The organism is Acinetobacter sp. XH1741 (assembly GCF_041021895.1).
GTDB lineage: Bacteria > Pseudomonadota > Gammaproteobacteria > Pseudomonadales > Moraxellaceae > Acinetobacter.
In genome coordinates, this window is record NZ_CP157428.1 from 57672 (window position 1) to 113713 (window position 56042).

The 56042-nt window shown below is 40.3% G+C and carries 65 protein-coding genes, 4 tRNA genes and 2 pseudogenes (2 of these 71 cut by a window edge); 18 read left to right on the plus strand and 53 right to left on the minus strand.

Annotation, left to right across the window (positions count from 1 at the left end; all coding sequences use genetic code 11):
* Positions 1–14 carry the 5' end (the start) of a hypothetical protein gene (locus ABLB96_RS00305; RefSeq protein ID WP_348898402.1) on the minus strand. The gene continues 484 nt to the left of window position 1, outside the view, so the window shows 14 of its 498 coding nt (coding positions 1–14); its start codon is at positions 12–14; its stop codon lies off the left edge, out of view.
* 223 nt (positions 15–237) lie between these two features.
* On the opposite strand from ABLB96_RS00305, the gene ABLB96_RS00310 reads away from it, so the two are divergent.
* Positions 238–930, plus strand: coding sequence for a nitroreductase family protein (locus ABLB96_RS00310; RefSeq protein ID WP_348898403.1), 693 nt, complete (start codon positions 238–240; stop codon positions 928–930).
* A gap of 118 nt (positions 931–1048) precedes the next feature.
* On the opposite strand, the gene ABLB96_RS00315 is transcribed toward ABLB96_RS00310, so the two are convergent.
* Positions 1049–1125, minus strand: a tRNA-Arg gene (locus ABLB96_RS00315).
* A gap of 591 nt (positions 1126–1716) precedes the next feature.
* Here ABLB96_RS00315 and ABLB96_RS00320 point away from each other — a divergent pair.
* Complete coding sequence (locus tag ABLB96_RS00320; protein WP_348911692.1) at positions 1717–4437, plus strand: hypothetical protein; 2721 nt, start codon at positions 1717–1719, stop codon at positions 4435–4437.
* A 44-nt stretch (positions 4438–4481) separates the two neighbouring features.
* Here the strand turns inward: ABLB96_RS00320 and ABLB96_RS00325 are convergent, their stop codons facing one another.
* The 4 genes from ABLB96_RS00325 to ABLB96_RS00340 form a co-directional block, all read right to left on the minus strand.
* A complete protein-coding gene (locus ABLB96_RS00325) occupies positions 4482–5075 on the minus strand; it encodes an HAD-IB family hydrolase (protein WP_348895861.1) in 594 nt (197 codons plus the stop codon).
* 105 nt (positions 5076–5180) lie between these two features.
* Positions 5181–5257, minus strand: a tRNA-Arg gene (locus ABLB96_RS00330).
* 39 nt (positions 5258–5296) lie between these two features.
* A tRNA-Arg gene (locus tag ABLB96_RS00335) sits at positions 5297–5373 on the minus strand.
* Positions 5374–5383: 10 nt separating this feature from the next.
* Positions 5384–5474: transfer RNA gene (locus tag ABLB96_RS00340), tRNA-Ser, on the minus strand.
* 261 nt (positions 5475–5735) lie between these two features.
* Between ABLB96_RS00340 and rnr the strand changes: the two genes are divergently transcribed.
* From rnr to ABLB96_RS00360, 4 genes are all read left to right on the plus strand, one after another.
* Positions 5736–8153, plus strand: coding sequence for a ribonuclease R (gene rnr / locus ABLB96_RS00345; protein ID WP_348895689.1), 2418 nt, complete (start codon positions 5736–5738; stop codon positions 8151–8153).
* A gap of 134 nt (positions 8154–8287) precedes the next feature.
* Complete coding sequence (locus ABLB96_RS00350) at positions 8288–10342, plus strand: M3 family metallopeptidase (RefSeq protein WP_348895690.1); 2055 nt, start codon at positions 8288–8290, stop codon at positions 10340–10342.
* Between the two features lie 40 nt (positions 10343–10382).
* Positions 10383–10592, plus strand: coding sequence for a YheV family putative zinc ribbon protein (locus ABLB96_RS00355; protein WP_000745518.1), 210 nt, complete (start codon positions 10383–10385; stop codon positions 10590–10592).
* A gap of 11 nt (positions 10593–10603) precedes the next feature.
* Positions 10604–11032 (plus strand): hypothetical protein, encoded by a 429-nt coding sequence (locus ABLB96_RS00360; protein WP_348895691.1) that lies wholly within the window; start codon positions 10604–10606, stop codon positions 11030–11032.
* A 151-nt stretch (positions 11033–11183) separates the two neighbouring features.
* Here the strand turns inward: ABLB96_RS00360 and ABLB96_RS00365 are convergent, their stop codons facing one another.
* The 5 genes from ABLB96_RS00365 to ABLB96_RS00385 all read right to left on the minus strand — a co-directional run bounded on the left by ABLB96_RS00365 (position 11184) and on the right by ABLB96_RS00385 (position 16715).
* Complete coding sequence (locus tag ABLB96_RS00365; protein WP_348895692.1) at positions 11184–13379, minus strand: TRAP transporter large permease subunit; 2196 nt, start codon at positions 13377–13379, stop codon at positions 11184–11186.
* Between the two features lie 187 nt (positions 13380–13566).
* Complete coding sequence (gene rrtA / locus ABLB96_RS00370; protein WP_348895693.1) at positions 13567–14133, minus strand: rhombosortase; 567 nt, start codon at positions 14131–14133, stop codon at positions 13567–13569.
* 73 nt (positions 14134–14206) lie between these two features.
* The gene (locus ABLB96_RS00375) at positions 14207–15292 is read right to left on the minus strand and encodes a hypothetical protein (protein ID WP_348895694.1); all 1086 of its coding nucleotides are present in this window, start codon (positions 15290–15292) and stop codon (positions 14207–14209) included.
* A 769-nt stretch (positions 15293–16061) separates the two neighbouring features.
* Entirely contained in the window at positions 16062–16451 is a 390-nt protein-coding gene (locus ABLB96_RS00380) for a hypothetical protein (RefSeq protein WP_348895695.1), read from the minus strand.
* A gap of 6 nt (positions 16452–16457) precedes the next feature.
* The gene (locus ABLB96_RS00385; RefSeq protein ID WP_348895696.1) at positions 16458–16715 is read right to left on the minus strand and encodes a succinate dehydrogenase assembly factor 2; all 258 of its coding nucleotides are present in this window, start codon (positions 16713–16715) and stop codon (positions 16458–16460) included.
* A gap of 190 nt (positions 16716–16905) precedes the next feature.
* Here ABLB96_RS00385 and ABLB96_RS00390 point away from each other — a divergent pair, with 190 nt between their 5' ends.
* Positions 16906–18078, plus strand: a complete 1173-nt coding sequence (locus ABLB96_RS00390; RefSeq protein WP_348895697.1) for an acyl-CoA dehydrogenase family protein — start codon at positions 16906–16908, stop codon at positions 18076–18078.
* Positions 18079–18128: 50 nt separating this feature from the next.
* Here ABLB96_RS00390 and ABLB96_RS00395 read toward each other — a convergent pair whose 3' ends face one another.
* From ABLB96_RS00395 to ABLB96_RS00540, 30 genes and pseudogenes are all read right to left on the minus strand, one after another.
* Complete coding sequence (locus ABLB96_RS00395; RefSeq protein WP_348895698.1) at positions 18129–19619, minus strand: NAD(P)/FAD-dependent oxidoreductase; 1491 nt, start codon at positions 19617–19619, stop codon at positions 18129–18131.
* A gap of 180 nt (positions 19620–19799) precedes the next feature.
* Positions 19800–20177, minus strand: a complete 378-nt coding sequence (rplQ, locus tag ABLB96_RS00400) for a 50S ribosomal protein L17 (RefSeq protein WP_002049717.1) — start codon at positions 20175–20177, stop codon at positions 19800–19802.
* 18 nt (positions 20178–20195) lie between these two features.
* Positions 20196–21203 carry a DNA-directed RNA polymerase subunit alpha gene (rpoA, locus tag ABLB96_RS00405; protein ID WP_002049752.1) on the minus strand — a complete coding sequence of 336 codons (1008 nt, stop codon included), beginning with the start codon at positions 21201–21203 and terminating at the stop codon, positions 20196–20198.
* Positions 21204–21220: 17 nt separating this feature from the next.
* Positions 21221–21847, minus strand: a complete 627-nt coding sequence (gene rpsD / locus ABLB96_RS00410) for a 30S ribosomal protein S4 (protein ID WP_002049716.1) — start codon at positions 21845–21847, stop codon at positions 21221–21223.
* 12 nt (positions 21848–21859) lie between these two features.
* Positions 21860–22246 carry a 30S ribosomal protein S11 gene (rpsK, locus tag ABLB96_RS00415; protein WP_001040166.1) on the minus strand — a complete coding sequence of 129 codons (387 nt, stop codon included), beginning with the start codon at positions 22244–22246 and terminating at the stop codon, positions 21860–21862.
* A gap of 19 nt (positions 22247–22265) precedes the next feature.
* Entirely contained in the window at positions 22266–22622 is a 357-nt protein-coding gene (rpsM, locus tag ABLB96_RS00420; RefSeq protein WP_000090815.1) for a 30S ribosomal protein S13, read from the minus strand.
* Between the two features lie 107 nt (positions 22623–22729).
* Positions 22730–22846, minus strand: a complete 117-nt coding sequence (gene rpmJ, locus ABLB96_RS00425; protein WP_000867907.1) for a 50S ribosomal protein L36 — start codon at positions 22844–22846, stop codon at positions 22730–22732.
* A gap of 20 nt (positions 22847–22866) precedes the next feature.
* Entirely contained in the window at positions 22867–24186 is a 1320-nt protein-coding gene (gene secY / locus ABLB96_RS00430) for a preprotein translocase subunit SecY (protein ID WP_348895862.1), read from the minus strand.
* Positions 24187–24231: 45 nt separating this feature from the next.
* A complete protein-coding gene (gene rplO / locus ABLB96_RS00435; protein WP_002049750.1) occupies positions 24232–24672 on the minus strand; it encodes a 50S ribosomal protein L15 in 441 nt (146 codons plus the stop codon).
* A gap of 3 nt (positions 24673–24675) precedes the next feature.
* Positions 24676–24852, minus strand: a complete 177-nt coding sequence (rpmD, locus tag ABLB96_RS00440; RefSeq protein ID WP_000849088.1) for a 50S ribosomal protein L30 — start codon at positions 24850–24852, stop codon at positions 24676–24678.
* A gap of 6 nt (positions 24853–24858) precedes the next feature.
* The gene (gene rpsE, locus ABLB96_RS00445; RefSeq protein WP_001141025.1) at positions 24859–25356 is read right to left on the minus strand and encodes a 30S ribosomal protein S5; all 498 of its coding nucleotides are present in this window, start codon (positions 25354–25356) and stop codon (positions 24859–24861) included.
* Positions 25357–25358: 2 nt separating this feature from the next.
* Positions 25359–25709 (minus strand): 50S ribosomal protein L18, encoded by a 351-nt coding sequence (gene rplR / locus ABLB96_RS00450; RefSeq protein WP_002049741.1) that lies wholly within the window; start codon positions 25707–25709, stop codon positions 25359–25361.
* Positions 25710–25723: 14 nt separating this feature from the next.
* Complete coding sequence (rplF, locus tag ABLB96_RS00455) at positions 25724–26257, minus strand: 50S ribosomal protein L6 (RefSeq protein ID WP_002049709.1); 534 nt, start codon at positions 26255–26257, stop codon at positions 25724–25726.
* Positions 26258–26270: 13 nt separating this feature from the next.
* Positions 26271–26666, minus strand: coding sequence for a 30S ribosomal protein S8 (gene rpsH, locus ABLB96_RS00460; RefSeq protein WP_002049732.1), 396 nt, complete (start codon positions 26664–26666; stop codon positions 26271–26273).
* 11 nt (positions 26667–26677) lie between these two features.
* On the minus strand, positions 26678–26983 hold the full coding sequence (gene rpsN / locus ABLB96_RS00465; protein ID WP_001074624.1) for a 30S ribosomal protein S14: 306 nt from the start codon (positions 26981–26983) through the stop codon (positions 26678–26680).
* A 9-nt stretch (positions 26984–26992) separates the two neighbouring features.
* The gene (gene rplE, locus ABLB96_RS00470; protein WP_004789621.1) at positions 26993–27529 is read right to left on the minus strand and encodes a 50S ribosomal protein L5; all 537 of its coding nucleotides are present in this window, start codon (positions 27527–27529) and stop codon (positions 26993–26995) included.
* Positions 27530–27544: 15 nt separating this feature from the next.
* Positions 27545–27862 carry a 50S ribosomal protein L24 gene (gene rplX, locus ABLB96_RS00475; RefSeq protein ID WP_002049703.1) on the minus strand — a complete coding sequence of 106 codons (318 nt, stop codon included), beginning with the start codon at positions 27860–27862 and terminating at the stop codon, positions 27545–27547.
* Positions 27863–27871: 9 nt separating this feature from the next.
* The gene (gene rplN, locus ABLB96_RS00480; protein ID WP_001982634.1) at positions 27872–28240 is read right to left on the minus strand and encodes a 50S ribosomal protein L14; all 369 of its coding nucleotides are present in this window, start codon (positions 28238–28240) and stop codon (positions 27872–27874) included.
* Between the two features lie 92 nt (positions 28241–28332).
* On the minus strand, positions 28333–28590 hold the full coding sequence (gene rpsQ, locus ABLB96_RS00485; protein WP_001291845.1) for a 30S ribosomal protein S17: 258 nt from the start codon (positions 28588–28590) through the stop codon (positions 28333–28335).
* The gene (gene rpmC / locus ABLB96_RS00490; protein ID WP_000849927.1) at positions 28587–28784 is read right to left on the minus strand and encodes a 50S ribosomal protein L29; all 198 of its coding nucleotides are present in this window, start codon (positions 28782–28784) and stop codon (positions 28587–28589) included. Before rpmC ends, rpsQ begins: the two co-directional genes overlap by 4 nt.
* Positions 28784–29197: a 50S ribosomal protein L16 gene (gene rplP / locus ABLB96_RS00495; RefSeq protein ID WP_002049688.1), complete on the minus strand. Its 414-nt coding sequence runs from the start codon at positions 29195–29197 to the stop codon at positions 28784–28786. The genes rpmC and rplP overlap by 1 nt, the downstream gene beginning before the upstream one ends.
* Positions 29137–29953 (minus strand): annotated as a pseudogene (gene rpsC, locus ABLB96_RS00500) (30S ribosomal protein S3). The gene rplP and the pseudogene rpsC overlap by 61 nt, the downstream one beginning before the upstream one ends.
* Position 29954: 1 nt before the next feature.
* Positions 29955–30284 (minus strand): 50S ribosomal protein L22, encoded by a 330-nt coding sequence (gene rplV / locus ABLB96_RS00505; protein WP_130172996.1) that lies wholly within the window; start codon positions 30282–30284, stop codon positions 29955–29957.
* Positions 30285–30295: 11 nt separating this feature from the next.
* Positions 30296–30571 carry a 30S ribosomal protein S19 gene (gene rpsS, locus ABLB96_RS00510; RefSeq protein WP_001138119.1) on the minus strand — a complete coding sequence of 92 codons (276 nt, stop codon included), beginning with the start codon at positions 30569–30571 and terminating at the stop codon, positions 30296–30298.
* A gap of 13 nt (positions 30572–30584) precedes the next feature.
* Positions 30585–31409 (minus strand): 50S ribosomal protein L2, encoded by an 825-nt coding sequence (gene rplB, locus ABLB96_RS00515; RefSeq protein ID WP_002049686.1) that lies wholly within the window; start codon positions 31407–31409, stop codon positions 30585–30587.
* Between the two features lie 11 nt (positions 31410–31420).
* A complete protein-coding gene (rplW, locus tag ABLB96_RS00520; protein WP_002049693.1) occupies positions 31421–31741 on the minus strand; it encodes a 50S ribosomal protein L23 in 321 nt (106 codons plus the stop codon).
* A complete protein-coding gene (rplD, locus tag ABLB96_RS00525; RefSeq protein WP_002049755.1) occupies positions 31738–32340 on the minus strand; it encodes a 50S ribosomal protein L4 in 603 nt (200 codons plus the stop codon). The genes rplW and rplD overlap by 4 nt, the downstream gene beginning before the upstream one ends.
* An 11-nt stretch (positions 32341–32351) precedes the next feature.
* Positions 32352–32990: a 50S ribosomal protein L3 gene (rplC, locus tag ABLB96_RS00530; RefSeq protein WP_002117051.1), complete on the minus strand. Its 639-nt coding sequence runs from the start codon at positions 32988–32990 to the stop codon at positions 32352–32354.
* A 57-nt stretch (positions 32991–33047) separates the two neighbouring features.
* The gene (gene rpsJ / locus ABLB96_RS00535) at positions 33048–33359 is read right to left on the minus strand and encodes a 30S ribosomal protein S10 (RefSeq protein ID WP_000070912.1); all 312 of its coding nucleotides are present in this window, start codon (positions 33357–33359) and stop codon (positions 33048–33050) included.
* A 252-nt stretch (positions 33360–33611) separates the two neighbouring features.
* A complete protein-coding gene (locus tag ABLB96_RS00540) occupies positions 33612–34340 on the minus strand; it encodes a type 1 glutamine amidotransferase (protein WP_348895700.1) in 729 nt (242 codons plus the stop codon).
* A 168-nt stretch (positions 34341–34508) separates the two neighbouring features.
* On the opposite strand from ABLB96_RS00540, the gene ABLB96_RS00545 reads away from it, so the two are divergent.
* The 7 genes and pseudogenes from ABLB96_RS00545 (at position 34509) to ABLB96_RS00575 (ending at position 40669) form a co-directional block, all read left to right on the plus strand.
* Positions 34509–35699 carry a PLP-dependent transferase gene (locus tag ABLB96_RS00545; RefSeq protein WP_348895702.1) on the plus strand — a complete coding sequence of 397 codons (1191 nt, stop codon included), beginning with the start codon at positions 34509–34511 and terminating at the stop codon, positions 35697–35699.
* A 41-nt stretch (positions 35700–35740) separates the two neighbouring features.
* Positions 35741–37276 carry a helicase HerA-like domain-containing protein gene (locus ABLB96_RS00550; RefSeq protein ID WP_348895703.1) on the plus strand — a complete coding sequence of 512 codons (1536 nt, stop codon included), beginning with the start codon at positions 35741–35743 and terminating at the stop codon, positions 37274–37276.
* A 44-nt stretch (positions 37277–37320) separates the two neighbouring features.
* A pseudogene (locus tag ABLB96_RS00555) lies at positions 37321–37419 on the plus strand (hypothetical protein); the annotation flags it as partial.
* Between the two features lie 2 nt (positions 37420–37421).
* The gene (locus ABLB96_RS00560; protein ID WP_348895705.1) at positions 37422–38186 is read left to right on the plus strand and encodes a globin domain-containing protein; all 765 of its coding nucleotides are present in this window, start codon (positions 37422–37424) and stop codon (positions 38184–38186) included.
* A gap of 86 nt (positions 38187–38272) precedes the next feature.
* Complete coding sequence (locus ABLB96_RS00565; protein ID WP_348895706.1) at positions 38273–38710, plus strand: Rrf2 family transcriptional regulator; 438 nt, start codon at positions 38273–38275, stop codon at positions 38708–38710.
* 108 nt (positions 38711–38818) lie between these two features.
* The gene (gene yihA / locus ABLB96_RS00570; RefSeq protein ID WP_348895707.1) at positions 38819–39595 is read left to right on the plus strand and encodes a ribosome biogenesis GTP-binding protein YihA/YsxC; all 777 of its coding nucleotides are present in this window, start codon (positions 38819–38821) and stop codon (positions 39593–39595) included.
* Positions 39596–39718: 123 nt separating this feature from the next.
* Positions 39719–40669 (plus strand): metal-dependent hydrolase, encoded by a 951-nt coding sequence (locus ABLB96_RS00575; protein WP_348895709.1) that lies wholly within the window; start codon positions 39719–39721, stop codon positions 40667–40669.
* Positions 40670–40711: 42 nt separating this feature from the next.
* Here the strand turns inward: ABLB96_RS00575 and ABLB96_RS00580 are convergent, their stop codons facing one another.
* Both ABLB96_RS00580 and ABLB96_RS00585 read right to left on the minus strand, forming a co-directional pair.
* Positions 40712–41977, minus strand: a complete 1266-nt coding sequence (locus ABLB96_RS00580; protein WP_348895863.1) for a dicarboxylate/amino acid:cation symporter — start codon at positions 41975–41977, stop codon at positions 40712–40714.
* Between the two features lie 105 nt (positions 41978–42082).
* On the minus strand, positions 42083–42955 hold the full coding sequence (locus ABLB96_RS00585; protein WP_348895710.1) for an acyl-CoA thioesterase II: 873 nt from the start codon (positions 42953–42955) through the stop codon (positions 42083–42085).
* A gap of 274 nt (positions 42956–43229) precedes the next feature.
* Here ABLB96_RS00585 and plsB point away from each other — a divergent pair, with 274 nt between their 5' ends.
* Positions 43230–45803 carry a glycerol-3-phosphate 1-O-acyltransferase PlsB gene (plsB, locus tag ABLB96_RS00590; RefSeq protein ID WP_348895711.1) on the plus strand — a complete coding sequence of 858 codons (2574 nt, stop codon included), beginning with the start codon at positions 43230–43232 and terminating at the stop codon, positions 45801–45803.
* 43 nt (positions 45804–45846) lie between these two features.
* Here plsB and ABLB96_RS00595 read toward each other — a convergent pair whose 3' ends face one another.
* Positions 45847–46833 carry a putative solute-binding protein gene (locus tag ABLB96_RS00595; protein WP_348895712.1) on the minus strand — a complete coding sequence of 329 codons (987 nt, stop codon included), beginning with the start codon at positions 46831–46833 and terminating at the stop codon, positions 45847–45849.
* A gap of 79 nt (positions 46834–46912) precedes the next feature.
* Positions 46913–47728 carry an NAD-dependent epimerase/dehydratase family protein gene (locus ABLB96_RS00600; protein ID WP_348895713.1) on the minus strand — a complete coding sequence of 272 codons (816 nt, stop codon included), beginning with the start codon at positions 47726–47728 and terminating at the stop codon, positions 46913–46915.
* A gap of 20 nt (positions 47729–47748) precedes the next feature.
* Here ABLB96_RS00600 and recG point away from each other — a divergent pair, with 20 nt between their 5' ends.
* Both recG and ABLB96_RS00610 read left to right on the plus strand, forming a co-directional pair.
* On the plus strand, positions 47749–49794 hold the full coding sequence (recG, locus tag ABLB96_RS00605; RefSeq protein WP_348895714.1) for an ATP-dependent DNA helicase RecG: 2046 nt from the start codon (positions 47749–47751) through the stop codon (positions 49792–49794).
* Positions 49787–50422 carry a phosphoribosyltransferase family protein gene (locus ABLB96_RS00610; protein WP_348895715.1) on the plus strand — a complete coding sequence of 212 codons (636 nt, stop codon included), beginning with the start codon at positions 49787–49789 and terminating at the stop codon, positions 50420–50422. Before recG ends, ABLB96_RS00610 begins: the two co-directional genes overlap by 8 nt.
* Positions 50423–50424: 2 nt before the next feature.
* Here ABLB96_RS00610 and ABLB96_RS00615 read toward each other — a convergent pair whose 3' ends face one another.
* Both ABLB96_RS00615 and ABLB96_RS00620 read right to left on the minus strand, forming a co-directional pair.
* Positions 50425–50826: an NUDIX domain-containing protein gene (locus ABLB96_RS00615; RefSeq protein ID WP_348895717.1), complete on the minus strand. Its 402-nt coding sequence runs from the start codon at positions 50824–50826 to the stop codon at positions 50425–50427.
* Between the two features lie 14 nt (positions 50827–50840).
* Positions 50841–51422 (minus strand): TIGR00730 family Rossman fold protein, encoded by a 582-nt coding sequence (locus ABLB96_RS00620; protein WP_348895718.1) that lies wholly within the window; start codon positions 51420–51422, stop codon positions 50841–50843.
* 157 nt (positions 51423–51579) lie between these two features.
* Here ABLB96_RS00620 and ABLB96_RS00625 point away from each other — a divergent pair, with 157 nt between their 5' ends.
* A complete protein-coding gene (locus ABLB96_RS00625) occupies positions 51580–52593 on the plus strand; it encodes a magnesium and cobalt transport protein CorA (protein ID WP_348895719.1) in 1014 nt (337 codons plus the stop codon).
* Positions 52594–52667: 74 nt separating this feature from the next.
* Here the strand turns inward: ABLB96_RS00625 and ABLB96_RS00630 are convergent, their stop codons facing one another.
* From ABLB96_RS00630 to ABLB96_RS00655, 6 genes are all read right to left on the minus strand, one after another.
* Positions 52668–52955 (minus strand): lipid asymmetry maintenance protein MlaB, encoded by a 288-nt coding sequence (locus tag ABLB96_RS00630; RefSeq protein ID WP_196085716.1) that lies wholly within the window; start codon positions 52953–52955, stop codon positions 52668–52670.
* An 11-nt stretch (positions 52956–52966) separates the two neighbouring features.
* On the minus strand, positions 52967–53608 hold the full coding sequence (locus tag ABLB96_RS00635; protein ID WP_348895720.1) for an ABC transporter substrate-binding protein: 642 nt from the start codon (positions 53606–53608) through the stop codon (positions 52967–52969).
* Between the two features lie 26 nt (positions 53609–53634).
* Positions 53635–54318 (minus strand): outer membrane lipid asymmetry maintenance protein MlaD, encoded by a 684-nt coding sequence (locus tag ABLB96_RS00640; RefSeq protein WP_348895721.1) that lies wholly within the window; start codon positions 54316–54318, stop codon positions 53635–53637.
* Entirely contained in the window at positions 54318–55094 is a 777-nt protein-coding gene (gene mlaE / locus ABLB96_RS00645) for a lipid asymmetry maintenance ABC transporter permease subunit MlaE (protein ID WP_348895722.1), read from the minus strand. Before mlaE ends, ABLB96_RS00640 begins: the two co-directional genes overlap by 1 nt.
* Positions 55091–55909 carry an ABC transporter ATP-binding protein gene (locus tag ABLB96_RS00650; protein ID WP_004712625.1) on the minus strand — a complete coding sequence of 273 codons (819 nt, stop codon included), beginning with the start codon at positions 55907–55909 and terminating at the stop codon, positions 55091–55093. Before ABLB96_RS00650 ends, mlaE begins: the two co-directional genes overlap by 4 nt.
* 126 nt (positions 55910–56035) lie before the next feature.
* On the minus strand, positions 56036–56042 hold the 3' end of the coding sequence (locus ABLB96_RS00655; RefSeq protein ID WP_348895723.1) for a hypothetical protein. The gene runs 164 nt beyond the window's last position; the window shows 7 of its 171 coding nt (coding positions 165–171); its start codon lies beyond the right edge, outside the window; its stop codon occupies positions 56036–56038.

Below are 56042 nucleotides of genomic sequence, written 5' to 3' on the forward strand. Positions count from 1 at the left end.
TTTTGCTCGGCCATCACTATGTATCAATATTGAATAAATCGAAACTATTAGAGCATATTCATCTACGCTTTAAAATGAATCAAAAGAGATTTTTTATTTTTGTCAAACTGTAAAGCTCTTATTACCACAAGACATTTAGTCGTTTCATATATAGAACATAGATTCATATTTATAGCGCTTATTTCATATTTTTAAACTTATAGAATGTTTCTATCGCCTCTTTTATTGGAATTCACCATGTCTTTCTTCGCAAAATTATTTGGCTTAAATCAAAAAACGACAGCTCAAGAAGATGTGGTTTTAAAAGCCGCTAAAGAGCTAAAATCTTCAAATGAAGCTTCTTTCTTAGAACTTATTAAAAATCGCCGTTCCATTTATGCGATTGGAAACAAATTAAACCAATCAGATAATGAAATTGAGGAATTGATACAAGAAGCGGTAAGACACAGTCCTTCTGCATTTAACTCTCAATCATCTCGTGCTGTGATCTTATTTGGGCAGTCACATCAAAAATTTTGGAATATCGTTTTAGACGTTTTAAAAAGTATTATTCCACCTGAAGCCGTCGCTGGAACCGAACAAAAAATTCAAAGCTTTGCAGCTGGTACTGGTACGGTCTTGTTTTATGAAGATCAAAATGTGGTTAAAAGCTTACAAGAGCAATTTGCAACTTATGCTGATAATTTTCCAATCTGGTCTGAACACTCAACTGCTATTGCACAATTTTCTGTTTGGAGTGTACTAGCCGAACACGGTATTGGTGCCTCATTACAGCACTATAATCCAATCATTGATGAAAAAATTAATGCCGCATTTAATATTCCAGCTGAATGGAAATTACGAGCTCAGTTAGTTTTTGGCTCTATTGAAGGTGAAGCTGGTGAAAAAGCCTTTATTGAAGATGAAAGCCGTTTTAAAACATTTGGCTAAATAGTGATTTATTTGAGTTCTTTTAAAGCTGGTTGTCATACGCACCAGCTTTTTTTTAGTGAAACCTACAAAAAACAGGCACAAAAAAACCGCTATATATAGCGGTTAATTCTTCAAGTGGTGCGCTCAGAGAGATTCGAACTCCCGACCCCTTAGTTCGTAGCCAAGTGCTCTATCCAGCTGAGCTATGAGCGCGTACTTGATGGAGGGCATTATACGCAGTTTTTCTATTTTAGAAAGACCTTTTTCATCTTTTTGTCATCAAGCGTCTAGTTCTTAGCCATAAGAAAATATCTCTATAGCTTAACTTTTCAGAAAGAAGGATTGTTTGTCCATAAAATCTATTTGAAATATTTTTTTTCAATTAAAGTTTTTCTACTTCTAGCATCCAACTTGAGCATTTTGACCAAATTGACAGAAACAAAAGCCTAGTTTTTTAGTCAGGATTATATAAATAATATATTTCTACTTATGTAAAAGTATTTTTATAAATAAAATTATTTAACTTAAATATGTATAAAAATAATAAAAAATGGGGAAAAATACACTCATATTTAAATAATATATTATAAAAAAAATTATTATTTTTATGTCTAAATTAGAATGAATATCTAATTGTTAAAATATTATAAGTACCCATTTCTTTGGGCAGAAATATGCATTGACACTTTTTGAGATCTACCCAATACTAAATTTTAATTATTGAGATACATATCTCAATAATTGCCTAACGCAATATATAAATACTTACTTAAAAATACATAAATATACAGGAAATAGACCATCATGTTTTTATTAACAAATCTCGTATCTTCGATCTCAAAAGCTACTCAGGATCTGGGTCACATTGTATCGGTAACCCCCGTTACAAATACAGCTCCCTCTGTGAATATAAACGTTTCTGATATCAACATTTCTAATGGATCTACTGGAAATGTTTCTACATCAGGCTTACTTTCTAATGTGCTTTCAACTGTAACTAATACAGTTTCACATGTAACAACTGGCTTAGGTGGTACTGTTGGCTCAACAAGTCCATTAGGGACTGTAACCAATGTTGTTGGTGGTATAACTAGTGGCCACCCACTTGAAACTGTTACTGGCGCTATCGGTGGTGTAACAGGTGGTGCTACCGGAAGCAATCCTCTTGGTGCAGTAACTAATATTATTGGTGGCGTGACTGGTGCTATCGGCGGTGTAACTGGTGGTGCTACTGGCGGCAATCCGCTTGGTACTGTTACCGACATTATCGGTGGTGTGACGGGTGGCGCTACTGGAAGTAACCCTCTTGGTGCTGTCACTAATATTATTGGTGGCGTGACTGGCGCTATCGGCGGTGTAACTGGTGGTGCTACTGGCGGCAATCCGCTTGGTACTGTTACCGACATTATCGGTGGTGTGACGGGTGGCGCTACTGGAAGTAACCCTCTTGGTGCTGTCACTAATATTATTGGTGGCGTGACTGGCGCTATCGGCGGTGTAACTGGTGGTGCTACTGGCGGCAACCCGCTTGGTACTGTTACCGATATTATCGGTGGTGTGACGGGTGGCGCTACTGGAAGCAACCCTCTTGGTGCTGTCACTAATATTATTGGCGGTGTAGTGGGTGGTGGAACGTCTCCTCTTTCTCCAGTGGTTAACATTGTACAAAGTGGTATTGATGTTCTTCAAGGCGTTGAAAGCTTAAAAACGAGTATCATCAATACAGGAATTAATACTGTTGCAGGCACCGTAGTTGGTGTGCTTCCTCAAACAGAACATCCTGTTACTGATATCGCTCACCTCGGCACTCTAACTTTCGAAACTTCTCGTGACACAGTAAATGGTACTTTAGAAACCGTTTCACACTTAGTCGGCGGTGATATTGCAGGAGCAACTCAGTCTGCAACAGGTGTTGTGGGAACATTGGTTCATAATGGCTCAACTGCAACTGGTATTTTAACTGATATTCTGGGTGGCGTGACTGGCGCTATCGGTGGTGTAACAGGCGGCGCTACTGGCGGTAATCCGCTTGGCACAGTGACTGACATTATTGGTGGCGTAACTGGCGCTATTGGTGGTATAACAGGCGGCGCTACTGGCGGTAATCCTCTTGGCACAGTGACTGACATTATTGGTGGCGTAACGGGTGGTATTATCGGCGGTGGTACATCTCCTATTTCTCCAGTAGTTAACATTGTACAAAGTGGTATTGATGTTCTTCAAGGCGTTGAAAGCTTAAAAACTGATATTATCAACACAGGAATTAATACTGTTGCAGGCACCGTAGTTGGTGTACTTCCTCAAACTGCGCACCCGGTGACTGATATTGCTCACCTTGGCACTCTAACTTTCGAAACTTCTCGTGACACAGTAAATGGTGCACTTGAAGTTGTATCTGATTTAGTAGGCGGTAATATCCAAGGCGCAACTGATCATGCAACTGGTATTGTCAACACCCTAGTTCATAACGGCTCAACTGCAACTGGTATTTTAACTGACATTCTAGGTGGTGTTACTGGCGCTATCGGCGGTGTAACTGGTGGTGCTACTGGCGGTAATCCTCTTGGTACTGTTACTGACATTATTGGTGGTATCACTGGTGGTGCGACTGGTGGCAACCCGCTTGGTACTGTTACTGACATTATTGGTGGTATCACTGGCGGTGCTACTGGCGGCAACCCACTTGGTACTGTTACTGATATTATCGGCGGTATTACTGGTGGCGCAACAGGTGGTAATCCACTTGGTACTGTTACTGATATTATTGGCGGCGTGACTGGTGGTATCGGTGGCGTAACTGGTGGTACATCTCCTATTTCTCCAGTAGTTAATGTCGTTCAAAGCGGCATCGATGTTCTTCAAGGCGTTGAAAGCTTAAAAACCGATATTATCAATACAGGAATTAACACTGTTGCAGACACGGTAGTTGGAGTACTTCCTCAAACTGCGCACCCGGTGACTGATATTGCTCACCTTGGCACCCTAACTTTCGAAACTTCTCGCGACACAGTAAATGGTGCGCTTGAAGTTGTATCTGATTTAGTAGGCGGTAATATCCAAGGTGCAACTGATCATGCAACTGGCATTGTCAACACCCTAGTTCATAACGGTTCAACTGCAACTGGTATTTTAACTGACATTCTAGGTGGTGCGACTGGCGCTATTGGTGGCGTGACTGGTGGTGCAACTGGCGGCAACCCGCTTGGCACTGTAACTGACATCATTGGCGGTGTAACTGGTGGCGCTACTGGCAGTAACCCACTTGGCACAGTGACTGATATTATTGGTGGTGTAACAGGTGGTGCGACTGGCAGTAACCCTATTGGTGTCGTAACAGATATCGTAGGCAGCTTAACTGGCGGTACGACTGGTACAGGTAGCACAGATGTTATTTCTAACTTATTAGGTGGTGCTACTGGTGGAGTAAGCTCTACAGTATCAAGCGTAGCAAATACTGTTCATACTCTAGTACCTCAGTCATTACTTACTGATCACTTCTTAGATATCTCTGTACATACTGTTTAATAAAATTAAAGAAAGCCACTGATTAAGTGGCTTTCTTTTTTATATTAGTTCATTTCTTGCCATCTATAATATTTCTTATGTGCTAATTCTAACATTGCATAATCATTAGGTGTGTCACCATAAGCATATATTGTAGAATATTGACTTAAATCATATTTATTTCTTATTCTATTTACTTTTTCTAAATAACCACAATCACCATCAATAAAATGACCAGTTAAAATACCATCACGTATTTCAAGTTGATTACAGATAACATCTAAACCTAGAGACTGGCACCAACTTTCCAAATAAACACTCAATGAAGCAGATACGACAACGACCTGATCGCCTTGTTGTTTATGCCACAGAATACGCTCCAAAGCATTTTCACGAATACATGTAGGAATTACTTTTTTAGCAAACTCTTGTCCCATACATTTTAGGGAATTGGCATCATAACCGACATATCCCACCTGACAAAGCTTAGTTCGAATAGTTTTATCCGTTACCCATCCAAGCTTATAACCTGCAATATAAGGTGCAAGACGAAACCCACCTATTATTTGGGTTTTCCTGTCCAAAGAAAATTTAAGAAATAAACTGAATGTATCGTTATGAGTAATCGTGCCGTCAAAATCAAATAAAGCTAGATTTATTTATCATTATCTCTAATATAATTAAAAAGTTATAAATTTAATTTTTTAAAAATCACAAAAAACAGGCACAAAAAAACCGCTATAAAAGCGGTTAATTTTTCAAGTTGGTGCGCTCAGAGAGATTCGAACTCCCGACCCCTTAGTTCGTAGCCAAGTGCTCTATCCAGCTGAGCTATGAGCGCGTAACTTGTATGCCTTTCAGCGATTCGTTCTATTTTACTTGGTGCGCTCAGAGAGATTCGAACTCCCGACCCCTTAGTTCGTAGCCAAGTGCTCTATCCAGCTGAGCTATGAGCGCATTAAGTAAATGGCGGTGAGAGAGGGATTCGAACCCTCGATACCAGTAATAGGTATGCTTCCTTAGCAGGGAAGTGATTTCAGCCACTCATCCACCTCACCGGAACGAGCCGCCATAATACAAACTAAAACTCTATTGTTCAAGTCATCATAATGAAATTTTCTTGTTTTTTCGTTCAATGACTTATTTTTTAAGCAATTTCCGTATTATTTTCGTCTTTTTCGATCAAACGCTTGTTAAGATAGATATTATTTCTTCATTAAATTACTGTAGTGCATAACACATTATTGCAAACCTAAACGTGCAGTTCGGGTCTGCATGACTTATGCTAAACTTATCTGCCAAGCGTGAAACCAAAAGACATGACAAAAAACTGGGCTGACCCCGAAGCGAAAGCTGAAGCTGAACGTTATGACAATCCTATTCCAAGCCGTACTCTAATCTTAGATACGCTGGAACAATTGCAAACACCGCAATCTCATGCAGAACTTGTTGACCATTTTCATATTCGAGACCAAAAAAGTATTGAAGCTTTAAGCCATCGCTTAAGTGCCATGGTTCGTGACGGTCAACTTATGAAGGATGGGTTTAAATTTCAGTTAGTGGCAGACCAACCTACATATGAAGCGACTGTCTATATTAATAGTAAAGGGGTAGGCACAGCACATATCGATGGTCAAAATGATGTCTTGCTTCCTGAACGTGAATTACGTTTAGTCTTCAATGGTGATCGAGTCCGAGTTAGGCAGACTTCGGTAGACCGTAAAGGTAAACCGTGGGGTTTCATTACCGAAGTTATACAGCACCGTGTAAAACAGTTAATTGGTAAATTGTCAGTTCATGACGGTGAATATTTTATTCAACCTAATAATCCAAATCAGCACCAACCTATCCCATTAGAAAAAGAACTGATTGAACATGCCAAAGCAAATGTTGGCGATATGCTTCGGGTGTCGATAGATACCTATCCAACCCGTGACGAGTTTGCAACGGCGCATATTATTCAATCTATGGCAGATAAAGCTGACACGGAAATTATTATTCCTCAAACTATTCTTGAGTTTGGCTTGCCATATGAGTTTCCAGATCAGGTCTTAAAAGAAGCAGAAAGCTTTAAAGAGCCATCAGCTCAAGATCGTGAAGGTCGAGTTGATTTAAGAGATTTAGCACTGGTCACTATTGATGGTGAAGATGCGCGAGATTTCGATGATGCCGTATATGCAGAAAAACGTCCAGGTGGCGGTTATCGTGTTGTCGTTGCAATTGCCGATGTGAGTCATTATGTACGTTTAGATTCAGCGCTTAATGAAGAAGCTGAGGAACGCGGTACTTCGGTATACTTCCCTCATTTTGTATTGCCAATGCTACCAGAAGCCTTGTCAAATGGCCTGTGTTCTTTGAACCCGCATGTAGACCGTTTATGTATGGTCTGTGACCTTAAACTCTCTCGTACTGGCCGTGTAACTGGCTATGAGTTTTATCCATCGGTCATGCATTCAAAAGCACGTTTGACCTATACACAGGTAGCACAATATTTTGACGGTGCAACAGATGCGATTCCAAAAGATCGCGATGTTCATAAATCTTTAAATACGCTTTTCCAGCTTTATCAGATTCTGAAAAGTTTACGTGCTGATCGTCACGCAATGGAATTTGAAACCATTGAAACTTATATGACTTTTGATGAGCTAGGTGGAATTAAAGAAATTTTGCCACGTACACGCAATGAAGCACATAAACTCATTGAAGAATGCATGTTGCTTGCTAACGTCGCTGCTGCTGAATATGCATTAGAACATGATGTTCCGATGTTATATCGTGTGCATGAGGCTCCTGAATTCTCACGTATTCAGAAAGTAAAAGATTTTGTGAAATTGCTTGGGTTACCTTTCCCCGATCAACCTACTCAGGCCGACTATCAAAGAGTCATTGAAGCAACTAAAGATCGTATTGATGCTCCAAGCATTCATGCTGTGTTATTACGCTCAATGATGCAAGCTTACTATGGTGCAAAAAATGCAGGTCACTATGGTTTAGCGTATGAAGCCTATACTCACTTCACTTCACCAATTCGTCGCTATCCAGATTTATTGTTACACCGCGCAATTAAAGCTCATCTAAAACAAAAGCCGTATCCGCTTTCTGGTGCAGCTTTAGACGATGCTGGAGAACATTTCTCTCAAACAGAGCGCCGTGCAGATGAAGCATCACGTAGTGTCACAACTTGGTTGAAATGCCATTATATGCAACAGCACTTAGGTGAAGAGTTTATTGGTATTGTGAGTGCTGTAACTGAATTTGGCCTATTTGTTACGCTGAAAGATCTCTATGTCGATGGCATGATTCATATTAGCCAGCTTGGCGATGATTTCTTTATTTATGATCAAGCGAGCCAAAATCTTGTAGGCCAAAATCGTGGTCAAGTTTTCGGTTTAGGCGATGAAGTTAAAATTCAGGTGGCTGGTGTAAATCTGGAAGAACGTAAAATCGATTTCCAACTCCTTCAGCAAGTGACTCATGCTGGACGCGTAGTTCGTAGTCGCGCTCCTCGTACAACGAAAACGACCACCCAAGCAACTGAAGAAGTTTTTAGTAAGCCATCTCCATCAAATGATGGTGAAAAACCTGTCCGCAAAAAGAAGGAAAAAGGCAAACCAAGTTCATATGGTAAAAAGTCTGCTAAGAAAACCTCTTCAAAAGCAGAAGCTAAACCAGAAAAAGTGAAGAAAAAAGTGAAGCCTAAAAAGAAAAAATCAAACGCAAAATCTAAGGCTGAATAATTCACATATTTTTCTACCGCTGCAAATTAAGCTCCCCAAATGGGGGGCTTAATGTTTTTAAAACGTTTATTTTTCAAATTAAGCTTGATTTCCTGCCTAACAATACCTACATCTAATACTATGTTTAAAAAATAATGTGGCTAACAGCAATGACTTTACAGCAAGCGACTTTACCAACTCCCCGCTTTGATCAAATTACCTTAGATAATTTAAAACAAGATATTCAACAGGCGATTCAAGCAGGACTAGAGTTCTTAAACACTCTTACGGTTGCACCGACGGCTCCAGACCAGCAACTTGCTGTACTTGAACAGGTTGATACACTTGAAAATAATCTCAGTGAATCATGGGGTGTTTTATCGCATTTAAATGCGGTGATGAATAATAATGAAACCAGAGAAGTCTATCAGTCGCTCTTACCCGCTTTAAGTGAATATTACACTCAGCTTGGCCAACACACTGCGCTATATCAGACTTATCAACACGTTCACGATGGTCAGAGTTATACGACGCTTAGCCCAGCTAAGCAGAGCGCTATCCGCTTAGCTTTACGTGATTTTAAACTTTCAGGTGTAGCTTTAGAGGGTGAAAAGAAAAAACGCTATGCAGAGATTTCTGCACGTCTATCACAGCTCTCTTCTGATTTTTCTAACCATGTGCTTGATGCAACACAAGCTTACTTTAAACCGCTTACAGAAGATCAGCTAAAAGGTCTTCCAGAAAGTAATGTTGAGTTATTAAAACAGTACGGCAAACAGCGTGAGCTTGACCAAGCTGTCGCAACTCTAGATTTCCCTGCTTATTTTGCAATCATGACGTATGCAGATGATCGCGCATTACGTGAAGAGCTTTACAAAGCTTATGTAACTCGTGCCTCTGACCAGTCTGAACAAACAGAGTTTGATAACAGCAAAATTATGGAAGAAATTTTGAGTCTTCGCCAAGAAATGGCGAAATTACTCGGTTTCAATAACTATGCTGAATATTCTCTTGCCAGCAAAATGGCTCCCGATGTCAAAACAGTCCATGACTTTTTGGTGGACTTAGCCGAACACGCACGTTCGCCTGCTCTTCAAGAAGTTGCCGAACTTCAAGATATTGCTAAACAAGATGGGGTAGATGAACTTAAGCCTTGGGATACGACCTATTATTCTGAAAAGCTTAAACAACAGCAGTTCAATTTGTCTCAAGAAGCTTTAAAACCGTACTTCCCTGCTCCTAAAATTATTCAGGGATTATTCCAGATTGTACAGCGTCTCTACGGCATTAATATTGTTGAACGTCAGGCCCCTGTCTGGCACCCAGATGCACGTTATTTTGAGTTAGAAGACCAAGGCCAAGTGGTTGGTGGTTTCTATTTTGATTTATATGCCCGTACAGGCAAACGAGGCGGCGCATGGATGAGTGGTTTCCGCTCACGTATGCAAACTGCTCATGGCTTGCAAAAACCAATTTGCTACATGGTGTGTAATTTTACTCCACCTGTAGGCAACCAACCTGCGTTACTGACCCATGATGAAGTCATTACTTTATTCCATGAATTTGGACATGGTTTACATCATATGCTGACTGAAGTAGATAATATTTCAGTTGCAGGTACTCACGGCGTTGCTTGGGATGCAGTTGAACTGCCAAGCCAGTTTATGGAGTTCTGGTCATGGGACAAAGAAAGTCTTGATGTTTTAAGTGAGCATATAGAGAGCAAACAGACCTTACCGCAAGAGCTACTCAATGCTTTATTAAATGCACGTTTCTTCCAGTCTGGTATGCAAACTCTACGTCAGCTTGAATTTGCGTTATTTGACTTGACGATTCACACCAAGACTCCTGCACTTAATAGCGAGCAAATTCAGCAAACTTTAAATGATATCCGCAAGCAATATGCTGTAGTTCCAACAGTCGACTATAACCGTTTCCAACATAGCTTTAGTCATATTTTTGCGGGCGGTTACGCTGCTGGATATTACTCTTACAAGTGGGCAGAAGTTTTAGCAAGCGATGCATTTGATCGTTTTGAGCATGAAGGAATTTTCAATACTCAAACGGGTAAAGAGTTCCGTCAAGCGATTTTAGCAGTAGGCGGGAAAGACACTGCACTTGAAGCATTCGTCAATTTCCGTGGTCGTGAACCTAAAATTGATGCATTGTTACGTCATCAAGGTTGGACGAACGATAACAAAACCGCTTAAACTATGGGCCTAAATTGATCGTGTGGTTAGGGTGATAAAGATGAAAAAACGTTTCATTGCTGGGGCAAAATGTCCGAAATGTGAAGCCATAGATCGGATTGTCATGCTAACCACCGCTGAAGATGAATGGATTGAATGTATCGAATGCGGTTATAGCGAAAATCGACCGACTCATATTGATGAGCCTGAAACACCTGCTATACCGGATGAAATTGGAGTAATACAGTTCAAGCCTCGTCGTTCTGACTAAAGGTCTTAACCATGCCACTACAAAGAAAACAAAACTCAAAACTCTTGTGGATTTTAATTGGGGGCTTAAGCATTCTTGTAGTGCTTTTTTTCGCAGCACAATGGTTTTTCAAAAAAAATGAAACGTCAGCGCCACTGGTTGATCCTCAACCTGCCTCGGTACCTGTTCCTGAAAAAACTACAAAACCTTCAGCAAGCTCTGAACCCGCAGCTCAAACACAAACGGCAAGTTCACAACAACTTGTAAATGAAGATGTGCTGAAACAACCTGTCCCTGCGCAAGAATCTTTAGCCAAAGAAGAAGTTTCAAAGCTCAATGATATTCATCATCAACTGCAAGATCAGGAAGCGACCTTAAAAGCGCAACATGCTGATGCAGACCAGCTCATTAAACTAAAAGAAGAACAAGTGAAACTACTTGAAGCTCAGGTAAAACAGTAATAGAACTTGTTTTTACTGTATTCACTCTGCAAAAAAGCGAGCCTACTATGGACTCGCTTTTTTATGTTATTAAATTTTGTTCAGAATATTTTATCTACAAAAAAACACCCCCGTTAAAGGGAGTGTTTTTATTCTAGTTCTAAGTTTTAACTTAGTGATACCAACCAAATAGTTTGAACACTAATGGCGTGTACGTCACTAATACCAATGATGAGAACAAAACAATAATTGGTAATAACCAACGTTCATATCGGTAATAGAAACTTGTGTATTTCTCTTTAGCTTCTGCATCCGCAGCATTTACCTCATCATCTCCAACGGATAACCGCGTTAATAGATGGTTTAAGGCAACTGGTGGTGTTACATAACCAAATTCGAATGCAACCAATACAATCATCCAGAAATGAATTGGATGAATACCATTTTCGTAAGCTACAGGAGCAATCGTTGCTGCTACTAAAATTACAGCACCAAATGGATCTGTACACATACCGATAATAGCAAGTAACAATGCAATACATGCCAGTGATATATAGATACTGCCTAAATGAGTTGGTAATAATTCAACCACTTCAGAGCGCTCAATTAAACCACCTACACTTGCAGACAATGCCATCAAAATAATTAAGGCACCGATATGCCCAACTGTTTCTGATGTCGCAAAACGCAATGCGCCACCAAAACCAAGACGGAACTGCGAACTATGCGGATCGTGTGATTGTAAGAACGGAGATTTTTTCTCATGTTCACGAACAATTGCTTCATGAATATTTAAAGCTGGTGTCTCTTTAGGCATCACCAATTTATCGTACAAGATCATCGCAATCAGTACGAGTGGCAGAATTACTGGTGCAGTAAATTCGTTCATTCCGGTATCTAATGCATATTTATAAAATGCAAGAACAACTACTGTAATTAAGATGTATGGAATAACGGGTACAAAAGCTCGTGCCATGCCTGGAAGTGCTACTTTCGGTGAGTTCACACGGAACTTTTCCTCTGCCAAGAAAAGAGAGACACCTAAGAAAATAAATGCAGTTAACCAGAATACGTAAATACCATGTCCAAATAATTCGTCAGATGTAACATGGCGACTGTCCAACATCGCAATTAGAACGACCAATAGACAAGGACGTACCACAACACCTAATGAACCTGACATTGCAGATACAGCAAGTGCATACTGACGGCGAGCACCTGCATTCCAAACTTCCTTATAAATAATCGCACCGGCTGCAATAACGAAAATCCCTGATGCACCTGTATAAGCTGTTGGTACAGCAGCAGCAATCAGAATTAACCAAGTTAAGGTTTCTGGCGCCAAGTTCCATGGACGAAGTACATTTAAGAACAAGTCCATAACACGTGTTTGTGTAAGCAACATACCTGCCCAAATAAATAAGGCAAGATTTAAGAAGATACCTGAGAACTCAACCAACAAACCAAGGTAAATCCCTTGCCCCATTGGATAGTCCATAAAGAATGTGAAGACAATACCTGTAATTAGTGCCATATAAGCATATAAAGGCACAGAGAGTAAGGCTAAGCCTATGTTACCGCCTTCACGTTTTGGTGGAGGTGAAACAAATAGTTGATACAGGCTAATTAAGCTCAGAACAACAAACAGAATCATCCATATCCAGTAAATCGTTATTGTTTCATAAGTAGGTGTTACCCCAGAGTTAATCACTGAACGATACTGGCTAATGACAGAGAAACTTAGTAGCGCATTACCAAGCACCATAAAGATGGAATAAACTTTGTAGTCCAGCTTTGTTGCGGGGTTACGTAAACCAATATGGTGGAATTTTAACGATGCAGTGATGGCTGAAATCAACACCATAAACACCAGCAAAATTGCACGGTTTTCCGTACCAAACTTAAATATACCGAAGAAACCTGTTTCAATCGTACGATAAGTACGTACGCCTGGGTTTGCTTCAATATACTTCATCATTTTGTCGTAAGCCTGATACTTCTCTTCACATTGTTGCTGTGCCGCCTGTAGGGATGCACGGACATCACTTTCTGAAGCTGCACCAAAGAAACTTGAGAAATCATCAGATGCGTTCGCTTTCATTTGCTCTTTTACTTGAGCATCAATATTTGGATGTCGATCGCATGACGGTTTTTCAGGCTCGGCCCGCAAAAATGAATATTGCATGCCTATCGCGGGATCACCATAAAGACGTTCCCCGATACGTAATAATTGCCCGTGGATCATTTCCCCGGTACCAATTATAAGCGTCATTAATAGCAGAATGAGGATAACGAATGTTGAGATCCATTCGTTCCATATATAACCCAGCAGACCTAATCCAGATCTTTTCTCTTGATATTCTTGCATAAATATTCCAATTTTGTTCTCTCAAACCCCTCGTAACAAAGGCTTTGAGTCATGCAATTTCCTTGGCCAGGGGTATCATCCATTCCCCTTCTACCAATCCCTTTATTCAACGATCAAATTTGCATCAAACTTTATGAATAAAGAATGACTAAAATCTCTTTTTTAACAGTTTGTATTGTCAATCTTTCTATTTGAATCTTTGTATAAGCCAATAGCATCCTCCAAAGATTGCACCGCCTATTGCCCCATATAAATGAGCTTCAGTTAACACGGGACTCCCTATCAGCTGTGCTGTCCCTGTTTGCCCAAAGGTATTTTCCCAAATCAGCTTGGTAATAATTAAACCTAATACCAATAATGCAAAATTCCTTTCCTTACGGTATTGCAAATAAACTAAGGCAACCGCCGTATATAGCCCATGGAGTACTCCAGATAGACCAGCATATGCATCGATATAAGGTAGATAAAAATAAAAAACCAAACTAATAAAAGGAGGTAAAAGAAAAAGAAGACTTAGGATATGCCACACTTTGGTATGCGGGAATATGAAGGGTAGACACGCAAATGCCAACATATTTAGAAGAAAGTGAATCCATCCAACATGCACCCAATGTGCTGTCCATAAACGCCAAAACTCACCCAGTAAGCTTTCACGCCAATAAATAAAATAATCGGGAAATACTTGTAGACATGCAGAAACAGAGATGCACCCTGCGACCAAAAGCACTTTTTTATTGAGTACATGATCCTTCATGGCACACTCCTTTCAGATCAAACTCCTTACGATCATTAATTGCCATAAGAAGTTCATTTCTTCAGTTCTTTTACTACTCTACAGGTGCAGTTGTTGAGTCAGCTGGAGCTTCTGATGCAGCTCCACCATCAAATAACTCATCCAATTCGGCTGAACCCTCATTTTTCTCATCCCAGAAATGAGACATACCACCATCACCTGTACGAACACCGGTATGTTCAGTCCAGTAACGATCAGAAATACCACGGACAATAAGACCTGCCATGCTATCAATTAACTTAAAGTTCGGATTTACTGGTTTATCCTCTGCTTGAGATGCTGCATAAGTTTTTAAAGCATCACGAATTTTTGCATCATCACCACTTGCTTGAGCAGCGACCGCATAGAGTGCATGAGACAAGCGAACACCCTTTTGCTCACCAATTTGCACTGACTGTTTTAAAGTTTCATACGGATCAGGCTTACCTTCATTCGCCCCTGGCAATAAAGTCCAGATCACCGCACGGGTTGCATTTGGTGCACCCCAGAATTTTTGGTTATCAAGACAGACCATGCCACGCTCTACAATAGCAGCAATATCTTTCGGAACATTGACAGAACCACCTGAGTTAATGTCATTTGTCACAGCTTGAAGACCACTAATCATTCCAAGTAAATATACGGTCTGATCGGTATCACTACGCATCGTTGGACAAGAGTCACCTAAATGATATTTATATTTAGATTCCCAACGATCAGCAAACAACTTATAACCCGTATATTGGCGTTCAGCAGCAATTGCAGCCCAACGCTTTTGTGCAATACGCGCATCTTGAGCTTCTGTTACCTGCCCTGATTTTGAAGCACGTAAATAACGCAGTTCAGCTTCTAAAGCCTGATTTTCTGCACATACACCTGAAGCGGCATACATTAAAACAGCGACACGAGTTGGATCGGCACCCATTCCTTTAGTAGACATAATTGCAGGTGTTAAGGCACTACCAGTATTACAGACCATTTCAGCATCTTGCATGGCTAAAATAGGTGGAACAACGTGTTTTTCAGTAAAACCCAAAGCAACATTTGCTCCACTTTTCACGACGTATGAACAACCTGATAAAACTGAAGCTGCAAGAAAACTCATCGCCAAACCTTGGCTTATTTTTTGGACTTTAGACATCTTCCTGTCCTCGATTTAATTTGTTTTTTCCTTTTCAGATGTACATTAGCAGATGCATATCTTGAATAAAAGAGTAATTACTCTAATTGTAGCGCTTATACTTTGACACACTTCACAGCAGATAAAATTGACACTTTTTCAGGGAAACAGAAATTTTAGGCAAAAAAAAGTAGCATTGCGACGGTTCAGCACATGCTACTTATTAACTGGGATAAGCTTTTAACGGCTTATATTATTGTTGTTCTATATAATCCTTGAGTAAAGTTCCTGCTCTTCCTACTACTACAGCCATAACAACTGCAATTAACAGAAACATCCACATTGAAATCTCCATGAGAGACCTCCTTACTACATTCGCACCCAGTTAAAAACTGGACACTTGATGAAATGAATCGATTAACCAATTAAACTATTGACTGATCGACGACCTTTGCATCCTCTGTCTCTTAACTTTGCTATAACTAGCTTTGTTAAGATGTTCCCTGAGTAAAGTTCCTGCTCTTCCTATCACCACTGCCATAATTATGGCAATGACCAAGAACGACCATGTTGGCATCTCCATTTGAGACCTCCGACACACTTTACGTTGGTGTTTGTACTTTAACCGATAGAATAATAACCATATTGAGAAATTGTCGGACAATTAGCTTTCTAGTCTTTTTTTATGTATTTTAACTAGACAATTTGAATTTCCTGAAAAGAAATAAACCATAATCTATTGATTTTTATTATTTTAAAATAAATATACAAATGTAGAATTGTCTAACAATTAATAGAATTTTTCTAAAGTTTTGAGTCTTTTCCACTGTGATAAAGAAATTTGATCAAACCAAATAATAGAAGTCTGTGACTTATGGCCCTCAAAATAGATCACTATGAAAATCTGATAATCAATTATTTTTAAAATCTTTACACGAGAAATTGTTGTTTCTGAATGATAGGCAAGTGACCATAATTTCTGATCCAAATAAGCAATTTGGACAAGCTGTGGTCGCTTTAAAAAGAAAGCAAAACTTATGAACAGTAAACTGATCGCAACCAACCACCATAATAATGGCATGAGTTGATAAAATAGAATTGCTAAACTTAAGCTAATAAAAAACTGAAATACAATCGCGAAACGGCTATATTTCAGTTTAAAATTCAAATGTTTGACCAAAACTAATCAGCCATGAACATAGTGCTTTAATTTATGAATAAAATCACGTAATTCAGTACGTGGCGGTTCAGAAACTTCCATAAACCAATCAAGTAAATCAGGATCTTCCTGCTCTACCAATTCAGCAAATAATGCTTTCTCTGCAGGCTCTGCCTTTAAGTAATAATTTTTCACATATGGGTCAAAATAGACATCAATTTCCTTTAAACCGCGACGTGCACGATAGATTACTTTGCGTTCTTCCAAGGTCATTTCTTCAGACATTTATTTCCCCATCTGCGTTGATAGTGCGCATAGTTTACCTGATCACATTAGAAAGTTCGCTAAAAATATCAAATTGACCAAACTTATCACTTCATAGCCAGAAATGAGCATTCATCACATTGTTAGACCTAGTGTATTTCTCGTATGTTTAGACTCATAACATCAAGCCCAAACCAAGGAAGAAATACAAATGCAATCTGGTGCTATTCGTCCCATTCCAAATATGTTACCTCGTCACCTATTTAATGAAGAACATGAAGCTTTTCGGGAAACAGTGCGTAAATTTTATGAAAAAGAAGTTGTACCAAATACTGAAAAATACGAAAAGCAACAACATGTTGACCGCGATCTTTGGAATAAAGCTGGCGCATTAGGCTTACTCTGCACCACTATGCCAGAGCAATACGGTGGTTCAGGTGTAGATCGTCTATACAGCATGATTCTTATTGAAGAACAAGCATATGCGATGGATTCAAGTACAGGTTTTTCTCTACATTCAGATATTGTAGCCAACTACATCAATAACTTTGGAAATGAAGAGCAAAAACAGAAATGGCTGCCTAAAATGGCTACAGGAGAAACAGTTACTGCAATTGCCATGACTGAACCGGGTACGGGCTCAGACTTACAAGCAGTTCGTACTACAGCTGTACTTGATGGCGATGAATATGTCATTAATGGGTCAAAAATATTTATTACTAATGGCTACTTATGTGATATGGCCATCGTCGTTTGTAAAACAGGTAACAGCGATAAAGGATCTGCCAATTTATCACTTATTATGGTTGAAGCTGATCGTGCGGGTTTTACTAAAGGCAAACCACTCAACAAGATTGGCATGAAAGGTCAAGATACGTGTGAACTTTTCTTTGATAACGTGCGCGTTCCTAAAGAAAACCTTTTAGGCATGGAAGGCATGGGCTTTATTATGCTTATGAAGGAATTAGCATGGGAACGGATGTTAGTTGCTATTATTTGCCAAGCTGGCGCTGAAGCAGCATTTGCACATACTGTTCAATATACGAAAGATCGTAAAGCCTTTGGCAAACCAATTGGTGCTTTCCAAAATACACGTTTTAAGCTCGCTGAACTCAGAACAGAAATAGATTTTTCCCGTACCTATTTAGATCGTTGTATGGAGTTACAACTAGATGAAAAATTAAGTGTTGAAGCTGCTGCAGCCGCGAAATATAAAATTTCAGATATTTTCTCCAAAGTGGTTGATGAATGTCTTCAACTACATGGCGGCTATGGTTATATGATGGAATATCCAATTGCTCGTGCTTATATTGATCATCGAGCAAACCGTATTTATGCAGGCACCAATGAAATTATGAAAGAACTAATTTCCAGATCACTTTAAGACTGCCCATAAAAAAGGAGGCATAATTGCCTCCTTTTTTATTTCAGATCTCAAGATACAAGCTTTGGCTTACGTGTATTTACATCTGAATGTTTGTGAAAGTGAAGAATGCCATCATCAAATTTAGCATTTTGTAGCGACTTTCTATCTTCAAGATAATTATTGGTCACTTGCCATGGAGCATGCTTACCTTGCTTCGGAAGCTCATGAGCTGCACGACCAATATAACCAGAAGATAATTTACCCATTACAGTATCTTCTTCCATTTCGTTCTTATCGCCTGCTGGAACAACTTCATCATAGTTATTTTTGTCCATATAATTTAATAGACGAGAAATATAATCAGCTGCAATATCAACTTTTAATGTCCAAGAGGCATTCACATAACCAATAATCATTGCCATGTTTGGAATGTCACTTAGCATAATGCCGTTATAAAGCATGTGTTCTGAAGAGTTGATTGGCTTACCATCAACCTTAGCTTGAACACCACCCATGACTTGCACCTGTAAACCTGTTGCAGACACAATAATATCGGCATCAAGATGCTTACCTGATTTTAATTGGATACCTTTTTCAGTAAATTTCTCAATCTGATCAGTTTCAACACTTGCCTTACCTTCACGAAGAATCTTGAATAAGTCACCATCAGGCACTACACACAAACGCTGATCCCAAGGGTTATATGAAGGCGTAAAATGTTTCATATCTACTTTACCCTTAAGTTGCATTTCAATTGCCTTTAAGAGTAAACGACGAACTACTTTAGGATGCTTTTGAGACAATGCATAAATAGCTCTTTGCATACCAATATTACGAGCACGTGTAAATTTATAAGCCGCTTCTTCGGACATAAACTTACGCGTCTTCTCATAGATAAAATCAATAGAAGGAACGGTCGCGATATAGGTTGGTGAGCGTTGCAACATAGTTACATGCCCCGCACCACCTTTTGACATTGCAGGAACTAGAGTAATTGCAGTAGCTCCACTACCGATAATGACTACTTTTTTACCCGTATAATCTAAATTTTCTGGCCAATGCTGCGGATGAATAAGTTGACCTTTAAAAGCTTCTTGATTTGGGAATGTCGGTGCATAGCCTTGGTCATAATTATAATAACCAGTACAACCTACAACAAAGTTAGCCACCCAAGTCTGCTGTTTTTTATTGCTATCTTCAACAACAATATGCCATTTCTTCGATGCAGAATCATAGTTCGCAGAAAGTACACGATGGCCAAAGTGAATCTTCTCTTTTAACTTGAACTCCTCAATGACTTCGCCTAAATAACCTTTAATAGAAGCACCATCTGCGAGTACATTTGCTTTACGCCATGGTTTAAAGTTAAAACCGAAAGTAGACATATCTGAATCTGAACGAATACCAGGATAACGGAAAAGATCCCAAGTTCCACCAAAAGATTCACGACGTTCTAAAATTTCAAACTGACGTTGTGGAGAATTTTTAGATAAATGGGCAGCAATTCCTATTCCTGAAATACCAGCGCCAATGATTAAAATATCAACTTGCTTTTCCATTTTATTTTTATACCCATTGTTGAGAATATGACTTTATTAAAACACAATTTTGACAATACACAATGTCAAGTTTGACCGTTTATCCGTTTTTTTATGTCACTTGAGGACATTTTTTATTTTTGTCGTTTTCAGAAAATAAAAAAGACCGGCATAAAGCCGGTCTTTTTCGAATAATATCAATTATTCAGCTGAAGTATTCACTTCACGATCTACAAGCTCAACGTAAGCCATCGGTGCTGCATCACCAGCACGGAAGCCCGCTTTAAGAACACGTAGATAACCGCCGTTACGTTCTTTGTAACGAGGGCCGAGTACGGTAAATAATTTACCTACAGTTGCAGCATTACGAGTACGAGCAAATGCTAAACGACGATTTGCTACAGTATCGTTTTTTGCTAGAGTGATTAAAGGCTCAGCAACACGACGTAATTCTTTAGCTTTAGGAACAGTTGTTTTGATCAACTCGTGTTCGAATAAAGAATTAGCCAAGTTTTGGAACATCGCTTTACGATGGCTGCTTGTACGGCCTAATTTCACACCACTATTACGATGACGCATGGTGATAGTCCTACTTAATTAACGGCTACGATAGGCAAAACGGTCGTCCATACGAAGACTAGCTGGTGGCCAGTTTTCAAGACGCATACCGAGTTGTAAGCCTTTCGATGCCAAAACATCTTTGATCTCTGTTAACGATTTTTTACCAAGGTTAGGAGTTTTTAACAACTCAACTTCAGTACGTTGAACGAGATCACCAATGTAGTAAATATTTTCTGCTTTCAAACAGTTAGCAGAACGAACAGTAAGCTCTAGATCATCTACTGGGCGAAGCAAGATTGGGTCAACTTCTTCACGAGGTTCTTGAGCAACTGGAGTTTGGTCTTTCTGAAGATCAACAAAAATTGCAATTTGTTGTTGCAAGATAGTTGCCGCTTTACGGATAGCTTCTTCAGGATCAACCGTTCCATTTGTTTCAAGATCGATTACCAGTTTATCTAAATCAGTACGTTGTTCTACACGCGCATTTTCAACGGTGTAAGAAACACGTTTAATCGGGCTATAAGAAGCATCTAATTGCAAACGACCAACAGGACGTGTCTCACCTTCAGGGAAACGAGAATCAGATGTTTCATAACCACGACCTTGTGCAACCTTCAAGCGCATTTTTAATGAACCTGAAGCACTCAAAGTACCAATTAAATGATCTGGGTTAACCACTTCAACATTATGAGGTAAACGAAGGTCAGCAGCAGTAATATCGCCAGGACCTTGTTTCTCTAATGTTAAATAAGCTTCATTTTGATCGAACAGCTTAATAGACAATCCTTTTAGGTTCAGCAAGAGCTCGACGATGTCCTGCTGCAAGCCTTCTAAAGTACTGTACTCGTGCTCGACACCTTCTATCTCTACTTCAACCACAGCTGCGCCAGGTAAAGAAGACAATAGAATGCGACGTAAAGCATTACCAAGAGTGTGGCCAAAACCACGCTCTAAAGGTTCTAGAATCACTTTTGCCGAGGTCCCGCTAACCGCTTCGACCTTGATCGCTTGCGGAGTTAGAAACTCGTTTGCAGTACGCGTCATTATTGCTACCTCAAGGATTATTTAGAATACAATTCTACAATCAAGCTTTCGTTGATTTCAGCAGGTAAATCAGAACGATCTGGTGCAGCTTTAAACGTACCTTCAAGTTTAGAATGATCAACATCAATCCAAGCTGGAATACCACGTTGAGCAGCTAATTCAATCGCGTTTTTGATACGCAATTGTTGCTTAGCACCTTCGTGAACCGCAATTACATCACCCGCTTTAACTTGAATAGATGCGATGTTTACACGACGACCATTCAAAGTAATGCTACGGTGACTTACTAACTGACGAGCTTCTGCACGTGTAGAACCAAAACCCATGCGATAAACAACGTTATCAAGACGGCTTTCAAGCAATTTCAACAAGTTCTCACCAGTTGCGCCTTTAACACGAGCTGCTTCTTTATAGTAGTTACTAAATTGACGCTCTAACACACCGTAAATACGACGGACTTTTTGTTTTTCACGTAATTGTAGTGAATACTCAGATTGCTTACCACCGCGAGCCTGACCATGTTGACCAGGTGCTTTGTTAGCTTTTTTAGTTTTGACGTCAAATGGTTTAACGCCAGATTTAAGTTGCAGGTCTGTCCCTTCGCGGCGAGAGAGTTTGCATTTTGGACCAATATAACGAGCCATGAATGTTTCTCCTTACACGCGACGTTTTTTAGGTGGACGGCAACCGTTGTGAGGAATTGGAGTCACATCGGTAATGCTGTTAATCTTATAACCCACTGCGCCTAATGCACGAACCGCAGACTCACGACCTGGACCAGGACCTTTTACAAGGACGTCTAGGTTTTTCAAACCGTAATCCAAAGCTGCTTTACCAGCAACTTCAGCAGCTACCTGAGCAGCAAACGGAGTTGATTTACGTGAACCACGGAAGCCTTGTCCACCTGAGGTGGCCCAAGCCAATGCATTACCTTGACGATCAGTAATCGTAACAATGGTGTTATTAAAAGACGCGTGAATGTGTGCAACACCTTCAGAGACGGTACGAGTGACCTTCTTGCGTGTGCGAGTATCTTTAGCCATCTTTTAGCTTCCAGAAATCTTACTTTTTAATCGGTTTGCGCGGACCTTTACGGGTACGTGCGTTAGTTTTGGTGCGTTGACCACGGACAGGCAAGCTGCGACGATGACGAAGGCCACGATAGCAACCTAAATCCATTAAACGTTTAATGTTCATGGAAATTTCGCGACGCAAGTCACCTTCGGTAGGAACCTTAGCAACTTCTGCACGAATCGCATCAAGCTGTGCATCGTCCAACTCACGGATCTTAGTAGTCTCAGTAATACCAACTGCAGCTAAGATATTCTTAGCAGTGTGGCGACCGATACCAAAGATGTAAGTGAGGGAGATAACAGCATGCTTGTTATCCGGAATGTTTACACCGGCAATACGAGCCATTCACTTTTCTCCAAAAAGGCAGTAGAGATAATCAACCGCCCCACAAAAATCTTGAGGGGCGGATATTAACCCAATTCGCCTACTGAAATCAACAGGTCTTGATTAGATTAACCTTGACGCTGCTTATGACGAGGTTCTGCGCTACAAATCACGCGAATAACCCCATTACGACGGATAACTTTACAGCTACCACAAATTTTCTTTACAGAAGCTTGTACTTTCATGATGAAACCTCTAAGTGCGCTTATCCCTTAGGATGAGCAGTCGTTTTTCTCATTAATGTTTGATTGTCATATTGATGAGATGTTAAATGTGCTTGAAGCTGAGCCATAAAGTCCATGACAACAACGACTACGATCAGTAATGAGGTACCACCCAAATAGAATGGAATACCAAAAGAACTTTGTAAAATCATTGGCATTAAACAAATGACTGTAATATAAATCGCACCAATAAACGTCAAACGATTAAGAATATGATCTAAGTAACGAGCAGTTTGCTCACCTGGGCGAATACCAGGCACATAAGCTCCGCTGCGTTTTAGATTTTCTGAAACTTCCTTAGGGCTAAATACTAAAGCCGTATAAAAGTAACAGAAAAAGATAATTAACGCACCAAAGAGCACCAAATACAAAGGCTGTCCAGGCGACAATACCAAAGCTAAATCTTGTAAGCTACTTTTAATTAAACCAGCATTCGGATCTGCACTACCTACCCATTGACCCAAACTAGCTGGGAACAATAGTAAAGAGCTTGCAAAAATCGCAGGAATCACACCAGCCATATTAATTTTTAATGGTAGATGTGTTTGCTGAGCTGTAAATATACGACGACCTTGCTGCTTCTGCGCATAGTTTACTGGGATACGACGCTGTGCTTTTTCAATGAACACAATCGCAGCCAAGACACCAAGAGACAAAAGACCAAAGATGACAAGACCAATCAAACTTGTTTGACCATTATCTACAGATGACACTGATTGCATAATTAATTTAGGCAAACCAGCAACAATACCTGCAAAAATAATCATTGAGATACCATTACCAATACCTCTTTCAGTGATTTGTTCACCTAACCACATTAAGAACATAGTTCCAGCGATAAGTGACGTAACTGCAGGGATATAGAATGCAAGTCCTGTAGATAGGGTAATACCCTGACCAATAAGTCCTGCACACATACCTACTGCCTGAACCACTGCAAGTAATAATGTACCTTGACGCGTATATTGATTAATTTTTCGCTTACCTTGCTCCCCTTCCTTTTTCAAGGCTTCAAGGGAAGGAATCACCGTAGACATTAACTGCACAATAATTGATGCAGAAATGTAAGGCATAATCCCTAAAGCAAGAATCGACATTCGCTCTAAAGCACCGCCAGAAAACATATTGAATAGCCCAAGAATAGTTCCTTGGTTTGCATGAAATAAATTTTCTAACGCAGCATTATTAATGCCTGGTACTGGAATATGCGCTCCTAGTCGAAAGACCAGCAATGCACCGATTAGAAAACTCATCCGGCGAATAATTTCACGGTATTTCACATGAAATGGCTGACCTTTCATCATGTTGACATGACCTGAAGAACTAGGAGACATAGACACTCGAGATTACTCCTCGACTTTGCCGCCAGCTGCTTCAATCGCAGCTTTAGCGCCTTTAGTCAATGCAACACCTTGAACAGTGAATGCACGAGTGATTTCACCAGAAAGCACGATACGAGCACGAATTTGATCGCGACGAACAACATTCGCAGCTTTTAAAGTTTCAAGGCTAACAATGTCGCCTTCCACTTTAGTTAACTCAGACAAACGTACTTCAGCAGTTTTTAAAGCGATTTGGCTAGTGAAACCGAATTTAGGTAAACGACGATAAATCGCTGTTTGACCGCCTTCGAAACCTGGACGAACGCCACCACTTTTACGTGATTTTTGACCTTTGACACCACGGCCACCAGTCTTACCAACGCCAGAACCGATACCACGGCCTAAACGACGGTGTTCACGTTTTGCACCTTCTGCAGGTGCAAGCTCATTTAAACGCAGAGTCATGGCTTATTCCTCTACACTAACCATATAGTAGACTTTGTTGATCATACCACGGTTAGAAGGCGTATCTTGCACTTCTACAGTATGACCAATACGACGCAGACCTAAACCTTGTAAGCAAAGCTTGTGATTTTTCAAGCGATGTGAAGAAGATTTAGTCTGGGTAACTTTAATCGTTTTCATGATTGATTACCCTTGAATTTCTTCTACTGATTTACCACGTTTCGCAGCGACTTTCTCAGGAGAAGTCATATCACGCAAACCTTTGAAAGTTGCGTTTACTACGTTAGCAGCATTAGTAGAACCATAACATTTAGCAAGTACGTTATGTACACCTGCAGCTTCAAGAACGGCACGCATTGCGCCACCAGCGATTACGCCAGTACCTTCTGAAGCAGGTTGCATGTATACACGGCTTGCACCATGACGAGCATTCACAGGGTGTTGTAAAGTAGTACCAGCAAGGTCTACAGTGATCATGTTACGACGAGCAGCTTCAAGTGCTTTAGAAATAGCAGCTGGAACTTCACGCGCTTTACCACGACCAAAACCAACACGACCATTACCATCACCCACAACAGTTAATGCTGTGAAAGAGAAGATACGACCGCCCTTAACAACTTTGGCTACACGATCAACGGCAACCAGCTTTTCAACAAGACCTTCGTTTTGTTCAACTTTAGCCATGATTAGAACTCCAAGCCGTTTTCACGAGCAGCATCAGCCAAGGCTTTGATACGACCATGATATTTAAAACCAGAACGGTCAAATGCAACTTTAGTTACGCCAGCTGCTTTCGCACGTTCTGCGATTAAAGCACCTACTTTAGTAGCTGCATCTACATTACCTGTAGTACCGCTACGTAAAGATGCATCCAAAGTTGAAGCTTGCGCTAAAACTTTGCCACCATCTGCTGAAATAACTTGAGCATAGATGTGACGCGGAGTGCGGTTTACACACAAACGAGTCGCACCCAATGCACGAATGTGCAAGCGTGTGCTTTTCGCACGACGCAAACGGGATTGTTTCTTTTCGTTCATAAGAACCTCGCGCCTTATTTCTTCTTAGCTTCTTTACGAAGAATGACTTCATCCGAATAACGAACACCTTTACCTTTATATGGTTCAGGAGCACGGTATGCACGAATTTCTGCCGCTACTTGACCTAACAACTGCTTGTTTGCTGATTTCAAGATGATTTCAGTTGCAGTTGGAGTTTCCGCTGTTACACCTTCTGGTAAAGCGTAGTCAATTGGGTGTGAATAACCGAGGTTAAGGTTTACAACAGTACCTTTAACCGCAGCTTTATAACCAACACCAACTAGCTGTAACTTACGTTCGAAGCCTTCACTAACACCTTTTACAAGGTTGTTCAATACAGCGCGAGCAGTACCAGCTTGCATCCAAGCATCTTTCGATTCTTTAACTGGAGCAAGTTGAAGTTTACCTTCTTCCTGTTTTAGCTCGACCAGCGCATGCAGGTTGAAAGACAATGTACCTTTGCTGCCTTTCACTTCGACCTGCCGGCCGTTCTGAGTAACTGCTACACCATTAGGTACAGTTACTGGGGCTTTAGCCACACGAGACATGAGGAATCACCTATTAAGAAACAAAAGCAATAACTTCACCACCAACGCCTGCAGCACGTGCAGCGCGATCAGTCATGATGCCTTTGCTTGTAGAAACAATTGCAATACCTAAACCTTGCTTAACGCTTGGAAGTTTATCTTTACCACGGTATTGGCGAAGACCTGGACGGCTTACGCGCTTAACCATTTCGATAACTGGTTTGCCTTCGAAATATTTTAAAGTAATAGTCAAAGTAGATTTTGTCTCTTCTTGAGCAACTTCTACATTTGAAATATAACCTTCTTGTTGAAGTACATTTGCAATAGCAACTTTCAACTTAGAAGAAGGCATAGAAACAGTTTGTTTCTTAGCCATTTGTGCGTTACGAACACGTGTTAGCATGTCGGCAACGGTATCTTGCATACTCATTTAGTCGCTCCTTACCAGCTTGCCTTAACAACGCCTGGTACATCACCTTGCATTACTGTGTCACGTAGTTTGTTACGGCTTAAACCGAACTTACGGAAGTAACCATGAGGACGACCAGTTAAACCACAACGGTTACGAAGACGTACCGGAGATGCATTACGTGGCAATGCTTGTAACTTTAACATCGCTTCGAAACGCTCTTCGTCGCTTGCATTTACGTTTGCAATCGTAGCTTTTAATTCAGCACGTTTTGCAGCGTATTTAGCAACAGTCTTTTCGCGTTTCAATTCGCGATTAATCATACCTTTCTTAGCCATATCGACCTCTTATTTGAACGGGAAGCCGAATGCACGCATAAGCGCACGGCCTTCGTCATCGGTGCGAGCAGTCGTAGTAATGGTAATATCCATACCACGAATACGATCAATCTTATCGAAATCGATTTCAGGGAAAACGATTTGCTCTTTCAAACCCATTGAGTAGTTACCACGACCATCAAATGATTTCGAAGAGAAACCACGGAAGTCACGGATACGAGGGATTGCGATAGAGATCAAACGGTCCAAGAATTCGTACATTTGGTCGCCACGTAAAGTAACTTTACAACCAATTGGCCAACCATCACGGATTTTGAAACCTGCGATAGATTTACGTGCAAGTGTAATTACTGGTTTTTGACCAGCAATTAATTGCATGTCGACTACAGCGCCATCTAATAATTTCTTATCAGTTGCAGCTGCGCCTACACCCATGTTTAGGGTAATTTTTGTGATGCGTGGAATTTCCATCACGTTCTTAATGCTAAGTTCTTCTTTTAACTTCGCTTTAAGTTCATCGTTGTAACGTGCTTTAAGTCTGGCCATTGCCTTTTCAACCTATTACTTCGCTACCGCCACTGATTCACCATTTGATTTATAAACGCGAGTTTTCACGCCATCAATCACTTGGTAACCAACACGGTCAGCCTTCTGGGTTGTAGCATTTAAAATTGCCACGTTTGAAATATGAAGCGAAGCTTCTTGAGTAACTACACCGCCTTCAGCGCCAGTTACACGATTCGGCTTTTGATGCTTCTTCACTAAGTTAAGGCCTTCAACCTTAACGCGGTCTTCAGAAACAGACAATACAGTACCCTGTTTGCCTTTTTCTTTACCTGCGATCACGATAACTTGATCGCCTTTTTTAATCTTAGCCATGATTGCCTCTTATAGAACTTCAGGAGCCAATGAAATGATTTTCATGAACTGTTCAGTACGAAGTTCACGAGTCACTGGTCCGAAGATACGAGTAGCAATCGGAGCTTTGTTGTTGTTCAGGATAACTGCAGCATTATCATCAAAACGGATCACAGAACCATCTGGACGACGAATGCCGAATTTAGTACGAACTACAACCGCATTCATCACGTCACCTTTTTTAACACGTGCGCGTGGGATTGCTTCTTTTACAGTAACTTTAATAATGTCGCCAACAGAAGCATAACGACGATGTGAACCACCAAGTACTTTAATACATTGTACGCGGCGAGCACCACTGTTGTCTGCTACGTCGAGCATAGTTTCGGTTTGAATCATTGCCCTACTCCAAAACCGAGCATCACCGGTCACAATTTCGAAAGGCTCAAAGAGTACTCGAAATTGACCGATGATGCAACAAGAACGTCGAATTACTCAGCAGCTGCTTCAACTACTTCCACTAAAGTCCAAGCTTTAGTTTTAGAAATTGGGCGGCTTTCTTTAATGGTTACAACATCACCGATTTTAGCGACATTGTTCTCATCATGAGCGTGTAACTTAGTTGAACGGCGAATTGACTTGCCATACAACGGGTGTTGAACGCGGCGTTCAATAAGAACAACAATAGATTTATCCATTTTGTCACTTACGACTTTGCCGGTTAACGTGCGGACTGTTTTTTCACTCATTGTCCGTTCCCCTGTTTTTCGGTAAGGAGTGTCTTAATACGAGCAATTGTCTTACGAGCAATTTGCACTTCGTGCGATTTACCCAACTGACCAGTTGCTTTCGCCATACGAAGACGGAATTGGTTAAGCTGTTGCTCATCAAGCAAAGCTTTCAACTCTTCTACCGATTTTTCACGTAGATCTTTAGTTTTCATTACATTACCGTCCGAGTCACGATAGTGGTTTTAAACGGAAGTTTAGCAGCAGCTAAAGCAAATGCTTCACGCGCTAATTCTTCGTTCACACCTTCAATTTCGTACAGGATCTTACCTGGTTGGATCTGGCAAACCCAGTATTCCACGCTACCCTTACCTTTACCCATACGCACTTCAAGAGGCTTTTGAGTAATTGGTTTATCCGGGAATACGCGAATAAAGATTTTACCACCACGCTTAATACGGCGGCTAATAGTACGACGTGCAGCTTCAATCTGACGCGCAGTCATACGACCACGTTCAGTTGCTTTAATTGCAATCGAACCAAATGATACTGTACTACCACGATGCGCTAGACCAGTGTTACGGCCTTTGTGCACTTTACGGAATTTGGTACGTTTAGGTTGCAACATGGATTATTCTCCCTTGTCAGCAGCACGGTCACCGCGACGACCACGACGCTCTTGACCTTCACCACGACCACGACCACGTTTAGCTGGACGATCTTCAGCAGGAGCAGGGTTCATGACTTGTTTCATGCCACCTAAGATCTCGCCACGGAAAATCCAAACTTTAACACCAATCGTACCGTAAGTTGTTTCTGCACGCATAGTTGCATAGTCAATGTCTGCACGTAATGTATGTAAAGGTACACGACCTTCACGATACCATTCTGTACGAGCAATCTCTGCACCACCTAAACGGCCAGACACTTCAACTTTGATACCTTTAGCACCAGCACGCATAGTGTTTTGTACCGCACGCTTCATAGCACGACGGAACATTACACGCTTTTCTAATTGAGAAGCGATAGCTTCAGCAACTAAACGCGCATCTAAGTCTGGGCGATCAATTTCGTTGATACTTACTTGCGCTGGAACACCCATAATGCTGGTAAGTTCGCGCTGTAATTTCTCAATATCTTCGCCTTTTTTACCGATTACGATACCAGGACGAGCTGTGCTAATTGTTACTTTAGCAGCACCCGATGGACGTTCGATAAGAATGTTGCTTACCATCGCATTCTTAAGTTTTTTAGTTAAAAACTCACGAACTTGAAGATCTTTAAGCAAGTATTCAGCGTATTGTTTCGGATTCGCATACCAGTTAGCGTTATGACGTTTCACAACACCTAGGCGGATACCGATTGGATGAACCTTCTGACCCATATCAAACCCCTACCTTAACGGTGATGTGACAAGTACGCTTAGTAATACGATCTGCACGGCCTTTAGCACGTGGCATAATACGTTTAAGGCTCATGCCTTCATCAACGTAAATCGTAGAAACTTTAAGATCGTCAACATCTAAACTGTTATTGTGTTCAGCGTTTGCAATCGCAGATTCCAATGCTTTTTTTACTAGAGCAGCAGCTTTTTTATTGCTGAAGTTCAAGATATTTAAAGCATGCGCAACAGATTTGCCGCGAATAAGATCTGCAACCAAACGTGCTTTTTGTGCCGAGATAGCGGCACCGCGTAATTTAGCAGTTACTTCCATCATGACACCTATTAACGTTTAGATTTCTTGTCAACACCGTGACCACGATAGGTACGAGTTGGCGCGAATTCACCGAGTTTATGACCAACCATATGCTCAGTAACAATTACTGGAACGTGATTACGACCATTATGAACAGAGATTGTTAAACCAACAAAATCTGGAAGGATCATCGAACGACGAGACCAAGTTTTAATCGGCTTGCGAGAGTTACTAGCAACAGCCGCTTCAACCTTAGCGAACAAGTGCGCATCGACGAATGGGCCTTTTTTCAGAGAACGAGGCATTAGTCAGATTCCTTTACTTGACGCGACGGTCGCGAATAATCATCTTAGTCGTACGCTTATTGGTACGTGTCTTGTACCCTTTAGCTTTTTGACCCCATGGGCTTACAGGTTGAATACCTTTGTTACGCCCTTCACCACCACCGTGCGGGTGATCAATCGGGTTCATCGCCATACCACGTACGGTAGGACGAACACCACGCCAGCGCGAAGCACCAGCTTTACCCAATGAACGAAGGTTGTTTTCTTGGTTAGAAACTTCACCAATTACAGCGCGGCATTCAACATGTACTTTACGCATTTCGCCTGAACGAAGACGAATAATCGCGTAAGAACCATCACGACCCAACAACTGAACAGAAGCACCAGCAGAACGCGCTAATTGCGCACCCTTACCAATTTTAAGTTCAACGTTATGAAGTGTAGAACCAATCGGCATATTGCGAAGTGGTAAGCAGTTACCTGGACGAATTGGAGCATCGTTACCAGATTGTACTTTATCACCAGCACGTAAGCCTTTAGGTGCAATGATATAACGACGCTCACCGTCAGCATATTTCAATAAAGCAATATGTGCTGTACGGTTTGGATCGTATTCAATACGCTCTACAACAGCTGGGATGCTGTCTTTGTTACGTTTAAAGTCAACGATACGGTAGTGTTGTTTATGACCACCACCAACGTGACGAGTAGTAATGTGACCGTTGTTATTACGACCACCAGTACGTTTTTTAGCTTCAACCAACGGTGCGTAAGGAGCGCCTTTGTGAAGATGGTCATGAACCACTTTCTCTACAAAGCGACGTCCTGGAGACGTTGGCTTACATTTTTGAATCGGCATAATTTTCGTCCTTATTCCGCTGCGCTTTCAGCGGTATCGCCCAAGTCAGCCATTTCAACATCTTGGCCGGCTTTCAGGGTGACGTATGCTTTTTTAACATCAGAACGGCGTCCTAATGTACGACCAAAGCGCTTAGTCTTACCTTTAGTAATAGTTGTGTTAACTTTAACAACTTCTACACCAAAAAGTTTTTCAACTGCTTTTTTGATTTCAAGTTTAGTAGCGTTAATGTCTACTTTAAATACTTGAACACCAACAGTATCACCTAAAACTTGTGCCTTTTCTGAGAATACTGGTCCTTTAAGGACTTGATAGATACGTTCGTTGTTCATCCGAGTTCTACCTCAATTTTCTTAGCAGCAGCTACAGACATCACAACTTTATCAAACGCAATCAAGCTTACAGGATCGATTGCAGTTGCATCTACCACATCTACATGCGGAAGGTTGCGTGCTGCAAGATATAAGTTCTCATCTACAGCGTCAGTAACGATTAATGCGCGAGCAGCATTTAAGTCGTTAAGTTTTGCAAGCAATTCTTTAGTTTTTGGAGCTGCAACAGCAAACTCTTCAACTAATACAAGGCGATCTTGGCGAACGAGTTCAGCTAAGATACATTGCATTGCACCGCGGTACATCTTACGGTTTACTTTTTGAGACCAATCTTGTGGACGAGCAGCAAAAGTTTTACCACCACCAACCCAGATAGGGCTACGAATAGAACCCGCACGAGCACGACCAGTACCTTTTTGACGGAATGGTTTTTTACCACCGCCAGAAACGTCTGCACGCGATTTTTGAGCACGAGTACCTTGACGACCACCTGCTAAGTAAGCAGTAACAACTTGGTGTACAAGAGCTTCGTTAAATTCACGTCCGAAAGCAACTTCAGACAATTCAACAGCAGAGCCGGAAACAGTTTTCAAATTCACGGTATTTCCCCTCAGGCCTTGATGGTAGGACGTACAATCACGTCGCCGCCAGTTGCACCAGGAATTGCACCTTTAACAACTAAAACAGAACGTTCAGCGTCAATAGATACGATTTCAAGACCTTGTACTGTTACGCGTTCGTCACCTAAGTGACCAGCCATTTTTTTGCCTTTGAACACGCGTCCAGGAGTTTGGTTTTGACCTGTAGAACCTAATACACGGTGAGAAACTGAGTTACCGTGAGTAGCGTCTTGAGTACGGAAATTCCAACGCTTAACACCACCTTGGAAACCTTTACCTTTTGATTGACCAGTTACGTCAACAACTTGACCAACTGTGAACAAATCAACGCCAATAGTGCCGCCAACTTCACGACCTTCAAGCTCAGCTTCAGTAACACGGAACTCTTTAACTAAACGACCAGCAGCAACACCAGCTTTCGCGAAGTGACCTTTCTGAGCATTAGTTACGCGAGATTCGCGACGTTCACCAGTAGTTACTTGAACAGCTTGATAACCATCAGTTTCAAGTGTTTTGATTTGCGTAATGCGGTTTGGATCGACTTCGATGACTGTAACAGGTACAGAAACACCAGCATCTGTAAAGATGCGAGTCATACCACATTTGCGACCGACTAAACCAATAGCCATGTGCATAAACCTCTAAAAAAGCGGCCTAATTAACTAATCGTTAATTAACCGAAAGCCTTAACCCAAAGCGATCTGAACATCAACACCAGCTGCAAGATCTAACTTCATCAATGCATCAACAGTTTTATCTGTAGGTTGAACGATGTCGATCAAACGTTTATAGGTGCGGATTTCGTACTGGTCACGCGCATCTTTGTTAACGTGCGGTGAAGTAAGAACGTTGAAGCGTTCGATGCGAGTAGGCATCGGAATTGGACCACACACTTGTGCGCCAGTACGCTTAGCGGTTTCTACGATCTCTTGAGCAGATTGATCAATCAGACGATGATCAAAAGACTTAAGACGGATACGAATTCTCTGGTTAGACATACCAGTAAACTCCAAGCCAAATATATAAAGAATCACCTTTGACGCATCTCACCTATTTGGTAAGTGTCAAAGGCAGTGATAATCACCAAGGTCGTGATCGATGCCACGACTGTAATGCACATTTACTACTTTCTTCGCAGTAAATGCCCTCTTCTTGAGGGTCGCTCATTATAACGATTGTTTAAGTCTTATGCAATTCTCTTTTTCTATTTTTTGTTCAAATCCTGCTTTAGCCGAGTATTCATAACTCATCTAAGCATTTATCACAAACTCAATCGCTTTATTTAACAGTTGATTACCTTGTTCAAACTTTTGTGCTTCTGAATATTGTAATTCATGCGCAGATTGAACATATTCTCCATTAAAAATAGCCAGCTCCTCTTCATTTTCAAGTAGGAGTTGCAAAGACGCCGGAGTCATTTCCGGATGAAATTGAAAACCCAATACATTTTTCCCAATTTGATAAACCTGATTACGACAAGCGATGCTCTCTGCCAAGCGTATAGCGCCTTTAGGTATTTCAAATGTTTCGCTATGCCATTGCATCACTTTCATTTTTTCAGGCAACGGAAAGCTCTCTTGAGGTAAGTTTGCAACTCTCTGAACGGTTGACCACCCCAGTTCCTGATAACGGTTACGACTAACTGCTGCACCTAATGCATTTGCAATTAACTGTCCACCCAAGCAAAGACCTATAGCTGGTTTACCTGCTGCTAAATATCGACGCAACCATCTTTTTTCTATTTTAAGCCACGGATAATTAGCCTCGTCATTTACACTCATGGTTCCACCCATGATCAATAACAAGTCAACCTCTTCAATCTGAGGTAAAGCTTCTATTTCTAAAGACCGATCAACCGGAAGTGCAAAAAACTCAGTAGAGCTAATGGTCGCATGATGAGCTTTTAAAAATGAATAACAACTTCCAAATCCTTCACCAGCGATATGTTGAAAATAATGAACACGTAAATGCGACTTCATGCGCTTAAACCTATTGTTGTTAGAATGTTGATTTGATCTTTGCAAAAATAAAGCCAAGTTTTTAAAGAATACAATTCAAGTAACTAAACCTCTTAGAAAAAATCAAAAATCTAGCGAATAGACACATTTTCTCTTAATCTAATCTTATTATTTAAAGCATAGCGCACTATGAAAAAGCATAACGATTTCCAGACTCGCCTCATTCATGCACCACGAAAAGCACCGCAATTTATTGAAACAGTGCAACCTCCCGTATTTCGTGCATCGACTATTATTTTTAAATCGACTTCGCACCTTTTTGATCGCCATTGGACTGATCCTTATGACTACAGTTATGGCACACACGGCACCCCCACTACTTTCACCTTAGGCGACAATATTGCGCAAATTGAAGGTGGAACGCATTGTTTACTTGCACCAAGTGGGCTATCAGCAATTAATATTGTGAACTCAGCATTTTTAAGCACCAATGATGAAGTATGGGTGCCAGACAATATTTATGGACCAAATCTAGAACATTTGAGTTATTTGCAGAGTCAATATGGTATTCAGGTAAAAGTATATAACCCCATTGATGCTTCAAGTTTTCAACCCACTGAAAACAGTAAACTACTATGGTTAGAAGCTGCGGGTTCGGTTACTTTAGAATTCCCTGATCTCAAAAACCTAGTCATAAAAGCTAAAAAACATGGTGTATTAACAGCGCTTGATAATACTTGGGGAGCAGGGCTGGCTTTCAATGCTTTTGATTTTTCCGATGAGCATTTATCAGTCGACTTAACCGTCCACGCACTGACCAAATATCCAAGTGGTGGTGGTGATATTTTAATGGGCAGCATTGTTACTCGTGATGAAAAGCTTCATCACCGTTTATTCCGCACCCATGCCATTTTAGGTATTGCAGTTTCTGGAGATGATACCGCTCAAATTCAACGCAGTCTTGCTCATATGTCTCTGCGCTATGAACAGCAGTCATCCAATGCTGAAACATTACTTAGATGGTTAAAGGAACAATCTCAATTTTCGCAAGTTTTACACCCAAGTGACGAAACCTCCCCTGGCCATCAATATTGGCAAGAAATCTGCACTAATGGTCAGAGTGCCGGTTTAGTCAGTGTTATTTTCAAGCCCGACTATGACTTAAAGGCAGTCCGTCGTTTTTGTGATGCGCTTAGACTCTTTAAACTTGGGTTTAGTTGGGGTGGACCAGTTAGCCTGGTAATGCTTTATGATTTAAAAATGATGAGAAAGCTTGAGAATACACATTTACAACAAGGTTTATTGGTTCGATTCTGTATAGGGCTAGAAGATCCCCAAGATTTAATCCAAGATATCCAAAACGCACTGCAACAGCTGTAAAACGAAAATATGAATAGTGGCTCGCAACAAGGGATAAATATATGGGTACACCGATTGTTATTGCTAAAAATACGAATGACACATCAAAAGAAATTGTTTTGCTTTCTCAATTTGCCAACCGTCATGGCCTAATTGCAGGTGCAACAGGCACAGGTAAAACTGTCACTTTAAAGGTTCTTGCAGAAAGTTTTTCCCGAATCGGCGTGCCCGTATTTCTTGCCGATGCAAAAGGTGATGTTTCAAGTCTCGCAAAAGCCGGAGAAGCTTCAGATAAATTTAATGAACGCTTAAAGCTTCTACAAATTGATAGTGTTCCATTTGCCGCCAATCCTGTCATTTTCTGGGACTTATTTGGCCAACAAGGCCACCCTATTCGAACCACTATTTCTGAAATTGGGCCAATTTTATTGGCTCGTATTCTCAACTTAAATGACACTCAAGAAGGTGTCTTATCTGCGGTGTTTCGTATTGCAGATGATCAAGGATTGCTGTTAGTCGACTTTAAAGATTTAAAGGCGATGATCACCTTTGTCAGTGAACATGCAGCAGAGTTTAAAGCTGAATATGGCAATTTGTCTCCAGCGAGCTTAGGAGCAATTCAACGCAATCTTCTTGCTCTTGCCGACCAAGGTGGAGAGCAGTTTTTTGGAGAGCCTGCTTTAGATATTTTAGACTTTATACAAACCGACACAAATGGACACGGCTATATCAATATTCTTGCTGCTGACAAGCTCATGAATACTCCTAAGTTATATGCTACTTTCTTGTTATGGATGCTTTCGGAGCTATTTGAAAAACTCCCTGAGGTCGGTGACCTAGATAAACCTAAGCTAGTCTTTTTCTTTGATGAAGCTCATTTGTTATTTGATAATGCCAGCCAAGCTCTACAAGAAAAAATTCAACAAGTGGTCCGTTTGATTCGCTCTAAAGGTGTCGGCATTTATTTTATTACACAAAATCCACTTGATTTACCAGAAAATGTTCTGGGACAGCTTGGTAACCGTGTACAACATGCATTACGCGCATTTACCCCTAAAGATCAAAAAGCTGTAAAAACCGCAGCCGATACCTTTCGCTCTAATCCAGACTTCAAAGTGGATGAAGCTATTACACAATTAGCTGTAGGTGAAGCACTTATTAGTTGCCTAGATGAGCAAGGTACACCGCAAATTGTCGAACGTGGTTGGGTCATGCCTCCTTATTCTTCTTTTACCCCCATCACGCCTGAAGAACGAAAAAGTTTGATTGCACAAAGTATTATTGCTGGTGTCTATGAGCAAGCTATAGACCGCGAAAGTGCTTATGAAATGCTTCAGAACAAAGTCGCTGAGCGAGAGCAACAGAAACAAGATGCCGAGCTTGCAAAAGAACAAGAAGCTTTAGCGAAGCAACAAGCCAAGGAGCAAGAAAGATTAGCACGTGATCAACAAAAGGAAGAAGAACGTGCTGCCAGAGAGCGTGCAAAACTAACTCAAGATATTGTTGGAACTTTTGCAAAAAGTGCTGCTCGAAGTTTAGGGGGTAGTACAGGACAAAAATTAGTACGAGGACTACTCGGCTCATTATTTGGAAAATAAAAAATCCAACTAGATCATTATTTTATTTCAAGGGATTTAATATCCCTTAATTTTTTTAAGGTTTTTGTAAAAAAGCTATTGCGACAATTTTTTTAAAGATGTATTTTAAATACATCTTATATAGCCAGATAATTAAGGTCTAGCCATGACTCCACAACAAATTGAACTCGTTAAATCTACTGTATCGGTTTTACGTGAACACGGCGTTACGCTGACTACATACTTTTATAAGCGTATGTTGAATAACAACCCAGAATTAAAAAATGTTTTTAATCTTGATGATCAAACCAGCCTACGCCAACCTCGTGCCCTTGCAGCAGCGGTACTCGCATATGCGGAAAACATTGAAAACCCTACGGTGCTTGCCAAAGCAGTTGAACGTATTACCACCAAGCATGTAAGTTTAGATATTCAGCCAGATCAATATGCAATTGTGGGCGACAACTTACTTCATTCAATTAGTGAAGTTTTAAATGTTCCTTTTGAATCCGAACTGATTGAAGCTTGGAAACAAGCTTATTTACAGTTAGCGGATATTTTAATTGGTGTTGAAAAACAAAAATATGAACAGCTGGAGAGTTTAAAAGGTGGATGGGCTGGCTGGCGTTCATTTGAAATTACACAAATTGATCCACTTGAATCTGGCAAACGCTTTACATTAAAAGCGACAGATCATGAAGACGTATTAACTAGTCCAGCAAATGCTTTTATTTCTGTAAAAGTTCAGGTTCCTGAGCAACAGCTTGAACAACCTAAAGCTTTTAAATTTACAGAGGCTCAAGAAAACAATACTTATCATTTTGATGTTCAGCCTGAAGAAAATCATACAGAGTTCTCAGTTCCGAACATTTTGCTTGAGCATTATAGAGTTGGCGATCAAGTACAAGTTTCAGCTCCTTTAACGCTGTAACTTAAAAAGCTCTAGCCTGAAAGTTTTATTCTTTAGACTTTCAGGCTAAGATGATCGTCCTTTCAACCCTTAGTTTTCTGGTGATCATGCAACTTAATAAATTTACCGATTATGCTTTGCGAATATTAATGTATGTCGCTCGTCCAAGTGATGCACCATACACGATTGCAGAAATCGCTAAAGATTTATATGTTTCGCAAAATCATCTTGTGAAGGTTGTCCATTTTATGGGCAAACAAGAGTGGATTATTACCATTCGTGGGAAAGGTGGTGGAATTCGCTTAAATCCCAAAGCTTTAGATTTAAAGCTCGGTGCTATTGTACGAATTTTACAAGGTGACCATCAAATTGTTGAATGTAATACCCCACCTTGTGTATTACGTTCCCATTGCGGCTTAAAAGGAATTCTTGATCAGGCTTTAGAAAGTTTCTATCAAAGTTTAGATCAATATACGTTGGGTGAAGTCCTACAACAGCCTAAATCTGCTTCAAACACCTCCCCTATAGACTTTTTACAAATCTAATGCGTGTAATTCTATTTATCTTTACAAGCAAGCTTACTGAAAATTAGCAAGAATAACCAAGCTCCTTTATACTAGGCGCGAGCCCTCTCATTTAAAAAGTTATTTTTTATGCGTCGTAGTGAAAAATCGAAAGACACCAAAGCCAGACTCGCACCCAAGCAAAAGATCAGTTATGAAAAGAAACCAGATCCAGCGATCACGGAATATGCCGTGCAATCTTTGAACTGGTTACGCCAAGCTGAATTTTTAATGAGTGCACCTAAATTGGCACTTTGTGTTGAAGATAGTGGCTACGAAATTGCTTTTGCAGGACGCTCAAATGCTGGTAAGTCCAGTGCTATTAATGCTTTAACTAACAAAAAGCAACTCGCGCGCGCTTCTAAAAAGCCTGGCCGTACTCAAATGATTAACTTCTTTAGTCTGGGTAACCCTGCTCAACGCTTGGTTGACCTTCCAGGTTATGGCTATGCTGCCGTACCAGAAGATATGAAGCGTGTTTGGCAAAAAGAATTAGAAAACTATTTAATCCATCGTAAAAGCTTACAAGGCTTGGTATTACTTATGGATATTCGCCATCCACTACAGCATTTTGACATGATGATGCTAGAGTGGGCTTATTCACGCCATCTATTTGTACATATTCTTTTAACTAAAGCAGACAAACTTAACCGCGGTCCAGCGAACAAAGTCTTGCTTGAAGTTAAACAACAACTGAAAAAAATGAAGCTTGATTTTTCTATTCAGCTTTTCTCATCACTTAACAAATTAGGTTTAGAAGAACTCGCAAGTGTAATGGCTGGACGCTTACATTTTACGCTCGATCAGCAGACAGAATTTGACGTTGATGCAATCCCTGAAGCAAGCGATGAGGATGCAGAAGAGTAAATCGTCAAAACAGATACAATTTCTTCATTAAATTTATATTCAATTGGCCCCTATTGCTAAACACAAATGCAGGGGCTTTTTTTATACTCGTTATAACTTCATCGAGTTAAAAATCAGGACTAAATGATGAAATTGCTATCTTTTTTGAAGAATAAGGCTTTAGGTTCTTCTATTGATTATAAAATTCTTCCACGCAAAGTAAAATTTGACTGGAAAGAAACCCCTGTAGACTGGATTCCAAACCAACCGTTTGCAAGTTATTTTATTAATGAAATTAATAACATTTTGCCTGCTGGAGAGTTCTGGTTCTGCCGACTATATAACAAGGTTTTACCTCGTATTACCGATGAAAAACTTAAACAGGATGTACAAGCATTTATTCGCCAAGAGGCAATGCACGCAAATGCACACACCTCTGCCAATAAAGAATATTTAAGCGCACGTAATATTGATATCCAGAGAAATCTGGACATTATGAATTATCTATTTACCACCGCTTTGGCAGATAAACCTTTTGACAAAGAAGTTCCAAAGGTTTTACAAGAACAATGGGATCTATTCCGTTTAGGTGTTATTGCAACTGTTGAACACATGACCTGTGTACTCGGTAAATATGCGCTTTATAACAAACGTTGGGAAGAATTAGGTGCCGACCCAGAAATGGTAGATTTGGTTAAATGGCATGGGTCTGAAGAAATTGAACATCGCACTGTTGCTTTCGATTTGTACCGCCACTTAGGGGGTGGTTATATCCCACGTTATTATTTGAGTCTTGCCGTCATTGTACTGGTGCTTGGATTATGGGTAGATGGCGCTGCGCATATTATGAAACAAGACCCTCGCTTTGCTGATGCTTACAAATCTAGATTTTTCCCGGCTTGGGTTGCTTTAGAATGGTACAAAATTAGCCGAAAAGATAATCAGGTTTTACCAAACCCAATCTGGCTTATTGCTCAGCAAATTGATTACCTTATGCCTTGGTATGATCCTGTTAAAGAAGGTAGCACCGAAGATGCGATAAGTTATTTATCTCAATCTCCAGCAGCGAAACGAGCAGAATTACAAGCAGCTTAAAATTAAAAAAGCAGGATATAAATCCTGCTTTTTATTTATGGGTTAAATACTGATATCTTTATCTTTGGTATATCGATCTACTACCACACTAATCATCATATCACCCTGCACATTTACAACTGTTCTTACCGTATCGAGTAGACGATCGATTGGAAGTAAAATAGCAATCGCTTCAGCGGGCAATCCCACAGACTGCAACACCATAATCATGGTGACCATACCCGCACTCGGAATTCCTGGTGCTCCAAGTGATGCAATCATTGCAGTTAAACACACAACAATTTGTTGCGTCAGATTTAAATCAAGCCCAACTAGATTTGCCACGAATAGTGCTGCGGCAGCTTCATATAAAGCTGTTCCATCCATATTAAGCTGTGTGCCTAATGGAATCACAAAACCCGCAGTTTGAGGACGAACGCCCAAGTTCTCCTGTGCACACTTCATACTCAGCGGCATAGTGGCAGAGCTAGAACTTGTTGCAAATGCAGTAATTAAAGCGGTACGAGTGCCTTTGAAAAAAGTCCAAGGACTCATACGACCAAAAATCCAAAGCAATAATGGCAAAACAACAGCGCCATGAAAAATAGTGGTTCCTGTTACCACAACGGCAAACTCAGCCAGTCGACTTAATACCGAAATGTCTTCTGTAGCCATTAATTTAGCAAGTAATGCAAAAATTCCTAAGGGGGCCAGTTTCATAACCCAACCCACCAACATCATCATCATTTCAAAAAACTGATGACTCAATAAGCGAATGCTCTTAAAACGCTCTCCGCCCTGAACCAAAGCAACACCTACCAGTAGTGCAAACACCACAACAGCTAAGACATTTCCATCACTAAATGCTTTAAATGGGTTAATTAAAGTATTTTGAATAAAGTTAGTAAAGAATGTTGCTGGGTTTAAACTATCTGGTGCTTGATAGTTTTGCATAGATGTCTGAAAAATTGAGATATCTATACCACGGCCAACTTCAAATAAATGAGCACAGCTAATACCTAAAATTAAGGCCAAGGTTGTGGTCGTAAGACAGCACAAGAAAGTGATTTTCCAAACTGGGCCTAGTTGCCCACCCGCTTGTAAATTTGAAACTCCGACCACAATCGAGCTAAAAATTAACGGCACCAGCAACATTTTAAGTAGCCCAATAAAAACGCTACTTAATACACCTAACCCATATAAACTATGCTTTACAAAAGCAGTATCTGGATACAGAGTAAGCAGGAAGCCAAAGGCTAAACCTAAAATGGCAGCAATCAGAATTTGTGTATTTAAGTTCATATCAACATTATTTTTTTCAGTAGGCAATCCTTGTGCAAATATGACATGAGCCTGCTTTTCGTTCGAGCAATTTTTTGTCACATCCTTTGAATTAAAAATAAAAAAGCCATCTTTTAGATGGCCCTCTATTATTTATTGCGTTTCAATTTCCCGCAAACGGATTAAACCTTCTTGCACCGTACTACATACGAGTTGCCCATTTTGCCACATACGTCCAAAATTCAAACCGCGAGAAGCTGCGCTCACTGTTGCTTCCATGTCATAGAGCATCCACTCATCGGCACGAAGTGGGCGATGGAAGTAAATCGCATGGTCGATACTGGCACACTGTAAGCTTGGAGAAATATAACTTAAGCCATGTGGTCTTAAAGCTGTTGTCATCAGCGTAAAGTCTGAGTAAAACGCTACAATTGCTTGATGCAAGGCAATGTCATCAAGCTGTTTTGGAATACGGTCATGCGTACGGATGTAGTGCGCATTAAACGGTGCTTCAGGCTGTGGTTGAAATGGATTGACTGGATCAATCGGACGGATTTCAACATGGCGCTCACGCATAAAACTTGCACGAACATTTTCAGGTACAAAATTAAGAATACCTTCTTTTAGTTCATTTTCTGACTTTAAAGTTTCGGGAGCTGGGTAGTCTGGTTCTGGATGTTGGTAGTTCAACCCTTCTTCAGGATTGGCAAAAGACACCATCGCCGAAAAGATGATTCGCCCATGCTGAATTGCACGTACTTGACGGCTGACAAAGCTTTTTCCATCACGTAAACGATCAACTTCATAGATGATTGGGGCATTAATATCGCCACCATACAAAAAGTAAGCATGCATAGAATGCGCAGGGCGATCGGTTGTATAAGAAGCAGCGCGCAGTGCCTGCCCTAAAACCTGACCTCCAAAAACACGTTTACCGACCAAATTACGGCTAATTCCACGGTAAATATTTTCTTCAAGCTTTTCTAAAGTGAGTAGCTCAACCAGTTCTTGGGTTAACGCATTCATGAGAGATACCTTCATATTGCAGGCAAAAATTCGTATTAAAGGACAGATGTGTAGAATCTATTGTGCCATAAAAAACTATTTGTACATGGAACAATCAGTCAACTTCTGACGAACTTTGCCTTTATAACAGCTAAAAATACGATTTTTAACGATAAAATATGCCAAAAGCTTTATAATTTATCGGGAAATGGCATATTGTTTTTTTTAATAAATACCGCAAAATAATTACCCTCTGCCTTTGGCCGGGATTTGTCTTTAAGAAGTAGGAGTTCTTATGTCCAAGAGTGGGTTTGGTCAAATGTATCGTCGGCTTTCGAGTAAGCTACTTGACCTCGTGGTAACACCACATGTTCTTGGGGAAGTTCCTACTGAACCAGTATCAGAAACAACGGAAACAGAAGAAAAGACTGAACGCCAAAAAGTGGTGTGTTATGTCTTACAAAACCACTCTCGTAGTAATGCTTTAGTGGTGGATGGGGAAACTCGTCGCTTAAATTTAAAACCAGCTTTAGATCCATTAGTGATTGGTTCTCATCAGGAAAAAGCATCGGTTTTATTTTTACAGCATAATGATGAAAATAACTTATTAAATCCCCCTCCTCATGCGTTTCCCCCTCGTTTAATTAAACTGATCGAAGTTTTACAAGCAAATCCTGAGCTCGACATTGAACTGGTTCCCGTAACCGTTTTATGGGGCCGCTCTCCAGATAAAGAAGATTCTTGGTTTAAGCTATTATTCTCAGATACATGGGCAACACCAAGCACCGTTAAGCAGCTTGTAAATATTGGTTTACATGGTCGCCAGTCTTATTTGGAATTCCATGAACCACAGTCTTTACGTGACCTCGTTGAATATGCTCAAAAGCATTATCCAAACCTTTCACCAGCGACTTATATTGTTAGCACTTTAAATGACTATCTTGACCGTCAACGCGAAGTTGTCTTAGGTCCTGACTTATCAGATCGCCGTAATGTGATGCAGTCAGTTGTAAAATCTCGTGATGTGCAAGAAGCAATCCGTCGTGAAAGTATTCGCGGCAAAATTAGTATGCTTGAGGCAGAACGTCGTGCGATTGGGTATGTCAATGAAATCGTATCTGACTATTCACACTCGGCAGTACGCTTTGCAGATTTGGCATTAACACGCCTATGGACTCAGCTTTATGATGGCGTAGAAGTTCATAACTTCAGTACTGTTCGTGAACTCGCGAAAGATTACGAGATTGTTTATACACCGTGTCACCGTAGCCATATTGACTACTTATTATTGTCTTATGTGATTTATAGACGTGGCCTAATGGTTCCGTATATTGCTGCCGGCGATAACCTGAACTTACCTTTCGTAGGTCAGCTTTTACGTGGTGGAGGTGCCTTCTTTATTCGCCGCTCTTTCCGTGGCAATGGTCTTTACACCACTGTATTTAAAGAATATTTATATAGCATTCTTTCTCGCAACACACCACTTGAATACTTTATTGAAGGTGGACGTTCACGTACAGGCCGTTTATTACCACCGAAAACCGGTATGCTTGCCATGACGGTTCATAGTCATTTACGTGGTCGCACAAAGCCAATTGTGTTTGTCCCAACTTACATTGGTTATGAGCGCCTTATGGAAGGTTCGACTTACGTAGGCGAAATGCAAGGTAAGCCAAAAGAAGCTGAGTCTATTTTTGGTATTGTAAAAACATTACGAAAAATTGAACGCATTTTCGGTAAAGTACACGTTAACTTTGGTGAACCCGTTTTCCTTGATGATTTGCTTAAACAGCATAATGCAGAAAATGTCTACATCGAGAAAAATGACGACCCAATTCCTCAAGCCGTTTCAGATGCAGTAAATAGCTCTGCACATGCAATTTTAGAAAATATTAACCGTGCAGTTGTCATTAATCCGGTTTCTTTACTCTCTATTATTTTGCTTGCAACTCCAAAGCATACGCTTGATGAAGAAATCTGTATTAAACAGCTTGAAGCTTACCGCAATTTAGCATCAAATTTCCCTTACGATCAGCGCACAGAAGTAACGCCATTATCGGGTAAGGAAATCATTGCTTATGGTTTAAAACTTAAACTTATTAAGCGCGTACAACATGCACTCGGCGATATTATTGCGATTGAAGATAACCAAGCAGTTCTCCTCACTTATTTCCGTAACAACATTTTGCATGCTTTCGTTCTCCCTTCATTGGTTGCATCGCTTGTTGAACACAACGGAAAAATCAGTCGTTCAGATTTAAACAATGTCATCTATACGCTTTATCCATTCTTAAAAGCCGAACTATTCCTTAAGTGGAAAAGTAGTGAACTTAAAGAACAGATTGAGCAATATGCAGATGCATTGGTTCAATCAAATCTTATTCAACAAGATGATGAAGGCAATTTGATTAGCTCTGCACCAAATACTGAAGAGCATAATCAACTTGTTGTATTAGCAACACCTGTGAAGCAAAGTCTTGAACGTTATTACATGACTTTAGCGCTTATTACTCAGCGTGGTTCGGGCAATATTTCAGCGAAACAAGTTGAAGAGTTAAGTCATTTACTCGGGCAACGTTTATCTGTTCTTTATGAATTTAATTCTCCAGAGTTCTTTGATAAAGCATTGTTCCAAAGCTTCTTAAAAGTGCTCACTCAACAAAATTACATTCGTACTAACGACCAAGGCCAAATCGAATTTGATGATAATTTCCGTCAAATGGCAGCAGGCGCACAATTAGTACTTGATGAAGTAACGTTACAGATGTTGCAACACATCACGACTTTTAGTGATGAAGAGCTAAAAGAAGCTCTTGAGGCGATGGCATCTCAACAAGCGAAACGCCGTTTAAAACGCAAAAAATCTTAAAACTTTTACTTAAAATAAAAGGCAACTCAGGTTGCCTTTTATTTTATCTACGCATCGAACATTCAAAATAACGCGGATCATCAATACAACGTAAGCGTTTCATTAATTCCACAAAATATGCATCATAATATCCAGAGCGAACATATTGGTTGCGTATTTTTGCCACCATAATGTCATAACTCTGCTTCTCGTAAAAAGAAACATCCACCCAATAGTAAGCTGGTAAATGATTTTCCCATTGTATGGCCCGATTCGTTAATAGCTGACTATTTTGCACAAACCAAGCTCGAATTTTTCTTCCAAAATTAGCTGGATAAGCTTGTGGCTTAATAATTAAATTTACACCGAAATAAGCCAATGGAAAGTTAATCACTTGAGTGTTTGGCCCAAAATCTTTCTGTAAGTTATAAGGTAAAAGCCCATAAATGGGTGCAGGCATAATATCGATTTTATTTTGCTGAAACTGTGTAATGGCATTTGATAAATCAACATATACAGGCTGTGCCCCTACGCTTCTTACCAAAGCTTGCTGGGGTGGGTTATTGGCTAAAACTCCAACTCGCTGTCCCCTAAGCTGTGCTACTTTTGATATTTTTTTATTTTTCATGATCATATAAGCAGTTCCTACTGGAATCATTCCAACTGCTTCATAATCTTGGTTAATTAATTTTTTCTCAATTGTAGGATGATTTAAAAGCTGCAATAGATTTCGGGCAGTCTTGTTATTAGGTATAAGGCCAATACCGGAGGTACTTCCCATAAAGTGGTTGTATTGATACGTATTAAAGTTACTGGCTGCTAAGCCTGAGCATTTGCCATCATCAAAAGCCTGAATCGCTTGCTGCTCTTTTTGATAACTCACCACTTTGAATTTGACTTGATATTGCTGGGCATATAAACGAATGTCATTTAAACGACGTGTAATATCGCCTTGGGTACCTATAGGATCATATGCGCACCACACCTGATCCTCTGCCCAACTCGCAACTGAGGTTATGCTCAAAAGAAGAGCCAAACAAATTTTTTTCACTTTCAACCTTTTTATCTTTATCGGCAATTGAACTGCCTCATCAGGTATTTCTGTTGTTATTTAAAGTTTAATATAAATTTTAATTTGCACCATGAGCATTTAAACATAATAAATAGTCATTAAAGCAAATCGGATGCTCAAGCTGAAAACCTGTTTCAAATAAATATTTTGCATAAATTTTCTTACCAGAAACATGAGCTGAATCTAAAGTCAGGAGTGGTAAATCTAACTGGCTTTGAAACCAGAGTAATACTTCATGTAATGGCACGGGTGCATTATTCGCCACAATATAACTCTTATGCGGTTTTTCAAAATCGGCTAAAAATGCTAAAAATTTCGCCAAATCATCAATATGAATACGATTACTGTAGTGAATATTCGGATAATTCTGCGTGTATTCAGCCATTCGTTTTAATCGATCGACCGAAGCACCATAAATCCCTGTCGGGCGCACAACCACACATTGTGTCGGAAAATATTTTTGCCAGAGTAATTCCATGTTGTGAAGGATATGCCCTTGGGCATCGTTCGGGTGGATCTCACTATGATCATCAATAGTTTCGCCGGAATTTTCACCATAAACCCGAGTAGATGACACCACAATCAATCTTTTGATTGGATGACATTTTAAAGCCTGACGAATGGGTTCAATACTTTCAACATAGGTATGATGATAACCTTCAACCGTACTATCGTCTGGAGAAAGTAATATATACACTACATCTACAGGCGCTATTTCACTTAAATCGAGCGTAAAAATATCCTGTACGAGGTGTGTCCCGTAAGGATCCGTTTTCTCACTACGGCTGATTGTGGTAATTTGATGTCCTGTCTCAAATAGTTGTTTAGCAACACGCTGAGATGTTTTACCATAACCGATAAATAATATATGCATAGAGAACTCGTTGAGGGGACATGACTTCAGTCCATCAGTTACAAGGCGTTGGATCGGCTTCAGCAGCCCTACTCGAAAAACTAAATATTTTTACCACAGATGATTTACTGTTTCATCTGCCGCGTGATTATGAAGATCGCAGTACCATTATTCCTATGAATCAATTGGTGGTTGGCCGTAGTTATTTACTTGAGGGTGAAGTCAAATCTGTTGATTTCCCTCCTGGTAAACGTAAATCTATGGCTGCATTAATACAAGATGAATTTGGTAAGGTGACTTTACGCTTTTATCATATTTATAAGAATTTAACCGATAAAATAAAACCGGGCCATCGATTACGTATTTTTGGTGAAGTTCGTGTAGGTGCGAGGGGGCTTGAGCTTTATCATCCAGAAATTCAGCTCATTAATGAACATACACCTCTACCAAAAACCCAGCTCACGGCAATTTACCCGAGTACTGATGGCTTAACCCAACCCAAGTTACGTGAATATGTTAAACAAGCTTTGAAACATCATAGTGATGCTTTACCAGAGTTGCTTCCCAAACAATATACAAACGGATATGCACTCAAAGAAGCTTTACATTACATTCATGAACCTCCTGTCGATGCCAATATGCTTCAATTGGCCGAAGGTTCTCACCCTGCTCAGCAGCGCCTTATTTTTGAAGAACTGGTCGCACATCAAATTAGTCTACTCACACGACGTGCTTATATTCGCCAAATTGCATCGCCTGCTTTCCCGAGCAGCAAAGTACTCGCAAAAAAACTTTTAGAAGGTCTACCCTTCCAAATGACCAATGCACAAAAGCGTGTATCCAAAGAAATTTTAAATGATTTAAAAAAACACCAACCTATGCTGCGTTTAGTACAAGGTGACGTGGGTGCAGGGAAAACCTTAGTGGCCGCAGTGGCCGCATGTCATGCATTAGAAGCCGATTGGCAAGTTGCATTAATGGCACCGACCGAAATTTTGGCAGAACAACATTATTTAAATTTTAAACGCTGGTTTGAACCTTTAGGTATTAAGGTAGCTTGGTTATCGGGTAAACAAAAAGGTAAAGCTCGAGCGCAAGCTGAACAACAAATTAAAGAAGGACATGCCGAACTCATTGTGGGTACTCATGCCTTATTTCAAGATAACGTTGAGTTCGCCAAATTAGGACTGGTTATTATTGATGAGCAGCACCGTTTCGGGGTCGATCAGCGATTGGCCTTACGTAATAAAGGCGCTGAACAGCTCACGCCACATCAGCTGGTGATGACTGCAACTCCTATTCCTAGAACACTGGCAATGAGTGCCTATGGTGATTTAGATACATCAATTATTGATGAATTACCGCCAGGCCGTACCCCCATTCAGACAGTGACTATTCCTCTAGATCGCCGCGAAGAAGTGTTGCATCGAATTGCTACAAACTGTAGAGAAGGTAAACAAGCTTACTGGGTATGTACTCTTGTGGAGCAATCCGAAACTTTAGATGCTCAAGCTGCCGAAGCAACTTACCAAGAAATGAAAGAGCGTTTTCCCGAACTTAATATTGGTTTAGTGCATGGCAAAATGAAAGCTGATGAAAAGCAAGCTGTCATGCAAGCATTTAAGAATAATGAATTACAGCTCTTGATTGCGACGACTGTGATTGAAGTTGGTGTAGATGTACCTAATGCGTCTATTATGGTCATTGAAAATGCTGAACGATTGGGACTTTCACAGTTACACCAATTACGTGGTCGTGTAGGACGAGGTGCAAAAGCCAGTTTTTGTGTTCTCCTTTATAAACCACCTCTTTCACAAAATGGCCAAGAAAGACTTTCAATTTTAAGAGAAAGTAATGATGGCTTTGTGATTGCAGAAAAAGACCTTGAATTACGAGGACCAGGCGAACTCTTAGGAACAAAACAAACAGGTGATATGGGGTTTAGAGTAGCGCGTTTAGAACGTGATGACCATTTACTAAGCCAAGCACATTATGTTGCAGAACAGGTTTTAAAAAGTTATCCAGAGCAAGCTGATGCACTCTTGAAGCGTTGGCTCCCTGAAGCTCCTCGATACGCTTATGTTTAAGTTGTTCAGCCCTCAATATCTTTTTCAGTTATTGTCCCCTTGCCTGTTATGTGAAATAGGAACGCGGGACAAGTACTCGCTTTGCAAAGAATGTTGGGAACAACTACCGTGGCTTAAACAGTCTATCCAACGTAATCATCAATCTGTTCTGGTGGCATGTCACTATGTATATCCACTTAACCAGATCATTCAGCAGTTTAAATATGAACAGAAATTACATTATCAAACCTTGCTTGGCGAAATTTTACAGCAATTAAAATTTCCTAAAGTGCAAGCCATTGTACCTATGCCTATTTCTAAGCAACGTTTAACTGAACGTGGTTTCAATCAATCCTTACTACTCGCCAAACTTTTAAGTAAGCAACTAAAAATACCAGTTTGGCAACCTGTACAGCGCCTTAATGAACACTCTCAAAAAGGGTTATCTCGACTCGAAAGATTTGAAAATATTGAACAGCAATTTGTTGCTATCAAGCAAGAAAAAAGACGTTACCGTCGTGTGCTTATTATTGATGATGTAATCACAACAGGAAGTTCAATTTACGCTTTGAGTCAGGCCCTCAAACAGCTAGGATGCACATCTATTCATGCAAGTTGCCTAGCTGCTGCCTCATCTACATCTTATTAAAATTATAAAGTTGTAGATAAATTCTGCTCACACCATGGAATTACAATTTCTTTGGTGAGTGGTGCAAGTTTAGTCTCTGAATCATTAAATTTTATCCACTTCATTTCAGCAATTTCCGCTGCAATTTGTGGAGATTGTTCCAATCGAACTAAATACAAATGGCTAATCAACGTATGGTCCGGTTCATTAGCAGCTGCTGTCTCAAAACGTCCTATAAACTGCTCTATTACGCACGAGCTACCTATTTCTTCCAAGATTTCACGTTGTATCGCCATTTCTGGAGCCTCATTCGGCTCCAGCTTACCGCCGACTTGCATAAAAGCTTGTGTATTACGCTTTCTGACAAGCAATAACTCATTTTGTTCATTTAAGATCACTGCAGCAGCAACCGTAATTATTTTCACCGATTTAACCTCGTTTATGGTTGAACATCTGCATTAGTCCATTTAGGAGCAGGCGGCTGATACTGTTCAAATTGCTGAAGAATATCCTCAATTTTATCCGATGCGATCAATTTATCAGCGAATCGTGCTTGGCTAAAACCTTTATCTACAGTTCCTTGAATCATTTTAAGCAAATCTTCATAAAAGCCCGCTACATTTAGAAAAGCACACGGCTTTTGATGAATACCTAATTGTGCCCATGTCCATTGTTCAAAGATTTCTTCCAATGTACCTGCCCCACCTGGTAAAGCAATAAAACCGTCCGACAGATCTGCCATTTTGGTCTTACGCTCATGCATATTCTCGACAACATAAAGTCTTGTCAGTCCAGGATGAGCCAACTCGCGATCGACCAAAGCACGAGGAATGACTCCAATGACCTGCCCGCCGGCTTCTAAAGCACTATCCGCGACTACGCCCATTAAACCTGAACGACCACCACCATAAACAAGTGTTTTTCCTTGTTTGGCAATAGTTTGGCCGGTTAATTGAGCAATTTGTTGAAAGATTGGATCTGAACCAAGTGATGAACCACAGAAAATACAAATTGAATTCATAGTATAAAAACCGTTTTATTGAACTGTCATGCTGACAAACTAGACTATCGACAGAGTTTTTTTTTACAAAATAACGTATTGGCAAGTGTTTTTCGGCAAATCCTTGTCTAAAATACACCCATCGATTTCCATCAGACTGCGTGAGGAAAAAAGACACATGCTTGAAGCCTTTTATGCCACAGAACGCGGAAGTCTGGAAGATGCCACCATCAACGGTGGATTTGATCTACATCCCGAATTAGTATGGCTTGATCTGATTGCACCCTCTCAAGAAGAGCAACAATGGGTCTTAGATGCCTACAATCAGAACTTACCTACACTCAAGTCACTCGAAGATATTTCATCCTCTGCTCGATTTTACCGCGATGATGACGGTATTTTGCATATCAGCACCTATTTTTTAACGAAAAATAAAAATTATCAAGTTGATGGAGATGCTGAGGACTCATCACACATGCTTGCCATGGTGCAAACCGTCGCATTCATTTTACATAAAGATCGTTTATTTACTTTACGCGGTGAAAAGTTAGTTGCATTTCGTGCATTCCGAGCGCGAGCTCGCCGTAATGACTATGAAATGGATTATAAAGATCCAACCTGGATTTTATTGGGCTTACTTGAAGCAAAGCTGGATGAACTTGCGGATATCTTAGAAGATATCCACAAAGACCTAGAAAAATACTCTACCGAGGTTCTCAACAACCATCAACGTGAGAAAATTTTAGATCTTGATGACATGATTACCCGCTTAGCTCAACAAGAAGACATGCTTGGAAAAGCGCAGCTTTGCTTGATTGATTTGCGTCGTGTATTAACGTTTTTATCTCGTCCACGCGCACTAGGAAGTCACATCTATGATGCTGATATTCGAGAGCTCAGTGAAGACGTCCGCTCGCTTGTTGAGCATGATGCGTTCTTATTCCAAAAAGTACGATTCTTGCTTGATACAACCTCAGGGTTCATTAACACTGAGCAAAACGATACGATTCGTCGATTCTCGATCTTACCAAGTATGTTAGCACCACCTATGCTGATTGCGAGTATCTATGGGATGAACACCGAGGTATTACCTTTTGCTCACGGTAAAAGTAGTTTTATTGCTGTCTTAATCATTATTTTTGGCTTCTTTATCGGCCCTATTATTTATTTCCGCTGGAAAAAATGGATTTAAATCCTGTTCGACTCATCGAATCTTTTATATAAAAAAAGCACCTAAATTTAGGTGCTTTTTTTATCTTTGCATAATCAGACTAAATGTAAGTCTTCTTGCAAATGACAAGCTTGAATGATTTTCAGCATCTTCTCTGGAACATTTTTAAAATGCAAACCAGACTTTTGTGGTGTTTGACGTAACCATTGGACCAATACAGCCAATGCTAACGTATTACCATGCTCAAGCTGTTTTAAGTCAACAATTAAAGGAAAGCTTGTCTGCTTTTTAATAATCGCCAATCCCGCTTGATATTGATGTTCAGCATTTTCAAAATCGATTTTGCCTGAAACAACTAACTCTTGGTTAAGATACTGAACCACTCTTCACTCACTTATTTTTGTTTGTTCTGATTAACAGCAGCATCTGCATCAGGTTTGAACGTAGCAATTGCTTTATTCAAATCGCCACCATTACGTTTTACAGTTGAAGCAAACTGGTTGCGGAACTGTAAGCCTAAATCAATACCAGAAACATTGATGTTACGGATTTTCCACTGCGAACCTTTGTCTGCCAACTGGAATGACACAGGAATTTTATCGCCATTGTGGTTAAAGTCCAAAGTTACAACAGGACTTTTGCCTGCTGTCTCTTTATAAGGACGCATGGTGTAAGTTTGGTTTGTGTACTTAGCAAATGCACTACCGTAATTCTCAATTAATGTATTACGGAAGTTTGTTTCAAACTGCGCACGTTGTGCAGCTGTACTATACTGATTAGTCGCATAAGTACCCATTACAATACGTGTGAACGATTGTGAATCAACATACGGGTCTAAATTTTGACGTATAATTGTTTTCACTAAAGCTGGGTTATTTTGCAACTTAGCATGATCTGTTTTTAAACGAGCAATCAAGCCATCAGCAACACGCTTAATAAAATCAGGTGGTGCTTCTGAAGGTGCAGCAAAAGCTGTACCTGCAATCATAGTAGATAAAACACTTGCTGTAAGGGTTTGTTTAAACAACTTATTCACCTGGAACCACTCCTTCAAATAATCTCTTACTCAACAAATGACGTCTGTGCGCTGCTGTCAGTACTTGCAGGAGCTTTTTCTTCTGCTGAGGATGATGAACCAGCGGCAACTTTACCTACGCCACCACCAGTAATAAATTTACTAATTAAATCTTCTAAATCCATTGTGCCTTGGGTATTGGAAATCGTAGCGCCACGTTTAAGATAGTTCAAACCACCACCCGGTACGATTTTCAAATATTTTTCACCCAATAAACCATTGGTTGCAACCATTATATAAGCATCTTCATCAATACTTGTAATGGAGGACATGTTACTGATCAGTTGCTGTTCCATTGTTTTTTGTTGCGCTGGAGTCGCTTGGGTATAATCAGAACTATAACGTAATTCGTCTAAAGCATTTTTTTGAACTTCTTTTAACTGTTCAGCATTAAAACTTGTCAGTTTTCCATCAAGATCAAAAGTTACTGTCGCTAGGCGTGTCACCGGATCAAGCGTGATTGAATCAACGCGACCAATCGTCACACCACTCATTGTTACTTTAGCACGTGGTTTAAGTCCATTAACGTTATCAAACTGAGCTTTCATGGTGTAACCTTCGCTCAAGTTTGTACCTACTAAACCACTGACTTTCATCGCTAAAAAGAATAAAGCAATACCGAAGATAATGACAAAGATACCTACGGCCAGCTCACTAGTACGTGATTTCATTAAATCCCTCCGAACATGACCGCAGTCAACACGAAATCAAAACCTAAAACACATAATGAAGAATATACAACCGTTCGGGTCATCGCCGTTGCAATGCCTTCAGGTGTTGGATCACATGCATACCCTTGGAAAACTGCAATCCATGTACAAAGTACAGCAAACACAATGCTCTTAATGATGCCATTTACTACGTCGTGGCCGAATTGAACATTATTTTGCATACCACTCCAGAAGGAGCCTTCATCAACGCCAAGAAAGTCAACACCAACCAATTTACCGCCAACGATACCAATCGCAGCAAAAATAACGGTTAACATTGGCAAACTGACTATGCCAGCCCAAAGACGTGGCGATACGATTTGCTTTAAAGGATCAACACCAATCATTTCCATACTGGCAAGCTGTTCACTTTGTTTCATTGAACCAATTTCAGCAGTTAATGCAGAACCTGCTCGTCCAGCAAACAGTAAAGCAGCAACAACTGGTGCAAGCTCACGCAGCAAGGTTAAAGACACCATTGTGCCTAGCATTGATTCACTACCAACATTGACTAATATTGAGTAGCCTTGCAATCCAAGTACCAGACCAATAAACAAGCCAGATACCGTGATAATGAGTAAAGACATTACCCCTACTCGGTGCATTTGATAGACAAAACGCCCAAAACCACCCGACGAAGGTAATGAAAAAATAATCTGTAAGAGCATCAGTGCCGCAACACCAATCCCTCGAATCCGCTCAATAACGAGTCTACCTAACCAGGCAATCGTATTCATGGACGAACCTCGTTATCTAAATAAGCTTGGTGGCTAAACTGGTATTCAACCGGACCTTCAGCCGAGCCGGTTAAGAACTGTTTTACAAATGGAGAAGCATATGCTTGCAATTCTTCTGGCGTTCCTTCCCCTTGAATTTTTCCTTCTGCTACAACATAAATGTAATCAGCAATAGATAGGGTTTCCGGAACGTCATGCGAAACAATAATTGTGGTTAAATCTAAAGCTTCTCGCAATGAACGAATGAGACGTGTTAAAACACCTTTCACAATTGGGTCTTGCCCAGCAAAAGGTTCGTCATACATAATTAAATCTGGATCAAGCGCGATAGCACGAGCCAAAGCAACTCGTCGATTCATACCACCTGATAGTTCAGTAGGCATCAGCTGCTCTGTTCCTCGTAGGCCAACAGATTCAAGCTTTAAAGCGACGAGTTCAGCAATGAGATTTTCAGAAAGTTTCGTATGCGCACGAATTGGAAAAGCGACATTTTCATAAACCGACATATCGGTAAATAAAGCCCCACTTTGGAATAACATTCCCATACGCGCACGCGCTGCAAACAATTCCTGCCGTGACATTTGAGCAATATCTTTACCATCAAGCAAAACTTCACCATGATCAGGGACAAGCTGCCCGCCAATCAGACGTAATAAAGTCGTTTTACCTGTACCAGATGGTCCCATAATGGCCGTAATCTGGCCTCGACGTATATTTAAACTAATATTGTCATAAATGACGCGTTCCCCTCGATTAAAACTCAAGTTTTTCACTTCAATCAGTGATTGAGTCGAGAGAGGAGTTTTATTATTCATAATGGCAATCATTCCTGCACTTTTATGCCCGCATACTATAACACTGAATTTTGGGAATCTTGTTGTAATTTTGACAAAAGCAAAAACAATCAATTTATAAATATGAGTTCGTTTTTTAAAAGAAATTTATTGA

Excerpts from the sequence above, each read along its gene's own strand:
- ABLB96_RS00310 (WP_348898403.1), top strand. The coding sequence starts at position 238 with ATGTCTTTCTTCGCAAAATTATTTGGCTTAAATCAAAAAACGACAGCT.
- ABLB96_RS00320 (WP_348911692.1), top strand. The coding sequence starts at position 1,717 with ATGTTTTTATTAACAAATCTCGTATCTTCGATCTCAAAAGCTACTCAG.
- rnr (WP_348895689.1), top strand. The coding sequence starts at position 5,736 with ATGACAAAAAACTGGGCTGACCCCGAAGCGAAAGCTGAAGCTGAACGT.
- ABLB96_RS00350 (WP_348895690.1), top strand. The coding sequence starts at position 8,288 with ATGTGGCTAACAGCAATGACTTTACAGCAAGCGACTTTACCAACTCCC.
- ABLB96_RS00355 (WP_000745518.1), top strand. The coding sequence starts at position 10,383 with ATGAAAAAACGTTTCATTGCTGGGGCAAAATGTCCGAAATGTGAAGCC.
- ABLB96_RS00360 (WP_348895691.1), top strand. The coding sequence starts at position 10,604 with ATGCCACTACAAAGAAAACAAAACTCAAAACTCTTGTGGATTTTAATT.
- ABLB96_RS00365 (WP_348895692.1), bottom strand. The coding sequence starts at position 13,379 with ATGCAAGAATATCAAGAGAAAAGATCTGGATTAGGTCTGCTGGGTTAT.
- rrtA (WP_348895693.1), bottom strand. The coding sequence starts at position 14,133 with ATGAAGGATCATGTACTCAATAAAAAAGTGCTTTTGGTCGCAGGGTGC.
- ABLB96_RS00375 (WP_348895694.1), bottom strand. The coding sequence starts at position 15,292 with ATGTCTAAAGTCCAAAAAATAAGCCAAGGTTTGGCGATGAGTTTTCTT.
- ABLB96_RS00385 (WP_348895696.1), bottom strand. The coding sequence starts at position 16,715 with ATGTCTGAAGAAATGACCTTGGAAGAACGCAAAGTAATCTATCGTGCA.
- ABLB96_RS00390 (WP_348895697.1), top strand. The coding sequence starts at position 16,906 with ATGCAATCTGGTGCTATTCGTCCCATTCCAAATATGTTACCTCGTCAC.
- ABLB96_RS00395 (WP_348895698.1), bottom strand. The coding sequence starts at position 19,619 with ATGGAAAAGCAAGTTGATATTTTAATCATTGGCGCTGGTATTTCAGGA.
- rplQ (WP_002049717.1), bottom strand. The coding sequence starts at position 20,177 with ATGCGTCATCGTAATAGTGGTGTGAAATTAGGCCGTACAAGCAGCCAT.
- rpoA (WP_002049752.1), bottom strand. The coding sequence starts at position 21,203 with ATGACGCGTACTGCAAACGAGTTTCTAACTCCGCAAGCGATCAAGGTC.
- rpsD (WP_002049716.1), bottom strand. The coding sequence starts at position 21,847 with ATGGCTCGTTATATTGGTCCAAAATGCAAACTCTCTCGCCGCGAAGGG.
- rpsK (WP_001040166.1), bottom strand. The coding sequence starts at position 22,246 with ATGGCTAAAGATACTCGCACACGCAAGAAGGTCACTCGTACCGTCTCT.
- rpsM (WP_000090815.1), bottom strand. The coding sequence starts at position 22,622 with ATGGCTCGTATTGCCGGTGTAAACATTCCGGATAACAAGCATGCTGTT.
- rpmJ (WP_000867907.1), bottom strand. The coding sequence starts at position 22,846 with ATGAAAGTACAAGCTTCTGTAAAGAAAATTTGTGGTAGCTGTAAAGTT.
- secY (WP_348895862.1), bottom strand. The coding sequence starts at position 24,186 with ATGAAAGGTCAGCCATTTCATGTGAAATACCGTGAAATTATTCGCCGG.
- rplO (WP_002049750.1), bottom strand. The coding sequence starts at position 24,672 with ATGACTCTGCGTTTAAATGAGCTTGCACCTGCAGAAGGTGCAAAACGT.
- rpmD (WP_000849088.1), bottom strand. The coding sequence starts at position 24,852 with ATGAAAACGATTAAAGTTACCCAGACTAAATCTTCTTCACATCGCTTG.
- rpsE (WP_001141025.1), bottom strand. The coding sequence starts at position 25,356 with ATGGCTAAAGTTGAACAAAACGAAGGTCTTGTTGAAAAGCTGGTTGCC.
- rplR (WP_002049741.1), bottom strand. The coding sequence starts at position 25,709 with ATGAACGAAAAGAAACAATCCCGTTTGCGTCGTGCGAAAAGCACACGC.
- rplF (WP_002049709.1), bottom strand. The coding sequence starts at position 26,257 with ATGTCTCGTGTGGCTAAAGCCCCAGTAACTGTACCTAATGGTGTAGCA.
- rpsH (WP_002049732.1), bottom strand. The coding sequence starts at position 26,666 with ATGAGTATGCAAGATACCGTTGCCGACATGCTAACACGTGTTCGTAAC.
- rpsN (WP_001074624.1), bottom strand. The coding sequence starts at position 26,983 with ATGGCTAAGAAAGGTATGATTAATCGCGAATTGAAACGCGAAAAGACT.
- rplE (WP_004789621.1), bottom strand. The coding sequence starts at position 27,529 with ATGGCCAGACTTAAAGCACGTTACAACGATGAACTTAAAGCGAAGTTA.
- rplX (WP_002049703.1), bottom strand. The coding sequence starts at position 27,862 with ATGGCTAAGATTAAAAAAGGCGATCAAGTTATCGTGATCGCAGGTAAA.
- rplN (WP_001982634.1), bottom strand. The coding sequence starts at position 28,240 with ATGATTCAAACCGAAACTATGCTCGACGTAGCAGACAACAGTGGTGCT.
- rpsQ (WP_001291845.1), bottom strand. The coding sequence starts at position 28,590 with ATGAGTGAAAAAACAGTCCGCACGTTAACCGGCAAAGTCGTAAGTGAC.
- rpmC (WP_000849927.1), bottom strand. The coding sequence starts at position 28,784 with ATGAAAACTAAAGATCTACGTGAAAAATCGGTAGAAGAGTTGAAAGCT.
- rplP (WP_002049688.1), bottom strand. The coding sequence starts at position 29,197 with ATGTTGCAACCTAAACGTACCAAATTCCGTAAAGTGCACAAAGGCCGT.
- rplV (WP_130172996.1), bottom strand. The coding sequence starts at position 30,284 with ATGGAAGTAACTGCTAAATTACGCGGTGCCGCTATCTCGGCACAAAAA.
- rpsS (WP_001138119.1), bottom strand. The coding sequence starts at position 30,571 with ATGCCTCGTTCTCTGAAAAAAGGCCCATTCGTCGATGCGCACTTGTTC.
- rplB (WP_002049686.1), bottom strand. The coding sequence starts at position 31,409 with ATGCCGATTCAAAAATGTAAGCCAACGTCTCCAGGACGTCGCTTTGTA.
- rplW (WP_002049693.1), bottom strand. The coding sequence starts at position 31,741 with ATGAACAACGAACGTATCTATCAAGTCCTTAAAGGACCAGTATTCTCA.
- rplC (WP_002117051.1), bottom strand. The coding sequence starts at position 32,990 with ATGGCTATTGGTTTAGTCGGTCGCAAATGTGGTATGACTCGCATCTTT.
- rpsJ (WP_000070912.1), bottom strand. The coding sequence starts at position 33,359 with ATGTCTAACCAGAGAATTCGTATCCGTCTTAAGTCTTTTGATCATCGT.
- ABLB96_RS00540 (WP_348895700.1), bottom strand. The coding sequence starts at position 34,340 with ATGAAGTCGCATTTACGTGTTCATTATTTTCAACATATCGCTGGTGAA.
- ABLB96_RS00545 (WP_348895702.1), top strand. The coding sequence starts at position 34,509 with ATGAAAAAGCATAACGATTTCCAGACTCGCCTCATTCATGCACCACGA.
- ABLB96_RS00550 (WP_348895703.1), top strand. The coding sequence starts at position 35,741 with ATGGGTACACCGATTGTTATTGCTAAAAATACGAATGACACATCAAAA.
- ABLB96_RS00560 (WP_348895705.1), top strand. The coding sequence starts at position 37,422 with ATGACTCCACAACAAATTGAACTCGTTAAATCTACTGTATCGGTTTTA.
- ABLB96_RS00565 (WP_348895706.1), top strand. The coding sequence starts at position 38,273 with ATGCAACTTAATAAATTTACCGATTATGCTTTGCGAATATTAATGTAT.
- yihA (WP_348895707.1), top strand. The coding sequence starts at position 38,819 with ATGCGTCGTAGTGAAAAATCGAAAGACACCAAAGCCAGACTCGCACCC.
- ABLB96_RS00575 (WP_348895709.1), top strand. The coding sequence starts at position 39,719 with ATGATGAAATTGCTATCTTTTTTGAAGAATAAGGCTTTAGGTTCTTCT.
- ABLB96_RS00585 (WP_348895710.1), bottom strand. The coding sequence starts at position 42,955 with ATGAATGCGTTAACCCAAGAACTGGTTGAGCTACTCACTTTAGAAAAG.
- plsB (WP_348895711.1), top strand. The coding sequence starts at position 43,230 with ATGTCCAAGAGTGGGTTTGGTCAAATGTATCGTCGGCTTTCGAGTAAG.
- ABLB96_RS00600 (WP_348895713.1), bottom strand. The coding sequence starts at position 47,728 with ATGCATATATTATTTATCGGTTATGGTAAAACATCTCAGCGTGTTGCT.
- recG (WP_348895714.1), top strand. The coding sequence starts at position 47,749 with ATGACTTCAGTCCATCAGTTACAAGGCGTTGGATCGGCTTCAGCAGCC.
- ABLB96_RS00610 (WP_348895715.1), top strand. The coding sequence starts at position 49,787 with ATGTTTAAGTTGTTCAGCCCTCAATATCTTTTTCAGTTATTGTCCCCT.
- ABLB96_RS00620 (WP_348895718.1), bottom strand. The coding sequence starts at position 51,422 with ATGAATTCAATTTGTATTTTCTGTGGTTCATCACTTGGTTCAGATCCA.
- ABLB96_RS00625 (WP_348895719.1), top strand. The coding sequence starts at position 51,580 with ATGCTTGAAGCCTTTTATGCCACAGAACGCGGAAGTCTGGAAGATGCC.
- ABLB96_RS00640 (WP_348895721.1), bottom strand. The coding sequence starts at position 54,318 with ATGAAATCACGTACTAGTGAGCTGGCCGTAGGTATCTTTGTCATTATC.
- mlaE (WP_348895722.1), bottom strand. The coding sequence starts at position 55,094 with ATGAATACGATTGCCTGGTTAGGTAGACTCGTTATTGAGCGGATTCGA.
- ABLB96_RS00650 (WP_004712625.1), bottom strand. The coding sequence starts at position 55,909 with ATGAATAATAAAACTCCTCTCTCGACTCAATCACTGATTGAAGTGAAA.